This window comes from Salegentibacter profundi (assembly GCF_054121475.1).
In genome coordinates this window covers 1-57,671 of the sequence record NZ_JBSYGG010000011.1, presented here as the reverse complement: position 1 = coordinate 57,671, position 57,671 = coordinate 1, and the positions used below count along the sequence as shown (strand labels likewise).

Here is a 57,671-nt window from a genome sequence, read left to right as displayed (position 1 = left end):
CTTCGTAATAATACGGCAGAGGCAGAGGCAGCCCTTAGAAAACCGGATTCCGCATTTGAGAAAAACTGGAAAATGATTAGTGATGGAAAAATCCTTATGGATATGCCAAAATTCAATGTACTTCGAATGATGGTATTAAATCAAATTCCGCATCACCGCGCGCAATTAGGAGTATATTTTAGACTTTTGGACCTTCCTGTTCCATCTACTTATGGGCCTTCGGCTGACGAGCAGTAATTGGTTTTAAAAAACAGGTTTCATCCCGGGATAATCTTTCCAGATACAAGCTTAATTTTTATCACCCATAAGACACTCTAGGCCATGTTCCGTTATTTATTCAGGTGCATCTCACTGAACAAGAGCTCGGAACGCACACAGTGTTACTTTTTACATTATTTTCCCATTTTCAGGATTTTAGCAGGGAATTCTTTAAAAATAGGCGTACCTTTGCAGACTTTTAAAAATGAGGCGCTTATATGACAGCTATTAAAAACATTGCAATTATTGCTCACGTTGACCACGGCAAAACTACCCTGGTTGATAAAATAATGTATCATTGCCGCTTGTTTCGCGACAATCAAAATACCGGGGATCTTATCCTTGATAGTAACGATCAGGAACGGGAACGCGGAATTACCATTACTTCTAAGAACGTTTCTGTTGTTTATAAAGACACTAAGATAAACATCATTGATACCCCTGGTCACGCCGATTTTGGTGGAGAGGTAGAAAGGGTATTAAATATGGCCGATGGGGTACTGCTTTTAGTAGATGCCTTTGAAGGACCGATGCCTCAAACCCGTTTTGTGCTTCAAAAAGCGATCAACCTGGGGCTTAAGCCTTGCGTGGTTGTAAATAAAGTGGATAAACCCAACTGTACTCCGGATGAGGTTCACGAGAAGGTTTTTGATCTTATGTTTGAACTTGGCGCCGAGGAATGGCAACTTGATTTTCCAACTGTCTATGGTTCTGCCCTGAATAACTGGATGAGTGAAGATCCGGATGTTAAAACCGATAATATAGAGCCGCTTTTGGATATGGTTCTTGAACATATACCTTCCCCGAAAATTGAGGAAGGAACCACTCAAATGCTAATTACTTCTTTAGATTTTTCTTCCTTTACCGGAAGGATCGCCATTGGCCGACTTCAGCGTGGAACCCTCAAAGAAGGGATGCAGGTTTCTCTTGTAAAACGAGATGGGTCCATCAAGAAAACCAAGATAAAGGAACTTTTTACTTTTGAAGGGCTTGGCCGTTTAAAGGTTCAGGAAGTGCAGGCGGGCGATATTTGCGCCCTGGTTGGATTGGAAGGTTTTGAGATTGGTGATACCATCGCTGACCTCGAAAACCCGGAAGGGCTTAAAACCATTGCTATTGATGAGCCAACCATGAGCATGTTGTTTACTATCAATGATTCGCCCTTTTTTGGTAAAGATGGTAAATTCGTGACCTCACGACACATAAAGGAACGTTTAACCAAGGAGCTGGAAAAGAACCTTGCTTTAAGGGTTGAAGAAACCGATAGTGCCGATAAATTTCTAGTTTATGGTCGTGGAGTTATGCACCTTTCTGTGTTGATAGAAACCATGAGAAGAGAAGGTTATGAACTTCAGATTGGTCAGCCACAGGTAATTATCAAAGAAATTGATGGGGTGAAAAGCGAGCCAGTAGAGGAACTTACCATTGACCTTCCTGAAGCGGTTTCAGGAAAAGCTGTGGAAATGGTAACAATGCGAAAAGGAGAGATGCTAAGTATGGAAACTCGTGGTGAACGTATGATCATCCAGTTTTTGATCCCTTCCAGGGGGATCATAGGTTTGAGAAACCAGTTACTTACTGCCACTGCAGGAGAGGCAATTATGGCGCATCGCTTTAAGGAATACCAGCCATTAAAAGGTGGAATTCCTCAAAGGCAAAATGGTTCTCTGATTTCAATGGAAAAAGGAAAAGCTATTCCTTATTCCATCGATAAGCTTCAGGACCGTGGTAAATTTTTCGTAGATCCGGGTGAGGATATTTATGAAGGACAGGTTATCGGTGAGAATTCCAGGCAGGATGATATGACGGTAAATATCACTAAAACCAAAAAGCTATCTAATGTTCGTTCTTCAGGAGCGGATGAAAAAGCTAAGATTGTACCTGCTATCAAGTTCTCCCTGGAAGAAGCACTTGAATATATTCAAAAAGATGAGTATGTCGAGGTCACTCCAAAGCATATCAGACTCAGGAAGATCTATCTTACCGAGAACGAGCGTAAGAGGAATAAAATAGTTTAAGATATTATAATAAAAGGCGCCATTGCAAAAGCAAAGGCGTCTTTTTTATTTCACTGACACATGGAAATTTTAGGAATAAGTCTTACGGAATGGATAGGTTATATCGCTTCGTTTTTTGTGGCCATTTCTTTCTTTATGAAGAATATCATTACCCTACGGATCGTCAATTCCATTGGCTGTATTGCCTTTATTGTCTATGGAGTAATGATAGATTCCTGGCCGGTAATCGCTACCAATGCTATAATTGTAGGCGTGAATTTCTACTACCTATTTATCAATAAGACTACTCGGGTACTGGCAGATGAGGTTAAGCCCTAAACAACAAATTCAGCATTGACCGGACAAGGTTATCAAACGGACTTTTGCACCACCTCGAATACTCTTTGTCCATCACATTTCAAGGTCTTTGAAGGGTATTTCAGTAAAAGTGCATAATCGTGCGTGGCCATAAGAATAGTGTTTCCATTCTTACTTATATCCTGAAGAACTTCCATCACTTCTACCGAGGTTTGGGGATCGAGGTTCCCGGTAGGCTCATCAGCAAGGATAAGTTCAGGATCATTGAGCAATGCTCTTGCGATAGCCACTCTTTGCTGTTCACCTCCTGAAAGCTGATAGGGATATTTAAAGCCTTTGCTTTTCATTCCAACCTTATCCAGCACTTCATCGATCTTATGCTCCATTGCTTTTTGATCTTTCCAGCCGGTGGCTTTCAGTACAAAAAGCAAGTTATTTTTAATATTGCGATCAGTAAGCAATTTGAAATCCTGGAAGACAACCCCGAGTTTTCGGCGTAAATAGGGGATATCTTTTTCCTTCAGAGTCCTAAGGTTATAATCAACTATGGTGCCTTCACCTTCAGTAAGTGGCAGGTCCCCATAAAGGGTTTTCATAAAACTACTTTTTCCCGTTCCGGTTTTTCCAATAAGGTAAACAAACTCCCCTTTGTTAACGGTTACATCAACTTCGGATAAAATAAGGCTTTCCCTTTGATAAATAGCGGCATTTTTAAGGTCCAGGATGGTCTCTGACATAGTTTTAGGATTTAAGGGTAAAAGTAAGAACTAATTTCACATAGTCAAATAGGTTCTAGTCTAAGATTATTTAAGAATAACGAGAATAATTAAATTGAGATTGTGGTAAACAATTGCTTATTTTTATAGCCTTTAAATACCAAATTCTATGAGATCAGTACTATTAGTAATCCTAAGCCTTGTTTTCTCCATTAATTTCATTAATGCCCAAAAAGGCGATGCGCAACATCCTATTGTTAAAGGTTATGGAGGCGTGTATAAAATCGAGGCTGCGGTTGAAATTCCCGAAAACAAACCAACCAAGCTCCTGGTCGATCTGATGAAGGCGGAAACCAGCAGAGGTAATCCTAATGCTGCTCCTGATTTTTCGAAACCCATCTGGGGACTGATAAATACGGCACGTTTGATGAATCTACACGGGGTAGGGGGCGTCTCAAGAGAAAATCTTGAGGTAATCCTGGTGGTTCACGGCCAGGCCGTGATATCGCTTCTCAATGATGAAACCTATAAAAGCTTTTTTGAAACCAATTACGATAACCCAAACCTGCCTTTACTTGAAGCCTTGCACAAGGCCGGTGTGGAAGTAGTGGTTTGCGGGCAATCTCTTATCGCCAGAGATCTGAAGAAAGCTCAGTTATTTGAACATACAAAAATAGCGCTGTCTGCATTAACCACAATTTCCAAAAGAGTGCAGGAAGGTTATGTAGTATACAACTTCTAATGCTAAGCTTTTTTTAAGTAGTCTGGGGACCTCTTTAGAGAACTGTATGTCAGTTTTTTGTGGGCCTATAGTATAAGTCCCCGAACATTTAAATAATTCGTCTGTCTAAATAACTTCTTTTCCAGGACAGGTAATGGGATTCTATTTTTTTACCCTTAACATAATTATCACTTTAAACCTGCGTTAATAAAGCAGGGTTTAAATATCTTTGAACATCAACTTAAATAAATTTTCATGAGACTTCACAAGGCATTCCTGCTTATTGCTTTTCTTTTTCTCTCTGTTTCGGGATTCCCGCAGCAGTCAGCGGCTTATACTCATGAGTTGGCCGATTTTAATCGGGCACTCGAACTCTATAACAATCAACAATATCTTGCTGCCCAGAACTTGTTTGATGAGGTGAAGGAAGAAACCGAAGACGAAAAAATTAAAGGAGATTGCGCGTATTATATCGCTAATGCCGCGGTACGGCTGAACCAGCCCGGGGCGGACAGGTTGATGGAGCGTTTTGTCACCCGCTATCCCACCAGCACAAAAACCAATACCGCCTATATCGATGTTGCCGATTATTACTTTGGGACTGGAAAATATGCCCTTGCCCGAAAATGGTATGACAAGGTCGATGAAAAAAGCATGAGCCGTAAAGATCGTGAACGTTATTATTTCAATAATGGTTATGCCTATTTCAGGGCAAACCAATATGAACAGGCCAAGACTTATCTCGAGCGTGTCCGGGATTCCAAGGAATATGGGTCTCAGGCCAAATACTATATTGGCTATATGGCCTATGAAGGCGATGATTACCAGGAAGCCAATGAAAATTTTGAGCAGGTAAAAGATAATGAACGCTACAGTGAAAACCTTTCTTATTTCCAGGCGGATATGAATTTCAAACTTGGAAACTTTGAGGAAGCCATAAAATTAGGGAAGGAACAACTTCCTAATTCCACACGGATCGAGCAATCTGAACTTAATAAAATTATTGGAGAAAGTTATTTCAACCTTCAGCAGTACCAGGAGGCTATTCCATACCTGAAGGAGTATCGCGGTATGCGCGGAAGATGGAACAACACCGATTATTACCAGCTGGGCTATGCCTATTACAAACAGGGTGATTATCAAAGCGCGGTATCTGAATTCAATAAAATAATCAATGGTAAAAATGCCGTTGCTCAGAACGCATATTATCACCTGGCTCAAAGTTACCTCAATCTGGATAAGAAACAGCAAGCTTTAAATGCCTTCAAAAATGCCAGTGAAATGGATTTTAATGCTAAAATAAAAGAGGATGCGAGTCTTAATTACGCCAAACTTAGTTACGAAATCGGTAATTCATACGAGAGTCCTTCCCAGGTGCTTATCAATTTCCTGGAAAATTACCCCGATTCTGAAGCTAAACCGGAGGTAGAAACTTTGCTCATCGACTCTTTTATTACTTCCAAGAATTATGAGGAAGCGATGAGGTTGCTGGAAAATAATCGAAATTTCAGTGATAAGCAGGCTTACCAGAAAGTAGCTTATTACTATGGGCTGGAGTTGTATGAAGAAGGAGATTACCATGAGGCTATCAAGAATTTTGAAAAGGCCCTGTCAGAACCGCGTAATCCAACCATAACCGCACAGTCTACTTATTGGAAAGCAGAAAGTGAATTCAATATTAATCGAATTGATCAGGCTATTATAGGATACAAAGAATTTAGTGGGATGAGCGCTGCCCAGGGTACACCAGAGATGGAAAATCTAGATTATAACCTAGGTTACGCTTACTTTAAGAAGAATGAATACGCTAGAGCCGCTGAGTACTTCAAGGAATATTCTTCCGATAATTCAAATGATAATGCGAGAAGAAACGACGCACTATTAAGGTTGGGAGATAGTTATTTTGTCACCAGCCAGTACTGGCCTGCGATGGAGGCTTACAATAAAGCTATTGATAATAAGGTCTCCAATAGTGATTATGCAGCATTTCAGAAAGCAATTAGTTACGGATTCGTTGGACGGAACCAGACCAAGCTCGAGGAATTGAACAGTTTTGTAAATCGCTATTCACGGTCCTCATATCGCGACGACGCCTTATATGAGCTAGGAAACACCTATGTTGCTATGAACAATAACTCGAAGGCCCTACAGGCGTATGATCGTTTGATCAGGGAGGTATCCGGCAGTTCTTTTGTTCCCAAAGCGATGCTTAGAAAAGCATTGATTTATTATAACTCCGACCAGGGTGAAAAAGCCCTTGCTGATCTCAAACGGATTGTAAATGATTATCCAAATACCCCAGAGGCCATGCAGGCAGTGTCTACAGCAAGGATGGTCTATGTAGATCTGGGGCGTACCGATGAATATGCCAATTGGGTAAGAAATGTGGATTTCGTTGAGGTAACCGATGCCGATTTAGACAATACCACTTATGAAGCGGCCGAAAATCAGTATTTTAATAATAATAATGAACGCGCTATAAGCGGCTTTGAGAAATACCTTCAGAACTTCCCCAATGGTATACACTCGATAAACGCTAATTTCTATCTTGCTCAGCTTTATTATCGTCAGGGAGATAAGGACAAGTCTGAGAAACATTATGAAGCTGTAGTAAACAAACCCAAAAATGAATTCACCGAGCAGGCCTTGGCGAGATTATCGGAAATCAAGCTTGAAAAAGGTCAGTATAATGAGGCTGTCCCTTTATTGGAACGACTAGAGAAAGAGACCACTTCGGAAGAGAACAGGATCTATGCGCAATCCAACTTGATGAAATCTTTCGATGAACTGGATAATCCGACAAGAGCTGCTTCCTACGCCGAAAAAGTACTTGGTAATTCTCAAGCTGATAGCCGAGCAAAAACCGATGCCCAACTTATCATCGCACGTTCAGCCATTAAAAATGGCGATGAATCCCGCGCTAAAACCGCTTATGCTGAGGTGCAAAAGAATGCCAAAGGAGAGCTCGCCGCAGAAGCCCTTTATTATGACGCTTATTTTAAACACAAATCCGGTAATTATGAAGCCTCTAATGCAGCGGTTCAAATTCTTGCCAAAGACTTTTCAGGATATAAGCGATGGGGCGCCAAAGGCCTTGTACTTATGGGTAAAAACTTTTATCAGTTGGATGATGCCTACCAGGCCACCTACATTCTAGAGAATGTGATCCAGAACTTTGAGAATTATCCTGAGATAGTACAGGAAGCAAAAACCGAACTATCACGTATTAAAGCTGAAGAGGCCAAGACCAACTCCTCAGTAGAAACAAATAATTAAAAGTCACTCAATCTACCCGATTATGAATAAAGTTTCGATAAAAGGAAGTCTGTTTTTAAGTTTATTCTTACTATGCGGAGTTCTTTTTGCCCAGGACCCCATTGGAAGTGAAACCGTTACTGTTGTAAAACCATATTCTCCCGAGGTGGGAGATGCCAATAAAATAAAAGAGCAACCAGTCCGTGCAGATTCCTTGGACCTGGAGAAAAAACCAGTTAAATACAGTATATTTTCTGTGCCGGTAGCCTCTACCTTTACTCCGTCTAAGGGGCGTGCCACGACAGTGGAGCGTTCCAGGCCTCCAAAGGTTTTCGATAATTATGCAACCCTGGCCTTTGGAAATTATACCAATGCTCTAGCTGAATTTTACAGTAATCTGGAGGTTAACCGCAGTGATAACTTTGGTATTTACCTACGGCATAAATCTTCCCAGGGGGGGATAGATGGGGTTGTTCTTGATGATAAGTTCTACGATACTGAAATGAATCTTAGTTACACTTCACGAAATCGTGATCTTGGCTGGAAGACCGAACTTGGCGGTGAACATCAGTTATTTAACTGGTATGGGATCGAGCCCTCGGCTGATCTAAGCGATACGGGAATCGCTGAAATTGACCCCAGACAAAACTATTATTCCGTATATGCAGGAGGACAAATTGAACTCTTTGATTCCTTTTTTGATAATGCTGAAGCGACTTTTAGACATACCGGTGATTCTTATAATACAGCGGAGAACCATTTTGATGCCACCGGAACTTTTGAATTTAATATTGCCGATGAGCTGGTCACCACTAATATCTATGCTGATATTTTGAATACTTCTTTCAAGGAAGATTATTTTAACGAGAGTGAAGGTCTGGATTTCACTTTTATGAATTTCGGTATTAATCCTAGCTTGCTGGTATTGAGGGATGATCTCACCCTGGATTTAGGGCTGGCTTTTTTCTATAGTTTGGATGCTGAAAACTCTGACAGTAATTTTTATATCTATCCAAGAGTATCTGCAAGCTATCGCCTTGCAGGAGAATACTTTACCGCTTATGCCGGAATAGAAGGAGATCTTGAGCAAAACACTTACTATGATTTTGTTCAGCAAAACCCTCATGTGTCACCAAACACCGCCCTTCGACCTACCAATAAAGAATACAATGCCTATGTGGGAGCTAAAGGTAAGTTAAGCAATAGTTTGGGGTATAATCTAAGAGGTAGCTATATTTCTGAACTCGATAAGCGTTTATTTCGCAGAAACCCTTACGGAAGTATCAATAATGATAGTGGGTATACCTATGGGAATTCCTTTAATGTGCGATATGACGATGTTAGAACACTTTCTTTTTTCGGGGAAATAAGTGTAGATGTTAACCGGGATTTCAGGCTTGCAGTAAATGCTGAAGCTTTTGATTATACTACCGACACGGAAGTAGAGGCGTGGAACTTACCCAATTTTAAGGCCTCATTGAACGCTGACTATCAAATTACTGAAAAATGGTATTCTGGGGCGAACTTTTTTTACGTAGGGGAAAGAAAGGATTTGAGTAGCTATGGTGATCCACAGCTAATGGACACCGAGCCTCAAACTATTAGCCTTGATTCTTACCTGGATCTTAACGCGCATTTAGGGTACCGCTTTAACGACCAGCTCTCAGCTTTTCTGAAAGGGAATAACCTTTTGAATAATGATTATATGCGTTGGACCAATTTCCAGGTTCAGGGCATCCAGGTGATGGCAGGAGTAACCTATAAATTCGATTTCTAAATAAGAAGGATTTTTTCAGAGAAATAAGAAAGAGCATTCCCTTGGTGGAATGCTTTTTTATTTTATTTCCACACTTATTTTTAAAGATTAGTTATTTTTCTGCACTTCAACGAATATTTTTCTAGAATTCAATAAGTTATTGTTTTTTTGAAAATGTATTACTTAACGTTTAGGCAACATTGGTAACTAAAAAATAATATAATATTGCAGCGCATAATTTTTAACCTATTTCTATCCCCAAATTTAAATGGCAAAGGCAAAAAAATTTAAAAGAGTAGACCGGAGTAAACCGTATTTGAATATACTGGATGTTCTGGTAAAGGAAAAAACCTTCCTGGCAATCGTAATTATAGGTATTATCATGGCCGGGATCGCTTCCGGGTATGCTCAGGCCGGGATGTGGCTGGGATTCTTTTTCGCGGCTTACGCAACAGTTGCCAACGACAGTATACAGTCTTTAGGTACTTTTATCGAAAGTAATAAAGCAAAGCGATGGTGGGTTTTATGGCTTTTCGTGGGAAGTATTTTTCTTCTAACCGTTGGTTTTAGTTGGGTGGTTTTTGATGGGGATGTGACCTATCAAAGATTACTTAGCCCTGATGGTACTTCAAAATACCCACATCCTGAGCGCTTTAGTTTCTGGCAGATCATCGCGCCTTTGGTTCTTCTGATCCTTACCAGGATGAGAATGCCAGTATCTACCACATTTCTTATTTTAAGTGTATTTAGTGCTGATACTTCTGGAATTACTTCCGTGGTATGGAAGAGTTGGAGTGGGTATATTATGGCCTTTATTCTGTCTTTCCTAGTTTGGTATTTTTCATATAACGTGATCAAAAAATACTTTAAAAGCAGAAAGGCCCATGGTGCCTGGACCGCGATCCAATGGACCGTAAGTGGTACGCTCTGGGCTGTATGGGTAATGCAGGATGGAGCTAACATAGCAGTTTTTCTTCCCCGGCAACAAAGCCTATTTGAGTTCATTGTTTTTGCATTAACCATATTCTTTGGCCTCGGGCTCCTGTTTTACCTTCGTGGAGACCGGATCCAAAAAGTCGTTAGTGAAAAAGTGAGAATATCGGACATTAGGGCAGCAACCCTTGTTGACCTGACCTATGTCATTCTGTTAATCTATAAGCTATTTATCAGTACCGTGCCTATGAGTACCACCTGGGTGTTTTTGGGAGTCATTGGAGGTAGGGAAATCGCCATTAGCCTAGCTCGAACCAAGAAAGGTAAAAAACACCGTAAGAAAGCCGGTAAGATGATTTTCAGGGATTTCGCCTATGCCATGACAGGCTTGTTTATATCGGTGGCTCTGGCAGCTGCTGCAAACCCCGGGATCAGAGAAGAAATTGCCAAAGCAATTACCAATCTGTTCTAACCTGAGATAATAAATAATTGAAAAATGCGCCTCAGGTAAGGCGCATTTTTTATTTTTAGACAAAATTAGGTTAAAATGAAGAAATTATTACTTTTTTTCGGGCTGCTGGCTATTCTGAATTCTTGTGATTCTCAAGAAAAAGAAACAGCAGATCTATTGGTTTATAATGCTAAAGTCTATACGGTTAATCCCGACTTTGAGATCGTTGAAGCCTTCGTGGTGAAGGACGGAAAGATTCTGGAAACGGGCCCGGTAGATGCTCTGAAAGATAAATACAATGCCAAAGAAAACCTTGATGTGGGTGGTAAACCGGTATTTCCCGGGTTTATAGATGCCCATGCCCACTTTTTCGGATTGGGCTTGCAGCAACAAAAAGTGGACTTAACAGGGACTAAAAGTTTTGAGGAAGTCGTTGGTCGCATTGTGGCTTTTCAGGAAGAAAGAAATGCAGATTTTATTACTGGTAGAGGATGGGATCAAAACGATTGGGAGGTTAAGAAATTTCCGGTGAAAGACACCCTGGATTTGCTATTTCCCGATACTCCGATTGCCATTACCAGAATCGATGGTCATGCCCTATTGGCTAATCAGGCTGCTCTGGATATGGCCGGTATTACTACAGAAACTCCTTTTGAGGGTGGAGATATAGAACAAAAAAACGGTAAACTAACGGGTATCCTGGTCGATAACCCAATGGGATTAATAAGCATGGCAGAGCCCGCTCCTTCAAGGGATGAACAGGTTAATGCCCTTTTGGAAGCACAAGAAATTTGTTTTAGTTACGGACTCACTACCGTTGACGACGCAGGCATTGCTAAAAGCACTGTCGAGCTCATTGACAGTTTACACCAGGCCGGCAAGCTTAAAATAAGAATTTATGCCATGCTTGGTAGTACGGATGAAAATCTTGATTATTACCTGGATAAAGACCCTTTTAAAACTGAAAGATTAAATGTTCGGTCGGTGAAATTTTATGGTGATGGAGCCCTTGGATCACGAGGTGCCGCTTTAAAAGAACCATACAGCGACCGTCCGGGCCATTTCGGAGCCTTGCTTTCTTCTCCAGAAGATTTTAAGAAAACGGCACAGCGGGTAGCCAATTCGAAATTTCAACTTAATACACACGCCATTGGAGATTCAGCCAATTTTCTGGTTTTGGAAACCTATGATAAGTTGCTTGATCAAAATGAAGACCGTCGCTGGAGAATTGAACATTCGCAGGTTATTGACCAGGAAGATTTTAAATATTTCAGTAAGAATATCATTCCTTCAGTACAGCCTACCCACGCTACTAGTGACATGTACTGGGCAGAAGACCGATTGGGCGAGGAGCGACTTCAAGGTGCCTACGCTTATAAAAGATTATTGGATCAGGCAGGAGTATTGGCTTTAGGCACCGATTTTCCTGTGGAAAAAGTGAGTCCGTTTCTAACCTTTTACGCCGCCACCGCCAGGCAGGATACCAATGAGTTTCCCAAGGATGGTTTTATGAAAGAGCAGGCCCTTTCCCGGGAGGAAACACTAAAAGGAATGACGATTTGGGCAGCCTATGCTAATTTCGAAGACCACGAAAAGGGAAGTATAGAGGCCGGAAAATTTGCCGATTTCATTATTCTGGATAAGGATATTATGGAAATCGAGGAGGGGGAAATTCCAGAAGTTAAGGTACTGGAAACTTATGTAAACGGAGAAATGGTAAACTAGATCAATTGGTCAAATTCGATTATCTTTGACTTTTAAAAAACAGAAAAATGAACGACGGATTATACGCAAAATTTCATACTAGTAAAGGAGAAATACTGGTAGCCCTGGAATATAAAAAAGTCCCGGGAACAGTAGGGAACTTTGTTGGCCTGGCTGAAGGAAACCTGGAAAACCAGGCTTTTCCACAGGGAAAACCTTATTATGACGGTTTAAAATTTCACCGCGTAATCCCTGATTTTATGGTTCAGGGGGGAGACCCACAGGGAACAGGAGTTGGTGGTCCGGGTTACAAGTTTGAAGATGAGATTCATCCCGATCTTAAACACGATGCTCCTGGAAAATTATCTATGGCCAATGCAGGTCCCGGGACCAATGGGAGTCAATTCTTTATCACACATGTAGAAACGCCCTGGTTAGATGGAAAACACAGCGTTTTTGGAAGTGTGATTTCCGGACAGGATGTGGTCGATAAGATAGCGCAGGGGGATCAGATCAAAGAACTCGAAATCATAAGAATCGGAGAGGATGCGCAAAAATTCAACGCAGTGGAATCTTTCCGGGTATTTAACGGCGCCAAGGCCGAACGTGAAGCCGCTGCCAAAAAACGGGAAGAGGAGCTCATGGGTGAAATTGCCCAGGGATTTAAGGCAACTGAAAGCGGCCTGAGATATAAGATCGAGAAAGAAGGTGAGGGCCAAAAGGCTGAAAAAGGGAAAACAGTGTCGGTGCATTATAAAGGCATGCTGGCTGACGGAACTGTTTTTGATTCCTCTTATAAAAGAAATCAACCTATAGATTTTCCTCTTGGAATGGGTCATGTAATCGCTGGCTGGGATGAAGGAATTCAATTATTGCGCGTTGGCGACCATGCCCGTTTTGTGATTCCATCTCATCTGGCCTACGGTGATCGTGGTGCCGGAGGGGTTATTCCACCAAATGCCAGCCTGGTATTCGATGTAGAACTTGTGGCGGTAAAATAGTACCCCATAATATAGAAAGATAAAACCTCACAGGTTAAGCCTGTGAGGTTTTTTAATATCACCATATGCCTATTTTGAATCCGGCTGTGGAGTCATTCTTAAATAAGATCTTATCTCTTTAAATCCTTTAGGAAACATTTTCTCTGCTTCTTCATTAGAAACCGATGGACTGATAACCACATCTTCTCCTTTTTTCCAGTCTGCAGGTGTTGCGACCTTTTGATAGGCAGTCAGTTGCAGGGAATCGATTACTCGGAGCAGTTCTTCAAAGTTACGACCTGTACTGGCCGGATAAGTGATCATGAGTTTAATGGTTTTATCGGGTCCGATCACGTAAACAGAACGTACCGTAAAGGTTTCATCTACTTTTGGGTGCATCATACCATATAGTTCAGAGACCTTCCGATCCTGGTCGGCAATAATGGGGAAATCGACCGTGGTTTGCTGTGTTTCATTAATATCTTTGATCCATTTTTTATGCGACTCTGAATCGTCCACACTTAAAGCAAGTACTTTAGTATTTCGCTTGGCAAATTCCTCTTTGTATTTGGCTACAGCGCCTAGCTCAGTGGTGCATACCGGGGTGAAATCTGCAGGATGGGAAAATAAAACCCCCCAGCTATCCCCTAAATAGTCATAAAAATTTATTTTTCCTTCTGAAGTATCTGCATCGAAATTCGGTGCTTTATCTCCTAATTTTAAACAACTCATATCTCTATATTTTATAAAATTAAACTTCCCATAAATTTAAGAATTCACTATACATATAAACTGCGAAATATCAGGCTTTAGCAGAGTTTAAGAAAAGATTAACTCTTGATCAAATTCCGATTTAGGATTATTAGTTAAACCCGGAATATTAAAGGTGTTATAGGGATTAGGTCAACCTAGTCTTTGGCTAGTGTTCCGAATTTTCCTTCCATTTTATATTGCATCCTACACTGGGCTTTTGCTTATCAGAGACCTTTTTATTGGAGAGCACAGCATCCATAGCTTCCCTTAAGTCCCTGCCGTTAACCGGGATTCCGTTCCCAGGCCGCGAATCATCGAGTTGCCCCCGGTAAATGAGTTTCAATTCAGCATCAAAAAGAAAAAAATCGGGGGTGCAGGATGCCTTATAAGCCCTAGCTACGCTTTGAGTCTCATCATAGAGATAAGGAAAAGAGAACTGATGCTTTCGGGCTACCTCTTGCATATTATCAGGATGGTCTGCAGGGTAGTTTTCTACATCATTGCTCATTATAGCAGCAAATCCAATACCCTGCACCCGGTAATCTCCTTCCAGGCGTACAATTTCTTCGTTCACATGTTTTACAAAGGGACAGTGATTACAGATAAACATAATTAAGGTGCCTTTGTTACCTCTTACATGATCCAGGGTATAAATATTTCCGCTTATCACATCTCTAAGGCTGAAATGTGGGGCTGGCGTGCCTAAAGCCAACATGCTTGATTGGGTACGGGACATTTTTTTCTTATAAATTTACAAATTATACCCGGTTTTTGTCGATTTGTGTAATTTTCCTGAAAATTTAAACCAATGGAAATCTCCTGGAAAGATTTTGAAAAAGTAGAAATGCGAATTGGAACTATTATCGAAGTTCTTGATTTTCCTGAAGCCAGAATACCAGCTTATAAGATGAAGATTGATTTCGGTGATAAGGAAGGAGTAAAGAAAACTTCGGCACAGATCACCAAACGCTATAATAAGGAAGAACTATTAAACCGGCAGGTAATCGCCGTAGTTAATTTCCCGAAAAAACAGATTGCCAATTTCATGAGTGAATGCCTTGTATTGGGTGCGGTTGGCGAAAACCACGATATTGTTTTGATTCAACCTGGACTTCAGGTGGAAAATGGGCTGCTGATTCGTTAAGCTTAGTCCTAAAAAAAGGCCGGAAATAAAATTTTCCGGCCTTGTTCCTTTCCTTGGTATCTTACATTTGGTCTCCAAAGAATATCGCATTCATCAGGAGTTTGTTGGTTCCAAACCAAAAGGCCCTGAAATTGGTGTTATCTGTAAATAGTATAACATTTCCCCGTTTCATTTTGGCGTGTTTAAAGGGCACAGTTCCTGCCAGGGAGTCCAAATTAGGTTTACTTATATAACCGCTTAATAAAGGATTTTCTGAGTATTTTATCGGATTTTTATAGCTCTGCTTATCGGCTTCTACAAAAATAGTGGTATTTCTGAAGAGTGCAATTTTATCATCTTTATATCCGAAATTAACCGGGTGCGAACGATCGGTATTGGCTTCGAAAATAGCACCACCTATGCCTTGGGCTCCGGTAAAATCTCTGCGATCTTCAAAGGAAATATTCTCTGCCACTAAAGTGTCTTTCTTGATTTCTAAATCCATGAAATCGTGACGTTTCAGCCAGCGTGCCATATTTCGGTAACCTATAAGCGTCCCTCCTTTTTCTACCCAGGTTTTCAGTTTGTCAGCCTCATTTTTTCCAAGGCCTTTACCCCAGCTATTAGGAACGATAATATCGGTATAACGGCTGAGATCGGCACGGGAAAAACTGCGGGTATCCAACTTAGTGATTTTCATGTCATAGCGCTGGTCGAACAAATGCCATATCTCACCGGCATCATAGGGAGTTATCCCATCGCCAACAATTAAGGCGACCTTTGCAGGTTCCAGGGCTCTGAACTGGTTACTTCCCAGGTTAATCCCTTGGGTAAGACCGGTATTGATCGCACTGATTTCCACATTGGATTGGGTTGAAACTTTCTGCAGAAAGGCGTGAAGTTCCGAGGCATCCATCTCCTGGTTTTGAACGGGAATTAAAATGGTACCATAATCATATTGCTTATCTGCGCTGCTGAATGGTTTCATGCCCACCTTTGCCCTGAGTTCTTCTTCGAGAATCATATTCAAAGCTTTTGGGGCGTAGTAATCATGCCATTCCATCAGATAGGCGTATTCCGATTTTTCGATGGTAGGAATTTCGGGTTTTTGAAGGTCCTGGATTTGAGCTCCGGCGTTAGTTATCCGTACATCCTGAGCATAATCAAGATTGAAAGCCATTGGGAAATTCCAGGCAGAAATATCATAAAAAAGACTATCCTGGAATTTGGTTCGTTTTTCGAACATGGCTTCCACCAAACGATGTTGACGCTGATCTTTAGGAACTATATAAGTACTACCTTTTTTAAATTGCTTACCGCCAAATTCAGTATCCTGTTTTAACTGGTGAATTTTCACTTTATGTTTCTTGAGTATTTTAGCAAGTTCGTAAGCCGAAGAGGCATCTTCCGTACTTCCAAAAGCCCAGGCACCATTGCTCGCTGATTCCCGAGCATTCTCATAAAACGAGCGTTGATAGTTAAGCAGTTTGACACGCATCTTTTTTGCAGCTTCCAGAGTGGAGAGGGCCGCAGTGAATTGATTCCTTATAGTAAAAGGAAAGGTGAGAATACCGTTATCGGTTTCCTGCGCGTGTCCCCTGGAGCTTCCTTGTTCAAAAAGGATCCCTATGCTACCGTTAATATCGGGGAAGGTAGAACCTTTTCCATAATAAAAGTCGTCGTAATCCTCCTGGGTATAATAAAATGAACCCAACTCGTCAAAAGCTGCAGCATGGTATGTACCTATTTCCCTGGTAAGATCCTGATTTATATCTGGTGTTAATGGGTGGGTTCTTGATGGAATCCCAGGCTGAAAGAAAAAGGTGGAATTTGATCCCATTTCATGGTGATCGGTCAGGATATTGGGATACCACTTATGGAAGGTTGTTAATCTGGCCTGGGACTCTGCCAGTTGAACCGGAAGCCAGTCGCGGTTCATATCAAACCAATAATGGTTAGTCCGGCCTCCAGGCCAAACTTCCCGGTATTCCCGGTCCTGGGGATCGGGATTAATGTTTTTACTTTTATTGGTGTTGGCCCAGTAAGCAAAACGTTGAAGTCCATCAGGGTTAAAGGCAGGGTCAAAAAGAATAATGGTATTTTCAAGTAGGTCTTGAATTTCAGGTCCCTCGGCTGCTGCAAGATAATAGGCAACAAGTAATGCAGCATTGGAGCCACTGGCTTCATTTCCGTGAATAGAGAAACCCTGGTTCACCACTACAGGCATCTCTTGAGTATCAAGGTCGGAAGCCCCCTCCTGGGTTAAGGCCAAATGGTTCTTTCTTAAAGTTTCTAAATTCTCATGATTCTTTTCGGAAGTTACAGTGAGCAACACCAAAGGGCGGCCCTCGTAGGTATGGCCCCGGGTTTCCATAGTGATCCGAGGACTAATTCTATCGAGTTCTCTCATGTAGTTAAGAAGCAGGTCATGACTGACGTGCCACTGACCGGGAACATAACCAATAATGTCCTGGGGTTTTGGGATGTCCTGGTCGTAGGTCACATGATCGGGTAAGTAGTAATCCAGGCTTAGGTCTTCTTCCTGGGCCTGAATTTGCAGGCAAAAAATGAGGCTTAGGGTGGTAATTATTATTCGCATTCGTAATTTTTTTTAAAATCCTGAATATAAAAAAACCGTCCGGAAAGATGGGGACGGTTTGTAGATAAAATTTTCTAAGTAACTTTTTAAATATCGTCAAAACTCACATTGGTGAACTTTTCAGCCGGGCTATCTTCTCCGTTGGCAGAAGCCTCGGTGTCAAATTCCTTTTTGTAATCCTTTTGATGACGCTCGCTAATTACCTCTTCTCCTTTTTCAGAAACAATGTAATCGGTCATTTCCTGCAGGATTTCCTGGAAACCGGCAAAATCCTCTTTGTAAAGGTAAATTTTGTGTTTTTTGTAGAAAAAAGAACCATCGTCGTTGGTGAACTTTTTGCTCTCGGTAATAGTGAGGTAATAATCATCGGCACGGGTGGCTCTTACATCAAAAAAATAAGTTCTTCTTCCGGCCCTTAACACTTTAGAGAATATTTCTTCTTTTTCCATCATTCCATTATCACTCATAAATTGATTCTTTAATAGTTAGTTTTTGTGTTGCTCAAAAATCTAAAAATTTTTAACATTCCCCAAAATTATTTCACATTTCTTTTTCATTTAACTGTTTTGCATAAAGTTCCTTATAATAGCCATCCTGATTTAATAATTGGGAATGAGTGCCTTGTTGAACTATCTGGCCGTCTTCCAGAATGATAATTTTATCGGCATTCTTTGCTGATGAAATTCTATGGCTTACTATAATGGTTGTTTTATTGGCCGAAATACGGAAAAGATTGCTCAAGATTTCTTCTTCGGTTTCGGTGTCAACTGCGGATAGACAGTCATCAAACAACAGAATCTTAGGGTCATGAATAATGGCACGCGCGATAGAGACTCTTTGTTTCTGGCCTCCGGATAGGGTTATTCCCCGTTCTCCTAATACCGTGTCATAACCTTTACTGAAACCTACAATATTTTGATGCACCGAGGCATTTTTAGCGGCCTCCATAATCTCTTTGTCACTCGCATCTGTTTTTCCGAATTTGATATTGTTTTTTATAGAATCGCTGAAAAGAAAAGCGTCTTGCGGTACGTACCCAATACTCTTTCTAAGGCTATGCAGATTAAGCTCCTGGATGTTACGGCCATCTACAGTGATCTCACCATTTTCCACATCATAGAGTCTTCCTATCAGTTCCAGGATAGTGGATTTGCCAGCCCCTGTTTTTCCGATTATTGCCAGGGTTTCTCCGCTGTTAATTTCAAATGAAACATTTTTCAAGGCGGTGATGTTGGTATCATCATAGGTAAAATTCACATTTTTAAAAGCGATGTCTCCTCGGATATCATCCGGAGATTGCTTTGGACTGGTGATCTCTGGTTCCTCATCCAGGAATTCGTTGATACGTTCCTGGGAAGCTTCCGCCTGCTGGACTAAGGAGGTAACCCATCCAATAGAAGCTATGGGCCAGGTGAGCATATTGACATAGAGGAGGAATTCTACAATGACACCCAGGTCTATAAGACCATTGATGTATTGCCGACCACCGATATAAATAACAAGCACATTACTGATTCCAATAAGCAAAACCATAAGAGGAAAGAAAAATGCCTGTACTTTTACCAGGGCGATATTTTTATCGCGGCTGCCATTAGAAAGCTCGGTGAAATTCTCATTGGTTTGGGGCTCTATTCCATAGGATTTTATCACTGCAATTCCACTAAAACTTTCCTGGGTGAAGGTGTTTAGTTTCGACAGGTATTGCTGCACAACAGTACTTCGTTTATGGATAGCCACACTGATTTTATATATAGCAAAGCTTAGCACGGGTAGGGGCAGCACCGTGTAGAGTGTCAGTAAAGGAGCCGCCTCAATCATAAAGATTAATACCACAACACTGGAAGTAAGGGTAGTCACACTATACATTAAGGCCGGACCAAGATACATTCGTACTTTGCTGACATCTTCGCTAATTCGGTTCATTAGATCCCCGGTTCGGTTCTTCTTGTAGAAATTAAGCGATAATTCCTGATAATGCTTATAGACTACGTTCTTTAGATCAAATTCGATATGCCGTGAAACTACAATAAAGGTCTGGCGCATTAAAAAAGTAAAAAAGGCGGCGATAAGTGTGGCTCCTATAATCAGTAGGATATTCCAGGCCAGTTCATCCTTTACGATTTCAATATCGGTAACCTCTCCATTGATATACTCCTCGATGATATTGGTGGATCTTCCGGCAAGCGGAATATAGAACAAAGCGAAGATTCGTGCTGCCACTGTGATGATAAAGCCAATGATCAATCTCCACTTATATTTGAGAAAAAATTTATTGAGGGATCTAAGGTGTTTCATTCAGGATAAGCCAAATTTTTGAGAATATGCCATTTTAACAGGTCTTAAAATACTCTTTATTAAATTATTGATTATTTTTGCTAAACGATTTTCAGAAATATTGAAAATCATAAATTTAAAACCTTACAAGTTATGCAAGTTGACGTTTTAAACGCTAAAGAGCTAAAAAAAGCCGCGCCGGTCTTCGGACAGCTTTCTTTTGACAACCATGAACAGGTGGTTTTTTGTAACGACAAAGATACAGGATTAAAAGCAATAATAGGAATTCATAATACGGTTTTAGGTCCTGCCCTTGGCGGCACACGTATGTGGAACTACAGCAGCGAATGGGAAGCCCTTAATGATGTGCTTCGTCTATCGCGAGGAATGACCTTTAAAAGTGCGATCACCGGTCTTAATCTTGGTGGTGGTAAAGCGGTTATCATCGGTGATGCTAAAAAGGATAAGTCTCCTGAACTCATGCGGAAATTCGGGGAATACGTGCACTCTTTAGGCGGGAAATATATCACTGCTGAGGATGTAGGAATGGAAACTTCAGATATGGATACCGTAAGAGAGGTGACACCATATGTCAGTGGAATTTCAGAATCAAAAGGAGGTTCTGGAAATCCTTCTCCTATAACCGCATACGGAGTCTACATGGGGATGAAAGCTGCTGCAAAATATAAATTCGGAAGCGATAGTCTGGAAGGAAAAACCGTGATGGTTGAAGGAATTGGTCACGTTGGCGAAACCCTGGTGGACTATCTTACTAAAGAAGGGGCAAAGGTGATGATCAGTGATATCAATGAGGAGCGATTGGAAGAAGTAAAGAAAAAATACGGAGCTGTTATTTTTAAGGATACAGATATCTATAGTGCCCAGGTGGATATTTACGCTCCCTGTGCCCTTGGCGCTACCGTTAATGACCAGACTATAAATCGTCTTAAAGCGAAGATCATTGCAGGTGCTGCAAACAACCAGCTTGCCGACGAGCTTGTCCACGGAAAGCTTCTGCAGGAGAAGGGAATAGTGTATGCGCCGGATTTTCTGATAAATGCCGGGGGAATTATCAATGTTTACGCCGAGCTTGAAAAATATGGGAAGGAAGAAATTATGCGTAAGACGGAAAATATCTATAATACTACTCTTGAGATCCTTCACACCGCAGAAAAGAACAATATGACTACGCACTTTGCTGCGCTTAAAATTGCTCAGGAAAGAATTGACGAGAGAAAAAAACAAAATTTGAAGTAATCTATTTCAAAAGTTTGATATTTTTGCAGGGCGAAGGATAACATCTTTCGCCCTTTCTAATTCTAAAAAAGTTCTTTTACACTTATGTTGACAAGAAGACATATTCGAGTTAAGGTGATGCAATCGCTTTACGCCTTTCATCAAAGCCAGAACGATAACCTGGCCACAGAAGAGAAATTCCTGATTAAAAGCATGGAGGAGATGTATGACCTGTTTCTTCTTCAGCTAAGTCTTATTACCGAAATAAGGCAAAAAGCCGAAACTTTTTTAGAAAAATCCCAACAAAAACATCTGGCCACCACAGAGGATAAGGATCCGAACCGTAAATTTTTAAATAACCGCGTCTTTGCCCTGCTTCAGGATCACGAAAGTTTACAAAAAGCCCTGGAGGATCGTAAAATCACGCATTGGAGCCGGGATGACGAATATGCGGCAATCATCTGGAATGAATTGAGGCAGAGTGATATGTATCAGGCCTATATGGCCACCCGGGAATCCAGTTTTAAGGAGGATAAAAACTTTATCATACGGATTTTTAAAGATATCATTGCGCCTAACCAAAAGTTATATGAGTACCTGGAGGATAAGAAATTAACCTGGTTGGATGACCTGCCCCTGGTAAATACAGCCATTGTGAAATTGCTTCAGAAATTAAAAGACCAACCTGGCAACTCTTTTAACCTTCCAAAATTATTTAAGAGCGATGATGATAAAGAATTCGCCAAGGAACTGTTCAGAAAAACCTATCTCAACGATGAAACTTTAGCTGATGAAATGCTGGGGAAAACTCCAAACTGGGACAAAGATCGCATCGCCGAAATCGATATGTTACTTATAAAAATGGCTATTTGTGAATTCTTGAAATTTCCCTCCATTCCGGTTAAAGTAACCATTAACGAGTATCTGGAACTGGCCAAGGAATACAGTACCCCCAAAAGCAGTATTTTTATCAATGGGGTTTTGGATAAACTTTCCAAGGAATATTCAGAAAACGGCAAACTAAATAAAATAGGTCGCGGCCTTATGTAGCACCGAATTTTTTAGTAATTTTAGCCTTTAAACCTAAAAAACAAGTAAAATGAAAAAAGGATTTTTAATGATAGCAGCAGTTGGGGCGATGCTATTTTCTTCTTGTAAAGATAACACTTCAAGTGCCTCAGATAAAGTGAAAGCAGAAAATGTGGAGACCGCGGCCGAACGCGATGCTCAGGCTACGGTTTACCCTGAAATCAGTTTCGAGGAAGAAGAGCACGATTTCGGTAATATCCCAAAAGGAGAAGCGGTGGAACATACCTTTAAATTTACCAATACTGGAAAAGCTCCTTTGGTAATTACAAATGCAAGTAGTTCCTGCGGATGTACCGTGCCCACTTATCCTAAAAACGAATCCATCCAGCCTGGAGAAACCAGAGAGATGGTCGTGAAATTTGATGGATCTGGAAGAGGCCAGGTAACCAAAACAGTTACCTTAAATGCCAATACCGAAGCCGGAAAAGAACGTATAAGAATTAAGGCTTTTGTAGAATCTGATGAAAACGCGAGCTAATAAATGGATCAATTAACCCAGTTTGCCCCAATAATCTTAATGTTTGTAGTGGTGTATTTCTTTATGATACGCCCACAAATGAAACGTGCTAAACAGGAAAAGAACTTTGCCGCCGAACTTAAAAGAGGTGACCGGATCGTTACCAAAAGTGGTATGCACGGTAAGATTGTTGATTTTAGCGAAAAAAATAATGCTGTAGTTATTGAAACCGGTGCAGGAAAGATCACTTTCGACCGCTCTTCCCTTTCAATGGAAATGAGCAGAAAGCTCAATGAACCGGCCAAACCAGAGAAATAAAAAAATAACTATACCGTTTCAATAAAAAAACCTCACTAATTCCTGTGAGGTTTTTTTATGCAGCTGTTTACCAGGTATTTACTGGTGTCTTTCAGCAGTAAGTTCGGCAATTTTTACGATAACCTCTGAAGCTTTCTGCATGCTCTCCACTGGGATATATTCATATTTTCCGTGGAAATTATGTCCTCCGGCAAAAATATTAGGACAGGGCAATCCCATATAACTTAGTTGAGCACCATCGGTACCCCCTCGGATTGGTTTAATGATCGGCTTAATATTAACTGCCTGCATGGCATTCTCAGCAATTTCAACAATATGCATTACCGGTTCGATCTTTTCACGCATATTAGCATACTGGTCCTGGATTTCAATTTCGATACATTCATGCCCGTACTGTGAACAGATCTCATTTTTAAGATCACTCATCATTATTTTTCTGGCCTTAAAGTGTTCCTTATCGTGATCCCGAATGATATATTCCAACTGGGTTTGCTCCACATTGCCTTTTATGCTGCTCAGGTGGAAAAAACCCTGACGATCCTCCGTGTGTTCCGGGGTTTCCAGTCGTGGAAGGGAACTGATGAAATCCTGGGCGATGTACATGCTATTGATCATTTTATCTTTGGCATACCCAGGGTGGACACTTTTTCCCTGCACTTTCACAATGGCCTGTGCAGCATTAAAATTCTCAAACTCCAGCTCTCCGATCTGGCTTCCATCCATAGTATAAGCCCATTGGGCCCCAAATTTTTCAATGTCGAACTTATGCGCTCCTCTTCCGATCTCTTCATCAGGGGTGAAGCAAACTCTTATTTTTCCGTGAGGAATTTCGGGGTTATCCAGGAGGTATTGCATAGCGGTCATGATCTCCGTAATTCCCGCTTTATCATCGGCACCCAAAAGACTGTTGCCATCAGTAGTGATTATAGTCTGGCCTTTATACTGGGCCAGCTCTTCAAAATATTCAGGGGAGAGAATAATGTTTTTTTCCTGATTTAATACGATCTCGTCACCATCATAATCCTCTATGATCTGAGGATTGACATTGCTTCCGTTGAAATCGGGAGAAGTATCAAAATGTGAGATAAAGCCAATGACCGGAACCTGGTAGGCTACATTAGCTGGGATGGTAGCCATGACATATCCGTTTTCATCTATATCGACCTCACTCATGCCCATCTGGACAAGTTCCTCGGCTAACTTTCGGGCGAGAACCCATTGTTTTTCCGTACTGGGAGTGGTGGTACTTTTGGGATCGCTTTGGGTATCGATTTTCACATAACTTATAAATCGATCTATAATCTGCTTTTTATTGGTCATTGGTTAGTAGTTTAGCCAAAAATAGACATTCGTTAATTTGCCTCAAAACCTTTTAAGAATAGGCTAAGTTATTTTATGATTTCATTTATTTTTGCACAAACCAACTACCATGTATAAATCATTAATAAGGTCGCTTTTATTCCACTTTGATCCGGAATGGGTTCATCATTTTACTTTTACATCTTTAAGAAATTTTGGGAAAATTCCCGGAATAAGAACCTTGCTACGAAAAAAATTTCAGATAAATGATCCACGTCTGGAAAGAGAGCTTTTTGGAATTAAATTCAAGAACCCTGTAGGTCTTGCCGCTGGCTTTGATAAAGATGCAAAACTATATCAGGAACTTGACGATCTTGGATTTGGCTTTATTGAAATAGGAACCTTGACCCCAAGGCCACAACCTGGGAACGAAAAAAAACGACTCTTCAGATTAAAGGAGGATAAGGCTATCATAAACAGGATGGGGTTCAATAATGATGGTGTTGAGGCAGCCGTTAGACGACTTAAAGCCAATAAAAATGTCATTATCGGCGGGAACATAGGGAAGAACAAGATAACGCCCAATGAAAAAGCTAGTGAGGATTATAAGATTTGTTTTGAGGCCCTCTTTGATTATGTAGATTACTTTGTAGTAAACGTGAGTTCTCCAAACACCCCGAATTTAAGGGAGCTCCAGGATAAAGAACCCCTTACAGCTCTTTTGAATAGCCTTCAAACATTAAATGCTAAAAAACCAGTACAAAAGCCAATTTTACTGAAGATTGCTCCAGATCTTAGCGATTCACAATTGCTGGATATCATTGATATTGTTAAGAATACAGGGATCGCCGGGGTGATCGCCACCAATACCACTATTTCACGAGAGGGGATACATTCGAAGCACAAAGAGGAAATCGGAGGGCTAAGTGGAATGCCATTAAAGGACCGTGCTACAGAGGTTATTCGTTTTCTCTCTGAAAAAAGTAACAAGGCTTTCCCGATCATTGGGGTGGGAGGAATTCATTCTCCTGAAGATGCCCTTGAAAAACTTGATGCCGGAGCGAGCCTGGTGCAGTTATATACCGGTTTTATCTATGAAGGACCGGGCCTCATAAAAAGAATTAATAAGGCGCTTTTAGCCAGAGTATAAGGTATTGTACGAACAGATCCTCCCTTTTTTAACCGCTTCTATGATCCTGACCATTTCTCCGGGACCCGATATCATTTATGTGATGGTACAAGGTATGGCCAACGGCAGAAAATCAGGATTTGTTACTGCCTTGGGCCTTGCCGCGGGAATCATCATACATACCAGTCTTGTGGCTTTCGGAGTTTCTGCCATTATAAAAAGTTCTCCAACGCTGTTTTTTATCATTAAGCTTTTCGGGGCCCTGTACTTGTTATACCTGGCTTACCAGGTAAGTCAAAGCGATCCTGAAGTAGCTTATTCTACCGGCGGCATAAAGAAAAAGTCCCTGGTGGGCTTGTTTAAACAAGGATTTATAATGAATGTATTAAATCCCAAGGTCACCATCTTTTTTCTTGCGTTTTTTCCCGGTTTCCTATGGGAGCCCGAAGGGAATACCGTGCTACAATTTTTTATTTTAGGAGGTATTTTTATGCTTCAAACTGTGTTGATTTTTGGTTCGGTTGCTTTACTGGCAGGAAAAATCTCGACTTACCTAAAGCAGCATAAGCAGTCCGGTGTGATCTTAAAGTGGTTGCAGATCTTGGTCTTTTTAGGTATCGCTATTTTAATTATGATCTAAAAAACAAGGGCGCCAGTTTTTTGTCAAATGAATATCGGGAATCTGGTTTTCCGCCTTTGATTTATATGAATTTTATTGAAGGGGATATTTTTTTAAATATTCTCTAAAATAGTATCTTTGGAGGCTATGGGGAAAATCAAGCTCATCGAATGTCCTAGGGATGCCATGCAGGGTATTAAAACATTCATTCCTACGGACAAAAAAGCGCAGTATATCCAGGCTTTGTTGCGTTGCGGCTTTGACACCATAGACTTTGGCAGTTTTGTATCCCCTAAAGCCATTCCCCAAATGGCCGATACCGCTGAGGTTTTGTCCAAGCTGGACCTTTCAGCCACAAAAAGTAAATTACTGGCTATAGTAGCTAATACCCGGGGAGCCACAGATGCCTCTAAATTTGGGGAGATAGATTACCTAGGTTATCCCTTTTCGATATCAGAAAACTTTCAGATGCGAAACACCCACAAAACTATTGCCGAATCCGTAGAGATTCTCAAAGAGATCCTGGAAATTGCCAACCACAGCAATAAGGAGGTGGTAGCTTACCTTTCCATGGGCTTTGGCAATCCTTATGGTGATCCCTGGAACCTGGATATAGTAGGTCGGTGGACTGAAAAACTTTCGGCAATGGGCGTAAAAATTCTTTCACTCTCCGATACTATCGGAACATCTTCCCCGGAAAATATCGAATATCTTTTTTCAAACCTTATTCCCAAATACCCCAATATAGAATTCGGAGCACACCTTCATACCACTCCTTCTAAATGGTATGAAAAAGTTGATGCAGCATACAGAGCCGGGTGTACCCGGTTTGATGGCGCCATTCAGGGGTTTGGGGGGTGTCCGATGGCAAAAGATGAATTAACGGGTAACATGCCTTCAGAAAAAATGCTTTCATATTTTAATTCCAGGAAAGCGGATACCAATATCAAGATGACCAGTTTCGAGTCTGCCCATAATGAAGCGACTAAAATCTTTTCAAAGTATCACTAGAAAATCCGTCCAGACGAAGAAAGTTGAATTTTATTTAAAATAAGTCTAAATAAAGGTTGTTGTAAAATATTTTCATTTATATATTTGTGGCCTAATATTTAATCAGTCTAAATAAAATAGAAAATGAAAAAGTTTTTGACTACGCTAGTCTTAGGAGGTTTTGCACTTACATCTTGTACCTCAGATGATCCTGTAGTTCCGGAAGAAAATCAGCTTGAGGTTCCGGCAAATTACTCGTTTGAGAGAGAAGCTGCATCTACCGTGAGTTTCCCTGGCCAAACCCTGCGTTTAAGTATGTTTAAGGAATTGTTTACCTCTTTCCAGGACTTTGACAATGCCACCCAGGCTAGTATGTCCAATATGTTTTCTAATGAAAATGAGCCGTTCTTAGCCGATGAACTCAATGAAAGCTCTAAAAGTATCAAAAGTAAAGTAGCTGCTTCAAAATTATATTTTTCTGCCAATACATTGGAGAGCAATGAGATTAAAGCAGATTTTGAATCGTTTATAGATATTCAGGCCAGCGAGGTCTTTCCAAATGAAAATGAATTGGCCGCTCCTGGTAAAGCAGGTCAAATTGCAGCGGGTTCTAAGGTGCGTTATATAGATGGAAAAGCTTTGGAGGCTGATCAGGCTTTTGCTAAGGGTCTAATCGGTGCCTTGGTAGCAGACCAGATCCTCAATAACTACCTTTCCGTTGAAGTTCTTGATGAAGGTGATAACAGGGCCAAAAATCAGCAAGGAATTGTAGAGGAGGGGAAATCCTATACCACCATGGAGCACAAGTGGGATGAAGCCTATGGATACCTTTATGGAGATCCTTCTATTCCCGGTGAAGATCCAAACAGTGTTTTAAATGAAAGTAATGACATCCTTCTTTTTAAATATATGGGGAGTGTCAATAATGACAGCGATTTTGAAGGAATTGCTGAAGAAACTTTTGAGGCTTTTAAAACCGGGAGAGCGGCCATTGTGGCTGGCGATTATGAGCTTCGCGACAAGCAGGTCGAAATTATCCGGAAAAATATCTCAAAAGTTATTGCTGTGCGTGCCATCTATTATTTGCAGTCCGGTAAAAAACAACTGGCCAATGGCGAGCAAGGCGCCGCTTTCCATTCCCTATCGGAAGGCTATGGGTTTATCTATAGTCTTAGGTTCACCCATAATCCAGCAACAGGTGCCCCTTATATTTCAGCAGAAACAGTAGCGGATTATCTCGAGCAGTTAATGGCCGGAGACGGGTTTTGGGATGTAACCCCAGAAACCCTGGATAGTATTTCAGAAGATATTGCAGCTGCTTTTGATTTTAGTGTTGCACAGGCAGCTGAATAATTTAGTGAAAAGAAACCAAAACGAACCGGGATTGAAGCATTGGCTTTAATCCTGATCTAATTTAAAGATTATGAATAAGATACTTAGATTCTCAATTTTGCCTTTGTTTGCTGCTCTGCTTTCCTGCAGTAGCGGAGACGACAAAGGGGATGATACCAAAATCGATGATTTTGACAGGGGAGAAATGCTTCAAAACTGGGCTGATAATATTATCATCCCTTCCTTTGAAAATTTTGAAGGCTACACCCAGGATCTTCAGGATAAAACCCTGGCTTTTACTCAGGAGCCTTCAGAGGCAAAACTACAAGATTTACGTAGTGCTTATCAGGAAGCTTATCTTGAGTTCCAAACTGTTTCTTTATTTGAAATAGGAGAGGCTGAAGCGGTAAATTATCGAAATTTTTTGAATACATATCCGTTGGATGCTCCTGGAGTTGAAGCGAAAATATCCGCTAATGATTTCAATCTTGAATTACCTTCGTCTTACGATAAACAGGGATTCCCGGCATTGGATTACCTGCTCAATGGACTCGGGGAAACCGATGCTCAAATCGTTGAATTTTATAGTGCCAATGAAAATGCTGAAGGATATAAAAACTATCTCGAGGATGTGTCAGAAAAGATAAACGCCTTGACCAAAACAGTTCTTTCAGGATGGGAGAATTCTTTTAGGGATGAATTTGTTGCCAATACAGGCTCTACCAGTACTGGATCCGTAGATCGGTTTACAAATGATTACGTGATGTATTTCGAAAAATTTCTCCGTTCAGGGAAAATAGGAATTCCTGCGGGAGCTTTTACTGGGAATCCTGTGCCGGGCGCCGTGGAAGCGTACTATTCTCCCTCCCTGTCTAAATCACTGTATTTAAAAGCACTGCAAAGCACCCAGGATTTCTTTAACGGACGTCATTTTAACGGAAACCAGAATGGTCCTGGTTATGATGATTATCTTGACTACCTCAATACAATAAAAGGTGGTGAGGATCTAAGCGGGCTTATCAACGGCCAATTTGAAGTGATAAAACAACAGGCCACTTCACTGGATCAGAATTTTGTGAGCCAGATAGAAAACAACAATAGTGAAATGCTGGCCGCTTTTGATGAGCTACAGCAAAACGTGGTTCTGTTGAAGGTAGATATGATGCAGGCACTTTCCATAAGTGTCGATTACGTGGATTCTGACGGTGATTAATATATCCGCATGAACCAGTGGTTTCCATCATATTTTAGTCAAAAAACCGAGGCTGCTCCCTTAGCGGTTTTTCGGATCTTCTTCGGTTTTATGATGCTTGCTAGTATCATTAGATTCTGGTTAAATGGATGGATCGAGAAATTATATATACTTCCGGAATTTTCATTTTCCTATTATGGATTTGACTGGGTGAAGCCCCTTGGAGGCTTTACCTATGTCATTTTCATTATTTGTGGGCTCTCCGCCCTAATGGTGGGGCTAGGCTATAAATACAGATTGGCCATTATCACCTTTTTTCTCAGCTTTACCTATATAGAGCTGATGGATAAAACCACTTATTTAAACCATTATTATTTTATTAGTATTCTGAGTTTTTTGCTCATATTTCTTCCTGCCAATACTTATTTTTCCGTAGATGCAAGGAAGAACTCCAATTTGGCTTATCAAAAGGTTCCACGCTGGAGTATAGATAGCATTAAACTATTGCTGGGCCTTGTTTATTTTTACGCTGGTCTTGCAAAAATAAACTCCGACTGGCTCTTAAAGGCTATGCCGCTTAAGATCTGGCTTCCGGCAAAATATGATCTTCCCTTTTTAGGAAACCTGCTGCAACAGGAATGGGTGCATTATGCTTTTAGTTGGAGTGGAATGTTATACGACCTTCTTATTCCGTTTTTATTGTTGTATCGTCGCACCCGAATTATCGCTTTCGCGCTTGTGGTGGTATTTCATGTTTTAACAAGAGTCTTATTCCCTATAGGTATGTTTCCCTATATCATGATCGTCAGCGCTCTTATTTTCTTTGATCCAAAAGTGCATCACAGGATCCTCCAAATCATCTCTCGCCTTTTCGGAATTGCTAAATCCTGTTTTGATAATGGCAGGGAACTGACAATTCTTCCAAAGAGAAGAAAATTGCTTCTCAGCTTTTTAGGCCTGTTCTTTATTGTTCAATTGCTTTTCCCCTGGAGGTATTTGCTATACCCTGGAGAACTTTTCTGGACAGAGGAAGGATTCAGGTTTTCCTGGCGGGTGATGTTAATGGAAAAAGCAGGTTATGCACAATTTAAGGTCGTGGATGGAAAAACAGGAAAACGTTTTTATGTAGATAATGCTGATTTCCTGACTCCCTTTCAGGAAAAGCAAATGGCTACCCAACCTGATTTTATCCTGCAATATGCCCATTACCTTGCCGACCACTTTAAAAAAGATGGCCACCAAAATATCGAGATTTATGTAGAAAGTTATGTAGCGCTTAATGGAAGAAAAAGCGCTCCTTATATAGATCCGGACGTTAATTTGCTGAAGGAGAACGACTCCTTTAAACACAAAACCTTTATCCTACCATTTCATGACCAGATTAGAGGCCTTTAGTTTACTTTGTTTGTTTTTTCTGACTTTTGCCGGAATCCACGCCCAGTCCCTGCGGGGAAAAGTAGTTTCTTCTGAAGATAATTCCCGGATTCCATATGCTGAAATCTATAATAAGACTACCGGGGAGCTGACTCTGGCCGATGAGAATGGCGACTTTGTTATTGAAGCTTTGCCTTCCGGAGTTTATGAGCTGGTTGTGTATAGTTTTCAGTATCAACTTGAGGAAAGAAATATTGAAATAACTGAAAATACTGAAATTACCTTTTCGCTTTTACCCCTGGCTGAAAATCTATCAGAAGTGGTCATTACCCAACGCCGTGAAAAATTATTTGCCCTGCGCAGGCTAAAAGAAGTTGAGGGTACCGCTATTTATGCGGGTAAGAAGAGTGAAGTGGTGTTGCTGGATAAAGTAACCGGGAATCTTGCAGCCAATAATGCCAGGCAGATTTATAACCAGGTTGTGGGTTTAAATATTTATGATAATGGCGATGCAGGTTTACAACTAAATATTGGTGGAAGAGGCTTGGATCCTAATCGGACGCAAAATTTCAATACCCGCCAAAACGGTTATGATATTTCGGCAGATGTTCTTGGTTATCCTGAAAGCTATTATACACCTCCCCCTGAAGCTTTGAGCGAGATACAGGTAGTTCGGGGAGCTGCTTCCCTGCAATATGGGACACAATTTGGTGGGCTCATTAATTTCAAATTTAAAAAACCAAATCCTTTTAAGAAGTTCGAACTTATCAGTCGGCAATCTTTAGGATCTTATGGTCTTTTTACCAGTTTTAATAGTGCAAGTGGTACCCTGGGTAAGTTTAGTTACTACACCTATTATAACTATAAGTCGGGAAATGGTTTTAGGCCAAATTCTCAATATGAATCCCATAATGTATTTGCTCATATGGGTTGGAAATTTAATGAGAAAACCCAACTGAGTTTTGAATATACCTGGCTGGATTACCTGGCCCAACAACCCGGTGGATTAACCGACCTTCAGTTTTACGAAAATCCCGAGTTCAGCAATCGCTCGCGCAATTGGTTTGATGTTAACTGGAATTTGTTTGCCTTAAAGCTACAACATCAATTTTCTGAAAAGACCGAATTCAGTTTAAACCTATTTGGTCTTGATGCTTCCAGGGAAGCACTCGGATATCGACAAAACAGGGTTTCTCAACCAGACGATCCCCAGCAGCCAAGGGAACTGCTTTTTGATGATTTTAGCAATTGGGGTGCCGAAGCGCGCCTGCTTACCCGATATAATTTTCTTGGAGAGGAATCGGTTTTTCTTATAGGGAGCAAATACTATGATGCCGATAACTTTCAAAGACAGGGTCCGGGAACCGCTGCTTCTAATCCTGATTTTAGTTTTGCCACTTCAGCCTATCCTAATTATCCGCGACAGTCCGCTTTCCGTTTTCCCAATAAGAACCTTGCAGTTTTTGGGGAAAACATTTTCCATTTCAGCAAAAGGTTTTCTATAACCCCCGGTTTCCGGTTTGAATATATCCATACCCAAAGCCAGGGAAGTTTTAAAAACATCTTTACCGATCTTGCAGGAAATGTGCTCCAAAATGAAACTATTTCAGATAACAGGGAGTTTGAGCGGGGTTTTGTACTATTAGGAGTAGGTGCTGCCTATAAAATAGACCCTGATAATGAGGTCTACGGTAATTTCTCCCAAAACTACCGGTCTGTGACCTTTAATGATATAAGGGTTGTAAACCCTGTTTTCCAGGTGGATCCCAATATTACCGATGAAGAAGGTTTTACTGCCGATTTGGGACTGCGCGGGAGATGGCAAAATTTATCTTATGATGCCAGTATTTTTGGACTCAGGTACAACAACAGGATCGGGGAAGTGCTTAGAGCAGAAGTACGCGAAAATGCCTCCGGAGAGCTGGTTGAGACCGGCCGCCTGGTGCGCTTTAGAGGGAATATAGGGGATGCTTTTATTTACGGAATTGAGACTTTTGCGGATTGGAACCTAAAGAATGCGCTTTTTGGAGAGGACGGTGATTTTCTTGCCAGTATATTCCTTAATACCGCTTTTACCCAATCGGAATATACCGATTCTGCCCAAACCAACGTAGAAGGGAACAAGGTTGAATTTATTCCAGCAGTAAACCTTAAATCCGGATTGACCTTTGGATATAAAAATCTCTTGGGTAGTCTGCAGTATACCTACCTTTCCAGTCAATTTACCGATGCTACCAATGCCGCACAGGACAGGCGTGATTCCCAAAGGGGTATAGAAGGTGAAATCCCATCCTATGGGGTAATGGACCTTTCTTTCTCTTATTCTTATAAACGATTTAAGTTGGAGACAGGGATTAATAATTTACTAAACAATACTTATTTTACCAGAAGGGCAACAGGTTATCCCGGTCCAGGAATTATCCCTGCCCAGCCAATCACCTGGTATAGCAGCCTTCAATTTAAGTTGTAATTGGAAAAAGTTTTGAACTGAACCGATGTCGGGTCCTGATAAAGGATAGGCTTGGCATCAAAAGCCGCTAAATCTTATTTAAAACAATTCTAAATAACTATATTTGGCATATAATAAAATCTCTAAAAATGAAAAAATTGATTCTCGGACTATTCAGTCTGGTGTTAGTGTTCTCCTGTAAGAACGCTGAGGAAGAACAAAAGAAAGAAGATACTTCCCAGGAAGTAAATGTTTATACTCACAGGCATTATGAATCTGATCAGAAACTCTTTGAGCAATTTGAGTCAGAGACAGGAATAAAGGTAAATGTGATCAACGCCAGCGCCGATGAACTCATTCAGAAAATGAGCATGGAAGGGGAACAGTCTCCTGCCGATGTTTTAATTACCGTGGATGCCGGAAGATTGGAGCGTGCAAAAACCAAGGATCTGTTACAACCTGCCGAATCTGAGGTTCTGGAAAATACCATTGCTTCTCATTTGAAGGATACCGACAATCATTGGTTTGCCCTTACCAAACGAGCCCGTGTTATAGCCTATGCTAAGGACCGGGTAAAACCTGAAGAACTTTCTACCTACGAAGATCTGGCTTCAGAAAAATGGAATGGAAAACTGCTTATCCGTAGTTCAGGGAATATTTATAACCAAAGCCTGATGGCTTCTATGATAGTGAATAATGGGGAAGAAGAGGCCAAGAAATGGGCAGAAGCCATAGTGAATAATATGGCTCGTTCTCCAAAAGGCAATGATCGGGACCAGGTGAAAGCTGTAGTCGCCGGAGAAGGTGACCTGGCTATTGTAAATACTTATTATATTGGGAAACTGCTTAATTCAGAGGACCCGGAAGAAGTCAAAGCTGGGGAACAGGTGGGGTTATTTTTTCCTAATCAGGATGGGCGTGGTACCCATATTAATGTAAGTGGTGCAGGGGTAGCAAAACATGCTCCCAATAAGGAGAATGCCATAAAATTTATTGAATTTCTTGTCTCAAAGCAGGCTCAGGAAGTCTTTGCGCATTCCAACTATGAATATCCGGTCAATGAAGCCGTGGAACCCGCTGCACTTTTAAAAGAATGGGGTAATTTCAAGGAGGATACCATAAATCTTTCAAAGCTTGGACAAAATAATAAAAAGGCAGTAATGCTATTCGATGAAGCAGGCTGGAAATAGTCACATATTTTCTTTTAGAGCAAGGCTTAACCGTCTTAAAAGAGATACCAACAGATGGTCGGTTTTTACACTGGCCATCGTTGCTTTTATAGCCCTGCCAATTATTTCTATTGGGGTCAAACTTTTTGCAGGGCCTGGGGAAACCTGGAGTCATCTCGTAGATCACCTTTTGGCAGATTATATCGGAAATACTTTTTTCCTGATTTTTTTCTGTAGCCTTTTGGTGCTTTTATTGGGGGTCAGCAGTGCATGGCTGGTGTCCCGATTTCAATTTCCTTTTAGAAAGCAGATGGAATGGTTGCTAATACTTCCCCTGGCAATTCCTTCCTATATCGTAGCCTATGCCTATGCAGGTATCTTCGATTATGGAGGTAGTTTTGAGCTATTGCTAAGGTTCGCTAATATGGAATTCATCCGTATTGATATGATGAATAAATACGGCCTTGCTTTTGTACTTAGTATTTCACTGTTTCCTTATGTGTATGTGAGCTCCAGGGCATTTTTTCTAAACCAGGCTGGAAACCTGCTGGAGGCCTCTACCATGCTGGGTATAGGAGAATTCAAATCATTTTTTAAGCTGATATTACCCTTAGCTCGTCCTGCCATCATCGCTGGACTTATCCTGGTGCTAATGGAAGTGCTTAACGATTATGGGGCAGCCCAGTACTTTGGGGTAAATACTTTTACAACCGGAATCTTTAGGGCGTGGTTTGCTTTAGAAGAACCCGAGACCGCGATCTATCTTTCAGCTTTGCTGATCACTTTCGTCTTTGGCCTTATTTCCTTTGAAAAGTGGCAAAGAAAAAACATGAAAGTGGCTTCTGAAAAGGCTTCAAAATATTCCCATCGCAAAGCATTCAAAAAACCGACACAATGGATGATTTTCTTAATTGTTCTAATTCCGGTGAGCTTTGGTTTTTTTATTCCATTATCCCAACTTATCTATTGGGCGATACTGACCGCCGGAAATGTTTTTGATCTTGATTTTTTGATGTTGTCTCTGCAAAGCCTTTGGATTGCCTTAGTGACATCTGTGGTTACGGTATTTATTGCTACATTACTGATTTATCTTGCCAAATGGAGTAGTAACCATGCTGTTAAGAACCTGTCTAAAATCGGTATCCTGGGTTACGCGATCCCAGGGGCAGTAATTGCCATTGGAATAATGATACCTACCCTGGCTTTAGATAAATGGATTATTGGATTAATGGATAAATTTTTTGGAATAAGTGTAGGCTTACTTTTTAACGGAAGTCTTGTTGCACTGGTCTATGCCTATGCCGTCCGTTTTATGGCAGTGGCCTACAACCCAATTGAATCCACGGGTCTAAAAGTCAGTAGTAACATTCCTGATTCTTCCAGGATGTTAGGGGTTGGAAATTTTGAAACTTTCCTCCGTGTGGAATTCCCTCTTATAAAAACCGGTATACTCAGCGCCATGATCCTTGTGTTTATCGATGTGATGAAGGAATTGCCTCTTACTCTTATTCTTAAACCATTTCACATAAACACTCTTGCTGTGAAAGCCTTTGAATATGCTAGCGACGAATTGATCATGGAGGCTGCTATTCCCTCCTTATTTATTATATTCACGGCAGCTTTTCCAGTTATATTCCTTAATAGATTACTTATAAAAGAATGAAGATGCTGATTGTAGATACGCTTTCTAAAAGCTTTGACAAGGGCAAGAGTTTTGCCTTGAAAGATGTCTCCTTTACCCTGGAAAAGGGGAATGTTTGCGCAATAGTAGGAGAGAGTGGGAGTGGGAAAACAACCCTGGTTAGAATAATTGCTGGTTTGGAAAGACCTGATGGAGGAGTGGTGAGTCTTTTAGGCAAAGAGGTTTCTTCGATACGGAAGATAGTAGCCCCTGAAAAGAGAAATATCGGCCTGGTTTTTCAGGAGTATGCACTTTTTCCGCATTTTGATTTACTGAAAAATGTGATGTATGGAATTTCAAAGCTGAAAAATAAAAAGGAACGTGCCCAGGAAATGCTCGAACTTGTGGGCTTAAAAGGAATGGAACATCGTTATCCCGATCAGCTCTCTGGAGGTCAGCAACAGCGGGTTGCTTTGGCTAGGGCTTTAGCGCCTAATCCCTCATTGCTTATTTTAGATGAACCATTTAGTAACCTGGATTCCATGTTAAGAATGCAGTTGAGAAGCCAGGTCTTTGAGATCATAAAACAAACTGGGGTCACCGCAATATTTGTGACACATGATACACAAGACGCCCTCTCTGTGGCAGATGAGATCCTTATCTTACAAGATGGAAAAATCATTCAGAAGGACCAACCTGCCAATCTCTATATCAAACCATCCTCCATTTATGTCGCTTCTTTGTTTGGAAATACCATTGAGCTTAATAAAGAGATGCAGACTGCTTTTGCCTGTCCACTTAACCCGAAATGCGAACACGCCATTCGCAATGAGAATTTGTGTATAAATGAAGAGTGCGAGTATGTGACACATGCCAGGGTATTAAAAAAGACTTTCCTGGGTACAGGTACACAGTTGCTTCTCAAACTTGATAACGGTCATAAAATTTCGGTATTTACTAAGGAAAGTGATATTGCTGATCGTATTAAAATAGGTTTTAACGCTACAGATCTCCTTGAATTTACCGGTTAGCAGTTGCTTAGAGCTTGCTTTTGTAACTTATTCTGTTTTAAAGGATTTTTGTTATAAAAACTGTATATTTGCACGCAATTAAATCCTTAATTGCTATGACCGCACACGAATCCAAAATTTTAGGGGAAGGCCTTACTTATGACGACGTTCTATTGGTTCCCGCCTTTTCTGATGTCCTTCCCAGAGAAGTTGATATAAGCTCAAAATTCACCAAAAATATACGCATAAACGTTCCTATTGTCTCTGCAGCAATGGATACGGTTACCGAATCTAGAATGGCTATCGCTATTGCCCGTGAAGGTGGTATTGGTGTTTTGCACAAGAATATGGGGATTGAAGCCCAGGCACTAAAAGTGCGTAAGGTAAAACGTGCCGAAAGCGGTATGATAATAGATCCTGTGACTCTTTCAATTTCAGCCAGTGTAAGCGATGCCAAATCAAGTATGAAGGAGCATAGCATTGGAGGAATACCCATTGTAGATGAGCAGGGCAAATTACTTGGTATTGTCACCAACAGGGACTTAAGATTTGAAAAGAATAATAACCGTCCAATTTCAGAGGTAATGACCTCGGAAAACCTCGTGACGGTAGCCGAGGGTACTTCTCTGGATGAAGCCGAGGATATTCTTCAGGAATTTAAAATAGAGAAACTACCTGTGGTCAATGCGGAAAAGAAACTGGTGGGATTAATTACCTTTAGGGATATCACTAAACTTTCCCAGAAACCTACCGCTAATAAGGATTCTTACGGAAGACTTCGTGTTGCGGCAGCGATCGGCGTTACCGGAGATGCCGTGGAGAGGGCCGGAGCACTGGTCAAAGCCGGGGTTGATGCGGTAGTCATTGATACGGCCCATGGTCACACCAGGGGGGTTGTTCACGTTTTACAGGAAGTAAAGAAAAACTTTCCTGAACTTGAGGTAGTGGTAGGAAATATTGCTACTGCGGAGGCCGCTAAATATTTGGCTGATGCCGGGGCCGATGCCGTGAAGGTTGGTATTGGACCAGGCTCTATATGTACTACCAGGGTAGTAGCCGGGGTTGGTTTTCCTCAGTTCTCTGCGGTTCTGGAAGTAGCGGAAGCGCTCAAGGGTTCTGGTGTTCCGGTAATTGCGGATGGAGGAATACGTTATACCGGGGATATCCCAAAAGCACTTGCTGCCGGAGCTGACTGCGTGATGCTTGGGTCCTTACTTGCCGGTACCAAGGAATCGCCAGGAGAGACCATAATCTTTGAAGGTAGAAAATTTAAGTCTTATCGTGGAATGGGCTCCGTGGAGGCCATGAACAAAGGTTCTAAGGACAGGTACTTCCAGGATGTTGAAGATGATATTAAAAAACTGGTACCAGAGGGGATCGTGGGACGCGTTCCTTATAAAGGAGATCTTGAAGAGAGTATTCACCAATTTGTTGGAGGCTTGCGTGCTGGAATGGGCTACTGCGGTGCCAAAGATATTGAGAGTTTGAAAGAAAGAGGAAAATTTGTGAAGATCACATCTTCAGGTATTCACGAAAGCCATCCTCATAATGTTACAATAACCAAAGAATCGCCAAACTACAGCAGGTAGATCTTAAATTAATAAATAAAAAACCCGGCATCGACCGGGTTTTTATTTGCTGATTATCGAGTACAGAACTTTAATCTTCTTCTGTTTCTTTTTCCTGAACTTCATCAGGATCGATACCTAATTTTTCCAGTACTTTTTCCGTAATATCAAAACGCTCATCGGCAAAGGCCATACTGTTACCATTAGCATGAAAAATTTGGGTGTAGCCTTCCTCCTGGATTACCTGTTGCATCGCCTGGTTGATCTCCTCATAAAGAGGCTTGGTAAGTTCATTTCTGCGCATTTGCATCATCACAGAAGCGCGCTGCCTGAAACCTTTAATATCATTCTCAAGACCAATAATTTCGTTTTCTTTTTCGGCTCTTTCTTCTTCTGTTAAGGACTCCCTGTCTTTCTGGTACACCTCGATCAGTCCTTCATATTCCTGAATGGTTTCCTGTAGGTCATCCTGCATCTCCTTGTTATAGTCTTGCAGTCCAAGGTTTACCTCTTCCATAGCAGGCATTTGGGTCAGTATATAGTCGGCATCAATAGTGCCCGTTTTGGTTTGGGCATGGCCAGTATAGGCTACAAGTACAAATGCAATTAATAAGAATATTTTTTTCATAATTGAATAGATTTTTGGCAAATATAACCGCCCAAAAGAATAATTCACAGTTTTTATTTAATAAAAACAATAAAAAAATATCAGTTCAAATTCCTTATATCCTAATTATTGGAAAAAGAATAATAACCTTAAACCGGATATTACAGAAAATGAGGACAGGGATTATAATTTTAAAATGGAATAATCGTTTTTGGTTAAGCTTGTAGAACCTAAAGGAATTCTTATTTTTGCTCACATTGTAAAAGGCACTGGAATAGCAATTTGTAAATGGTATACAAATTGCTTGCCTTAACTAAAAAAGTATTGAAACCTAAACTTCGATTTTTCCTAATTTTAATGCTGGCCTTTGGGGTGACAGCCTGTAATTTATTGGAAGAAAAGGATGAGCGAAAAGTCGTGGCACGGGTCAATGATTCCTATCTTTATGAAGATGATATTAAGGCGCTTCTTAATGAAGACACCAGTGCGGAAGATAGTAGTCTGATTGTATCGACTTATATTACCCGTTGGGCTACCCAGCAACTGATCGTCGACCGGGCTCAGCTGAATCTTTCGGAAGAACAACAGAAAGAGTTCAATGAATTGGTTGAGAATTACAGAAACGAACTTTACACCAATGCTTATACGGAAGCCCTGGCTAGAAAAAATATGGACACTAGTTTTACCCCATCCGAGCTTCAAAGCTATTATGAGGAGAATAAAGAAAACTTTAAATTAAGGGAAGACCTGGTGAAATTAAGGTATATCAACCTGGATAAGAACCTTAACAATATTAACCAGATCAAAGATTGGTTTGAACGATTTAATGAAGAAGACAGGCAGGAACTGGATAAAATTTCCCTACAATTTAAAAACTACTCCTTTAACGATTCGGTTTGGGTAAAAACCAAATCGGTTTATGATAAAATAAAACCTTTAAGTATAGAAGATCGGTCAGATCTTCTTAAAACTTCTAATTTTCTTCAACTTGAAGATTCTTTAGATGTATATTTGATTTATGTTAATGATGTCCTCGAGAAGAATGAACAGGCTCCATTGGAATATGCCCGGCATTCGATAAAACAGATTTTGCTTAATAAAAGAAAGCTTGATCTAACAAAAGAACTTGAAAAAGAAATTACAAAAGATGCAATTAAAAACAATCAATTTGAGATTTACCACTAAACTTTGCGCACTGATCTTCGGATTATTTTTTAGTCTGAATGCTTCGGCCCAGGATGTTATTGTAACAGACAGTACTGCGATCCAACCTGAGGAGGAGTTAGCACAAAATACAGAAAATGACGGTGAATTTAAGCGTAGAAAGGTCGATGGGATCGCTGCGGTAATCGGAGATTATATTGTCCTGGAAAGCGATGTTCAGCTGATGTATAAGGATATGCAAAGCCAGGGAATGTCTACAGCAGGGATCACCGATTGCCAACTAGCGGGATCTCTAATGGAAAACAAGCTTTATGCCCACCACGCCATACAGGATAGTATCATCATTATGGATTCAGAGATCAATAATTATATCGACCAGCAAATCAGCCAAATGGTAAACCAGGTTGGTTCGATGGAAAAAGTACTTGAATTCTATAAGAAAGATACCGAGGAGGAGTTCCGAAGTGAGTTGTTTGAACTTAATAAAGAAAGACAGCTTGCCAGCCGGATGCAGCAGCGTATTATCGAGGATGTGGAAATTACACCAGAGGAGGTAAGAGAATATTTTGATAACATTCCTGAAGACCAGCTTCCCATGTTTGGAGAAGAGGTGGAGCTTGCCCAGATCGTGATAAGACCTGAGATCCCTGAATCCGAAAAAAATAAAGTGATTTCACGGCTTAACGAATTTAAAGCCGATGTGGAAGACAATGATGCTAATTTTGGAACCAAGGCCATACTTTACAGCCAGGACCCGGGAAGTGCTAGCAATGGCGGTCAAATAAGTCTTTCCCGAAAAGACAATTTTGTTCAGGAATTCAAGGATGTTGCTTTCAGTCTTCAGCAGGGAGAGGTTAGTGAACCATTTGAAACTGAGTTCGGATTCCATATTATTCAGGTTGATCGTATTCGAGGCCAGACAGTAGACCTTCGTCATATATTGCTTATTCCTGATGTGAACAGGGCGTCAGTCGAAGAGGCTAAAAGTAAGATTGACAGTATTCGTAAGCGGGTTAATGAAGGTGTCCTTGATTTTGCGGAAGCCGCAAGAGAATTTTCAGATGAAGAAGAAACTAGAAACGATGGAGGGCGTCTAATGAATCCGCAAACCGGTGATAGTCGTTTTGAGCTCTCGAAGGTGGATCCAAAACTTTATGACCAGATCGGGGAATTGCAGGAGGGAGAACTATCCCTAAGATTAACCGAACAGGACCGAACCGGGCGGCCAACCTTTAAATTAATTAAAGTAACTAAAAGAATACCCGAACATAAGGCTAATTACTCTACTGATTATATGAAGATCAAGGAGCTTGCTCTTCGTGATAAACAAATGGAAGCCATTGAGGAATGGCAGAAGTCGAAGATCGATGAAACCTATGTGAAGGTTAGTGGAAAATATCGGGATTGCGAGTATAGCAGTAACTGGCTTAAAAACTAATAAAGATGTCTGACGTTGCCCTGGTAGAGAATCTGGTTGAGAAAAATCGGCAATTGAAAAAAGAAATTGCCAGGATTATCGTTGGACAGGATAAAGTAATTGACCAAATTTTGCTCTCCGTTTTCTCCGGAGGGCATTCTTTGTTAATAGGGGTGCCTGGACTGGCCAAAACCTTAATGGTTAACACTATTGCCAGGACCCTTGGCCTTGATTTCAAGCGAATTCAGTTCACCCCGGACCTTATGCCAAGTGATATTCTTGGGGCCGAGATCCTGGATGAGAACCGGCATTTTAAATTTATTAAAGGACCGGTTTTTGCCAATATCATCCTGGCTGATGAGATCAACAGAACACCTCCAAAAACTCAGGCGGCCTTACTAGAGGCCATGCAGGAACGAGCCGTAACCGTAGCCGGACATCATTATAAACTGGCAAAGCCTTATTTTGTTCTTGCCACGCAAAACCCCATTGAGCAGGAAGGAACCTATCCTTTGCCGGAGGCGCAACTCGACCGTTTTATGTTCGCCATCAACCTGGAATACCCCAGTTTTGAAGAAGAAGTAAATGTGGTGAAAAATACCACCTCTGATGAAGAGGTAGAAGTTGATGCCTTATTTAACGCCGAAGAGATCATTCAAATACAACATTTGATAAGAAGAATTCCGGTAGCCAATAATGTGGTCGAATATGCCGTTAGGCTAGTAGGAAAGACCAGACCATCCGCTAATGGAGTTCCTGACCTTGTCAAAACCTACCTGGATTGGGGAGCAGGGCCGAGGGCCTCGCAAAACCTGATTCTTGCAGCTAAAGCGAATGCTGCAGTAAATGGGAAATTTTCTCCTGATATCGAAGATGTACAAAAAGTGGCTATTGGTATCCTTCGTCATCGTATCATTAAGAACTACAAGGCGGAAGCCGAAGGCATTACTGAAGAGAAAATAATTACCGAATTATTTTAGAAAGTACTTTTCAATAATAAAAGCTATTATTGCTAATATCGTAATTACTTATAATAAATTTTAATATTCGATAATTTTAGTCTATAAAATTTACAGATAATTGAATTATTTTCAAGTAATTTTGATATTAGGTTCTAATTTTTAAAATTCGCTTGAATTCCGTAAATTTGCGAGACTTTTTAGAACTAAAAACTAACAGATATGGCATACGATATTGATATGATCAAGAAGGTGTACAGCCAAATGCCCGAGCGTGTAAATAAAGCACGCGAGGTTGTTGGAAAACCTTTGACACTTTCAGAAAAAATCCTTTATTCTCACCTATGGGATGGCCAGGTAAAAGAGGCTTACCAAAGGGGGAAAGATTATGTAGATTTTGCGCCGGACAGAATTGCCTGTCAGGATGCAACTGCTCAAATGGCCTTGTTGCAATTTATGCAAGCCGGAAAAAAGGAGGTGGCCGTTCCGACAACTGTACATTGTGATCACCTTATCCAAGCCAAAATGGGCGCGGCAATAGATTTGCAGGCGGCTAATAAATCCAGTTCTGAGGTTTTTGAATTTCTTGAATCTGTTTCTAATAAATATGGAATTGGATTTTGGAGACCCGGAGCAGGGATTATCCACCAGGTAGTCCTTGAAAATTATGCCTTCCCTGGAGGAATGATGATAGGTACTGATTCTCACACCGTGAACGCCGGTGGTTTAGGTATGGTTGCCATAGGAGTTGGGGGTGCTGATGCCGTCGATGTGATGGCAGGAATGGCCTGGGAACTTAAATTCCCTAAACTTATCGGGGTGAAGCTAACTGGTGAACTTTCGGGATGGACTGCTCCTAAAGATGTGATCTTAAAAGTAGCAGGAATCCTTACGGTAAAAGGAGGAACTGGAGCTATTATCGAATATTTTGGTGAAGGCGCCCGTTCAATGTCGGCTACAGGAAAGGGTACTATATGTAATATGGGAGCCGAGGTAGGAGCTACTACTTCAACCTTTGGTTATGATGATTCCATGGAAAGGTACCTCAGAGCTACCAACCGAGCTGATGTGGCGGATGCCGCGAATCAGGTAAGGGAGCACTTAACTGGTGACGAGGAAGTTTACGCTAATCCGGAACAATATTTCGATGAATTAATTGAGATAAACCTTTCAGAGTTAAAACCGCATTTAAATGGACCTTTCACGCCTGACCTGGCTACTCCAATCTCAGAAATGGGAGTTAAAGCAAAGGAAAACGATTGGCCTATTAATGTAGACTGGGGATTAATTGGTTCCTGTACTAACTCTTCTTACGAGGACCTTACCCGTGCAGCTTCCATAGCCAAGCAGGCAGTTGATAAGAAAATTAAAGCAAAGTCGGATTTTGGAATTAATCCTGGTTCAGAACAAATAAGGTTTACCGCAGAGCGTGATGGGTTGTTGAGGATTTTTGAAGATCTGGATGCAACAGTCTTTACCAATGCCTGTGGTCCATGTATAGGTCAGTGGGACCGAAGTGACAGAAAAGGCGAAGAAAAGAATACCATCGTGCATTCTTTTAACCGTAACTTCTCTAAACGTGCCGATGGAAACCCTAATACACATGCTTTTGTTGGTTCACCTGAAATGGTTGCGGCGATTGCAATTTCCGGTCGTCTTGATTTTGACCCAACCCGTGATAAGTTGATCAACGAAGATGGGGAAGAGGTAATGCTTGACGAGCCACAAGGTATAGAATTGCCTTCAAAAGGTTTTGCTGTGGAGGATGCCGGTTATATCCCGCCAAAAGAGGATGGAAGTTCAGTTGAAGTGAAGGTTGCCGAAGATAGTGAACGTTTACAGCTACTTACTCCTTTTGAACCCTGGAATGGTAAAAATCTAACGGGTGCCAAATTACTTATCAAAGCATTCGGGAAATGTACCACCGACCATATTTCAATGGCTGGTCCCTGGTTGCGTTACCGTGGGCACCTTGACAATATCTCCAACAATATGTTGATAGGAGCCATCAATGCTTTCAATAAGAAAACCAATTTTGTGAAAAACCAATTGACCGGTGAGTATGATGGTGTGCCTAGTGTACAACGAGAATACAAAAAAGCCGGGGTACCAACTGTCGTGGTAGGGGACCATAATTATGGAGAAGGTTCATCCAGGGAACACGCGGCTATGGAGCCTCGTCACCTGGGAGTGAAAGTAGTGCTGGTAAAATCCTTTGCACGTATACACGAAACAAACCTTAAAAAACAAGGTATGTTAGGATTGACCTTTGACAATGAGAGCGATTATGATCTTATCCAGGAGGACGATACCTTTAACTTTATTGACTTGGAAGACTTTGCTCCAAACAAGCCGATTACCATTGAAGTGGTTCATGCCGATGGAAGCAAGGATACTATAAAAGCCAATCATACTTATAACAATTCACAGATTGAATGGTATAAGCACGGTTCGGCCCTAAACCTGATCAAAAAGCAAAATGTTGCTTAAATAACATCCAGGTTTACGATCAAAGATGAAATCCCGCTGCAGCGGGATTTTTTTTGCCCCAAATTGGTTTGTTAAGTTTACCTTTGTTTCTCGTCTAAATCTGAAATTTGTTTTATGAAGTTTTTCAAAAATCAATGGTCCAATATTATTTTTATAGTATTGATTCTAATTTTGATAATTCCCCAGACCCGTAAGCCCATTCAAATATTCGTAAATAAAGTGTTTTCCTTTAGCCCGTCGGTAACCGATGAAGAAGATCGCGAAAAACTGGCAGATTATAACTGGATTCTTGAAAACAGCCAAAAGGAGAGGGTTAATTTCTCGGAATCTCAAGGTGAAGTGGTCATTGTTAACTACTGGGCTACCTGGTGTCCCCCCTGTATTGCCGAAATGCCAAGTTTCCAGGCTTTATACGAGGATTATAAGGATAGGGTGGATTTTTATTTTATCTCTGGAGAGGAGCACAGCACAACGCAAAAGTTCTTTGATTCAAAGGATTATGATCTTCCTAGTTACCGGATGCTTTCCCAGGATCCCAAACCTATGGATGGCTATTCCCTTCCCACCACTTATCTAATCGATAAAAATGGAGCGATCATAATTAGAAAAATTGGCGCTGCCGATTGGAATAGTCAAAAATTAAGGAACAAACTCGACGAACTCATCGCGGAATAAATTTTTTAGAAATTTTTTCTGAAAAAGGACTTGATGAAATCGAAACTGTAAAGCGACATCATGATCCTTAGGTCTTCGGAAAAAGTAGTTTCCTCGTCCAGATAGCTAAAGATCTCTTCTGGTGTATTTTTGGTGTAGAATTTCGTGAAGATCTCTTCCCCCTTATGGTTATTATTGGCTAGAACGTCGAGAAAAATCCCGTCATATTTTTTGAATTTTTTATTAATCAGGCCTTCCCCCGGCAGTCTTCCGCTCTTGAGGTTTTCTACAATTTTACTCACCCTTTTTTGAGTGTTTATAAAAGAATAACCAGTGGAAGCCTTCACCCAACCCCCACCGGTTCCTATCCGGGTGATATTCGGAGTGTTTCCTTCTTCGAAAGGAAAATCAGTCATTGGAATAATCCCTGTTTCCGTGGTTTTAATACGGTAATCTTTAAGTTTTAGGATTTCTTCTATATAGCTCTTAAGCATTTGATCATAGATTCCTTCTTGAGTTAAATAAGGGGTAAAGAAAGTGAATTCTATAAGCGCACTGTTTTTAGTAAAGGGCAGGACATAAGTGAAAGCTGTTGCATCTTTATATTTTAGCCGGTAGTCCATCATGGTAAATTCCTCAGGAGAGAAAATAGGCTCTGAAGTTTCAATTTCCCAACCTTTAAAATGCTGATAGATTAAGCTATGTTTGCCCGCTTCGAGATACTGTGGATCCACACGACTGTCGAAGAAATGAGTTGCCGAGTAATTTGTGTATTGTCCTGAGGCTTCCCGGGTAACAGGATCTATTTCTGAAATCTCATCCTTGATCAGGCTAATGTCTTTTGAAGCTTCTAATTCCTCAAGGATTTTCCTGTAAAAATCTTCGGCCCTGATCATTTTATACTGATAGGGCTCCAATTCCAGTTTTTTATCTAATTCCTTAGTGATAAAACGGCCATTATTCCAGGTTTTTGAAACCAGACTGTCCCATTGACCTTTGCCTTTCTCCCAGAAACACCAGGTTTTGGGAGGGGTCTTAAAGTCTGGATCTATGATCGCAATCTGTTTGCCTTTAAAAAAAATATCCCGGCTAAGCTGCCGGGCAAGCTGCAATCCTGCCAGTCCTCCTCCTACAATAACATAAAAATATTTAGGTACCTGCATAGCAATGTAACGACGGAATTAGGAAGTTATTTTTTGAAATATTTAAAGGGCACCCATAACATCCCAAAACATTCACCATCCTCTTTTCCCAAATGCTTGTGGTGCATTTTGTGCGCTCTCCTTATGCCTTTAGCAAAACGATTATTAGCACTCCTAAACAATTTAAAACGCTGGTGTATAAAGATATCGTGTACAGTAAAATATGTGATTCCATAAGCTAAAATTCCAAGGCCTACGGGTAGTCCATACCATACCCCTTCGTATCGCCATAAAAGGAAGAAACCAATACTTACCAAAGCATAAAAAATGAAAAAGAGGTCATTTCTCTCCCACCAATGGCTGTGATCTTTGCGGTGATGATCCTTATGTAAGGACCATAAGAAGCCATGCATAATATACTTATGGGTGAACCATGCCATCCCTTCCATGATCACAAAAGTGCCAAAAAAAACTGCAATCCAGAGTAAAGCGCTCATTTTAAATTAAGTTTAATCTATACGAAATATACGATTTTGCGAGCAAACCTACCTTCTGATAATCAGAAACTCTTATTCGGGTGTTTTTTATTTCCATAGGTGGAGTAGCTTTGAGTTTGTGAAGCAGTTTCTTATAATAAATAAAAGCGGTATAAACACCGAACTTTGCTTCTACAGGTAAATGAGCAATACCTTCAAAACCTTTTTTGAAATCGCTTTCTATTTCCTCTATTATTTGTTTTTTTCCTTCTTCATCCAATTGAGCCAGGTTGGTATGCGGAAAATAGCTGCGATTAAGGTCTTCATAATCCGCTTTTAGATCACGAAGAAAATTCACCTTTTGAAAAGCCGAGCCCAAACGCATTGCGGAATGCTTTAAAGCTGCAAACTTATCAGGATCGCCTTTTACAAAAACCTTCAGACACATAAGTCCAACCACATCTGCACTCCCATAGATATATTCCTTATAATCCTCAAAGTTTTTATATTCCGTTTTATAAAGGTCCTGCCGCATACTATTCATGAAGGCATTATAAAGAGATGCTTCAATATTGTATTTGTGTACCGTTTCCTGAAAAGCGTTGAGGATCGGGTTCAGACTTATTTTTCTCTCAATAGCTTGATGGAGATCACCTTCAAAATCTTTAAAAAGCTGCTCTTTATCAAAATCGTGAAAACTATCTACTATCTCATCGGCCAATCGCACGAAACCATAGATATTGTAAATGTCCTGCCTTATGGATGGTGCCAACATTCGTGTGGCCGTTGAGAACGAAGTACTGTAAGCATGAGTAACGCTTTTACTACAAGTGTGGGAGAGGATGTCGAAGATTGCTTTCATAGCTATTTTTTTGAATTTTGTATAAGACCGGCAGCAAGTTTTCCTGAAATAAGGGAAGGGGGGACTCCAGGGCCTGGAACCGTTAATTGACCAGTGAAATACAGGTTTTGAACTTTCCTGCTTTTTAATTTAGGTCGTAAGAAGGCCGTTTGAAAAAGTGTATTGGCCAGGCCGTAGGCATTTCCTTTATAGGAATTGTATTCTTTTTTAAAATCCATTACACAAAAAGATTCCCAAAATAAGATATGATCGGTCACCTTTTGTTGTGTAATCTCTTCGAACCTGGAAATTATTTTTTTAAAATACCGTGCTCTTATTTGCGGGGAATCCTCCAAATCCGGCGCAAGAGGGATTAGAAATATCCCGGCCTCCTGGCCATTTGGTGAGGCTGATGCATCTGTTATCGAGGGAAAACTTGCATAAAATAAAGGATCCTCCGGCCACTGGGCCTCATCGTATATAGCACGAGCATGTTGCTCAAAATCACTGTCAAAAAAGAGACTGTGGTGGGTGATGTTATCCAATTTTTTATCAAAACCAACATAAAACAGCAGGGAAGAAGGGGCAAAGGTCTTTTTCTCCCAATAAGATTCAGGATATTGTCTGTGCTGTTGTGGTAAAAGAGATTCTGTATGGTGGTAGTCCGCACCGCTTAATATATAATCGCTCTCAATCCGTTTTCCGTTAACCAGGATTCCTGTAGCCGTATTGTTTTTTACAAAGATCTTTTCAGCCGGCGCACTGGTATTTATTTTAACTCCTAAAGACTGGGCAAGTTGCTCCATCCCTTCGATTACTTTATACATCCCTCCTTTAGGATGCCAGGTACCCAAACCAAAATCGGCGTAGTTCATAAAGCTGTAAAAGGCCGGGGTTTTGCTGGCCTTGGCTCCTAGAAAAAGAACCGGGAATTCCAGAATCTGAATTAATTTGGGATTTTTAAACTCTTTTCGGACTTCTTTTGAAATTGTACTGAAGAAACTTCCAAGTTTTTTGGCAGTTGCCGGAGTGACCAATTCAAATGGAGAAACCCCAGGGCGGTATACCAGCTCCTTGATCGCTATATTGTAATTGTCCAGGGCTTCATCGATGAATTTTTTAAGCTGTGCTGCACTTCCTGGTTCTTCGGCTTCAAAAGTCTTGTAAATTTTTTCCAGGGTATCACCTATGGTAATACTCTGTGATTTTCCAAAGAAAACCTTATAGGCCGGATCGAGTTTTTCAAGCTGGTAGTAGTCAGCAGGAATTTTACCAAAATCTGCGAAAAAACGCTCAAAAACATCGGGCATCCAGTACCAGGTTGGACCGATATCAAAGGTAAAACCTTCCCTTTTTAACTGGCGGGCTCGTCCACCTATGGTTTTATTTTTTTCAAACATCTCCACCTGATAACCGTCCCGTGCTAAATAGCAGGCGGCGGCAAGGGAGGCAAAGCCCGAGCCAATGATAGATACTGATTTTTTCATAGACTCAAAAGAAACTGGTTGAGATTATCGAATATTTTGATAAATGGGGGGAGGTCGCGGGTTTCCAAATCCTTTAATTTCTGACCAAATAGGAGCAGCTCATAATTCTTCTTCTGGCAAATCTGTTTTTCAAAGTCTTTAACAAAGGTGCTAAATTCGATGGGGGAGGTAGTGAAATAGCTCAAAAAACATATATCCTCATGACGTTCCATCAGATAACTAAGGTCGGAGAGTGGAAGGCTTGGTCCCAGATAAATGGCATTTTTATGATGGTAGATCAGTTCATAATAAAGGTAAATGATCCCAATATCATGAATTTCGTTTTCCGGAAGGAAGAGGACATAAAGTCGATCACTATTTGGTTTATTGGTTTTTTTAATTTCGGCAAGATGGAGATAGATCTTTTGCTTTATAAGGTCAACAATAAAGTGCTCATGTATGGGTTTAATGGTATCGGTTTGCCATAACATTCCTATGTTTCCCAAAAATGGAAGAAAGACCTGATGAAAAACTTCTCTGAAGCTTTTGTTTTTTCTTAAACTATCATAGGTGGTGTTGAAGAGTTCTTCATCAAAATTTATCATGGATAGTTTAAGCGCATTTAAAGCCCTGTTTTCGGTACTGGCCTTAGCGTTTATATTTCTAACCATCTTATTGATTTCTTCTTCACTTAATTTTGAGATGCGGGAAATTTTATAACCATGTTCATTTAGAAATGAAATATTCAGGAGTTTCTGAAGGTTGGAACTATCATAAGTCCTTATATTCGTAGCCGTGCGATCGGGATTGAGAATATTGTATCTTTTTTCCCAAATTCTTATGGTATGAGCCTTGATCCCAGTTAAATTCTCAAGGTCTTTTATGCTAAAGTTCTGTTTTATTAATTCCATAGTATTTTAAAGATAGGCAAATCTACAGAATAAAGGAATTGAAATGAATTATCAAAATGTTAAATTGTTTAATTTAGTAGTTAAATAATTAAACAAAAATTTAAAAATAAATATGACCAAAATTAGTTCAAGTCTGGTCCTTATTACCGGTGGCGCTTCCGGTATTGGCAAGATAATGGGCCGGAAGATACTGGAAAAGGGTGGAAAATTAATCATTTGGGATATTAATGGTAAGAAGCTCAGAGAAACCCAGAAGGAGCTCCAGGCTTACGGCCAGGTTCATGCCTTTGAAATTGATATTACCGATGAGCAGGAAATCAAAGAACTTGTGGCTAGGCTTGATCGCGAAATTGGGCCTGTGGATATCCTTATCAATAATGCGGGAATTGTGTATGGAGGTAATTTTCATGAATCATCCTCTGAGGCCATTAATAATACTATGGCTGTGAATACCCTGGCGCCAATGCATCTTGCCCATGAAATTTTGCCTGGTATGATTCATAGAAAGTATGGCCATATTTGTAATATCGCTTCTTCGGCAGGTTTGGTTTCAAATCCAAAAATGGCAATTTATGCTGGGAGTAAATGGGCCATAACGGGCTGGTCCGATAGTTTGAGACTAGAAATGAAGGCACTCAAAACTGGGATAAACGTCACCACGGTAACGCCTTATTATATCAATACAGGTATGTTTGATGGGGTTCGGTCCTTGATACCCATACTGAAGGAAGAAAAAGTAGCCTCTAAAGTTATTAGGGCCATTGAGCATAATCGAATATTTTTAAGCATGCCCTGGAGTATGAGATTTGTGAGATTTTCCCAGGGAATTTTTCCCATTTGGTTTTATGATTGGTTTGTAGGAAAGGTTCTTGGAGTATATAAAACCATGGATGAATTTAAAGGAAGAAAGACTACTTAATATGGAAGAAACATCTAAAACAACGATCGAAGGAATTTTTAAAAGCCAGGAAGAATTCTTTGGTGCCCAGAGCACAAAAGCGGTTGCTTTCAGGCTTGAGCAGCTAAGAATCCTGAAAAAGGCTATCCTCAATTATGAAGATCGGTTATACCAGGCGCTTTACGAGGATTTAAACAAAAGCAGGGAGGAGGCTTTTTTAACCGAGATTAGTATCGTTTTACAGGAAATAGATTTTCACCTCAAAAAACTTAAAAACTGGGCTAAGCCGAAAAAATTATCCTCTCCCTTGGTACTATTTCCCTCCAAGTCAAAAATCAGGTATGAACCTTTAGGGGTGGCCCTTATCATCTCTCCCTGGAACTACCCCATACAGTTGACGCTTAACCCTCTTATTGGTGCGATTTCTGCCGGATGTTGTGCTATTTTAAAGCCCTCTCCCGATTCCAGGCATACTTCCAGAGTATTGGAGGAAATGATAAAAGAATTTTTTCCTTCATCATATATTTCGCTGGTGCAGGGCGGGAAGCAAACCAATCAGGCCTTGTTTGAATTCCCTTTTGATATTATTTTCTTTACTGGGAGTTCCAGAGTTGGTAAAATAGTGATGAAGGCCGCTGCAGACCACCTTAGTAAGGTGGTATTGGAGCTCGGTGGTAAAAGTCCATGTATAGTCGATAAAGATGCTGATCTTGATCTTGCCGCAAAGCGCATAGCCTGGGGAAAGGCAATTAACGCCGGGCAGACCTGTATCGCTCCCGATTACCTTTTAGTGCATGGGTCTGTAAAAAAGGTGTTGTTAGAAAAGATTGTTGGAGCCTATAAGGAGATGTTTGGGGAAGAATTAAGGAACAGCAGTCACTACGCAAGAATTATTAATGACCAGGCCTTCGAGAGGCTTATAGGCTATTTGGAAGGAAAAGAGGTTTATTTTGGGGGCCAGTCGAAGCGATCCACCCGGTTTATTGCGCCAACTATTCTTGACCAGGTGCAGCCGGAAGACCGCATTATGCAGGAAGAGATATTTGGACCCATCCTACCAGTAATGACATTTGAAGATACCTCCGGGGCTATTTCTTATATAAATGCCAATGAAAGGCCCCTGGCATTATATTATTTTGGTGATAAAAGAAAAGCCAAGGAAGTTCTTGATAAAACGATTTCTGGAGGCTCCTGTGTCAATGATACCTTACTGCATATCGCCAATCATAAAATGCCTTTTGGTGGTGTGGGGTATAGTGGTATGGGAAATTATCATGGTTATCAAAGTTTCTTAGCCTTTAGTCATGAAAGAAGTGTGCTTAGTTCGTCTACAAAGATCGATATAAGCCTAAAATATCCGCCTTACCGATTTTTTGGAGTAATAAAGAAAATAATGGGATAAAAAGTAAAAGAAAATAGTGCCCGGAGCGGGAGTCGAACCCGCACGCCCTAATGGACACATGGCCCTCAACCATGCCTGTCTACCAGTTCCAGCACCCGGGCAAAAGCAGGATTCGAAAATCTAACTTTCAATGGGGTATCAGTACATTGAATTCAAAAGAATTCAGAACTTCATAAGTGGTTTGAGTTTCCACTTCAAAAAGTGATCTGGCTGGGGCTCGAACCCAGGACCCTCTCCTTAAAAGGGAGATGCTCTACCAACTGAGCTACCAGATCTGATTTTTATTAAAAGAACTAATTTCCGTGATCTGGTCAGGGCTCCCTGTTTTCCATCCCACTGATTTTCATTTCGTGTGATACTCCCGAAGCTTATCGGAGTTTTACCTAAAATGATCATTAATTCAAAAAGTGATCTGGCTGGGGCTCGAACCCAGGACCCTCTCCTTAAAAGGGAGATGCTCTACCAACTGAGCTACCAGATCAATAAGGGCAAACGTCGTTTCGCGAATGCGGGTGCAAATATACATTCATAAATTTATTTTTCAAGACAAAATTCATATAAATTTGCAATTGTTTTCAATACATCTAAAAACGAGTAATTTATACTATGAAAATATTTCTTGCCGGATACATGGGCTCTGGAAAATCCCTTTTGGGGAAGCAACTTGCAAAACGAATGAATCACGATTTTCTAGACCTTGATGATCAGATTGAAATCATGGAAGGAAATAGTATCCATGATATATTTAATAAAAAAGGTGAACTTTATTTCCGAAAGCTAGAGACCAATGCCCTTAAAGATGTGCTGGAGGATCCATCAGATCTTGTGGTCTCCCTGGGGGGAGGTACGCCATGTTATGGAAAAAACCTTGAACTCATCAAGGAAACTCCGAATACGAAAATTATTTACCTGAAGGCCTCGGTAGAAGAATTAACCCGTCGCCTGTTTCCGGAAAAGATTCATCGGCCTGTAATTAGCCACCTGGAAACTCGGGAAGCCCTGGAGGAATTCATCAGAAAACATATGTTTGAAAGAGGATACTATTACCATCAATCAGATATTATCGTAAACGTGGATCAGGCCAGGCCCGAAGTTATTTTGAATGAGATCACGGAGAAATTAAAATAACTCTGCTTTGTCATTTCCTTTTTCGAAGGTCAAGGTGACGGTTTCATGAATTGATGTCGAAAGTGATATTCCCTTAAAGTCAGCCTTGACCGGATATTTCTTATGGTTTCGGTCCACAAGTACGGCTGTCTTGAAGCGTTTTAATGGGACTTCAAGAAAGTGCTTAACTCCATATATCAGTGTAGTTCCTGAATTAAGCACATCATCAGTCAAAATAACCGATTTGTCCTGGTAATCGGCTTTTTCCAGGGAGGTTGTAATTGTTCCCAGGGGGTTTTTCTTGTCGATTTTTACCTCACAGAGACTTATCTTTAGAGGTGAAATTTTTTCTAACCAGGTTTTTAATCGCTGGGCGAACTCAAAACCGTTTTTCGATATCCCGGCCAACACGATCTCTTTTTCTTCCAGATTGGTTTCATAGATCTGGTAGGCGATACGTTTTATTTTATGCTGAATTTGTTCCTGATTTAAGATCAATACACCTTTTTTCATAGTTTTTTGAATTTGAAAAAGAGTTCATTAGCCTGGCGTGGCTTAATAGAGTTATAACACGGTTCCAGAATTTCGATATTAAAGTACTCGCTAAAATACGTTAAATATTCATTTCTGCTACCCCCGAAGGGCGGTCCGTTTTCGGTGAATTCAAAGTTAAATAACACCCCGACAATTTTACCTTCTGGTTTGAGTAGGTCAAAAGCCTTTTTAGCATAGGCTGGTCTTTTTGCTCTTGGCAGTGCGCAGAAAAATGTCTGTTCCAGGATGAGGTCAAATTGGCCTTTAATTTCAAAAAAATCCTTATGCAGGATCTGCTTTTTTGGAAAGTCAGGACAACGTCGAGCAAAATTCTCCAGGGGGGCCTTAACCAGGTCTGCCACGAAAACATTTTTAAAACCTTTATAGAACAGGTATTGGGCCTCCCAGGCATTCCCAGCCCCTGGAATAAGAATTTTCTGGTCCTTGTTGATGAGCTGATCGATGTAGGTCTTAAGCGGGGTAGATATTTGTCCGATATCCCATCCCGTTTTCCCTTCCCTATAGCGATCTTCCCAGAATCCGGAATTGAGTTTTTTATTCATCGGAAGTTGATGGATCATTATTGTCAAACCATTCATCAATATCGCGCCGGTCTTTTTTTGTGGGCCTGCCGGTGCCTTTTTTGCGGTAATAATCTTTGGAATACTTCAGTAGTTCCAGTTTTTCGAAGGCTTCTTTAGGCGTTACATCAAGAACATATAAATTCACCAGTTTAGCACCAACCCGGCTTGGCGGGATATCCAGAACTTCAAGTTGATAATCGATTTGATTTTTGCGCACACTTATCTTATCGGTGGGAAAAACTTCCCTGGAAGCCTTTACATTGTTACCTTCCATTTTTACTTTTCCCTGTTTACAGGCGTGTGTGGCAAGGCTTCGAGTTTTAAAATATCTTACACACCATAAAAACTTGTCAATCCTCATAAAACTGCGGTTTAATCCTTAAACAAAAATACAAGAATATTGTATCTTGCGCCCCAAAATAAAATAATGATGAAATTGAAATCTTTAATTTTAACAAGTATTGTTTTAAGCTTGGTCCTTGTTTCCTGTAGTGATGATGATGACGCAATAGAAGAGGTGCCAGAAAGGGATAAAGCAGCGCAGGCCATAGAAGATGATCAGGCTTTAAGAGCTTACCTTGAAACGCATTTTTACAATTATGAGGATTTTGAAAATCCATCGGAAGATTTTGATTATATAGTGCGATTTGACACAATTGACGGAGATAATGCCGATAAGACCCCCATAATAGAATCTGATAAACTTATCCAGAAAACCTATAGTCAGGATGATGTTGATTATAATTTATATGTCCTTAAAGTAAGAGAAGGTGCCGGAGACCAACCAAGTTTTGCCGATTCGACCCTGGTGACCTATCGCGGTGAGCTGTTAGATCGTTCTACATTCGATAATGCAAAAACGCCGGTTTGGTTTGATCAGATTTCCCTAATTGATGGATTCACTCAGGGGGTGGTTGAATTTAGGGAAGCTTCAGGATATTCGATAAACCCTGATAATACAGTAAGTTTTAATAATGATTATGGGATTGGGGCCGTATTTATGCCTTCTGGATTAGGTTATTTTTCTAATTCTCAAGCCAGAATTCCCGCCTATAGTCCGCTTATCTTTAGTATAAATCTGCTGCAGGTGAATGAGGCTGATCACGATGGAGATGGTATTCCCAGCTGGATGGAAGATATTGATGAAGATGGAGACCTGCGAAATGATGATACTGACCAGGATGAGACACCCAATTTCGCCGATAAAGATGATGACGGCGATGGAACTCCGACCCGGGATGAAATTGTAATTAATGAGGATGGAAGTATTGAATTTCCTGATGCCAATAGCAATGGGACACCAGATTACCTGGATCCTGATACTTTCTAAAAGAATAGCTACCTACCAAAAAAAAGGCCCGGAGAATCTCCAGGCCTTTTTTTGTGATGCAATATTATAATTTATAGGACAAACTCAAGGCCCACTGTGATGGCCGGGAATCGATACTGAAATTCTCTGATGCTGTCTCACTAAAAGCTGTATTCTCTTTAAAGGCACCTTCATATCGAATATCGAAGCCCAAGCGGCCGAAATTAAGACCGGCACCAAGCTGGTATCCCACAGTGATCTCATTTTCTGGATCTCCAATGCTAAGGCTGGTATCTTCAAGTTCGTTACTTATGATATACTGGAAAGAAGGACCTGCTTTTATATTTAGAGGCCCAAAAACATTCAGTCCTACCAATACCGGTGCATCGATCTTGTCTATTTTATAGTCAAAGGTTTCATACTCGGTATTGAGATTGGTATAAAGCAGTTCGGGTTGAAGAAATATTCCTGCAACTTCAAAATTACCGAATAAACCTAAATGATAACCGGATTTGCTTTTTCCTTCTATAGTGGTTGCATCTTCAAAGCCTGCTTCGGCATTTTCGTAGTCCCCGGCGGCTCCATAGTTGATTCCCCCTTTGATACCAAAATTGGCTTCCTGGGCCATCAGGCCTGTACTGGTTAGAAACACAGCAATAATTATTAGCTTTTTCATATTAATTCAATTTTAAGTTAGGGATTCCATAACGCATAAACAGTGCCGTTTATTCTGGAAAAATAAAAAAAGCCCTTCAGGGATATCCATGAAAGGCTTCTAAAAATTTGAAAAACAGAATTTTATTTTCTGCTTAAAACTTTTTCAGTAGCTTTAATTATAGCCTCGGCATTAAGTCCGTATTTGTCCATTAATTGCTCAGGTGTACCACTTTCACCAAAAGTATCCTGGGTAGCTACAAATTCCTGCGGAACTGGATGGTTTTCCGCTAAGGTGCGGGCTACGCTTTCTCCAAGCCCTCCAAGGAAGTTGTGCTCTTCGGCGCTCACCACACATCCGGTTTT

Annotated in this window: 52 protein-coding genes and 3 tRNA genes (1 of these 55 running past the window's edge); 34 read left to right on the top strand and 21 right to left on the bottom strand. The window is 40.7% G+C overall.

Annotated features, from left to right (window positions below; translation table 11 throughout):
* From ACW6NC_RS13085 to ACW6NC_RS13075, 3 genes are all read left to right on the top strand, one after another.
* A protein-coding gene (locus tag ACW6NC_RS13085; RefSeq protein ID WP_457866648.1) for a DinB family protein crosses the window boundary here: on the top strand, positions 1 to 237 show its final stretch. Its footprint begins 249 nt before the window's first position; the window shows 237 of its 486 coding nt (coding positions 250-486); the start codon falls outside the window, past its left edge; its stop codon occupies positions 235 to 237.
* Positions 238 to 476: 239 nt separating this feature from the next.
* Positions 477 to 2,276 (top strand): translational GTPase TypA, encoded by a 1,800-nt coding sequence (gene typA, locus ACW6NC_RS13080; RefSeq protein ID WP_457866647.1) that lies wholly within the window; start codon positions 477 to 479, stop codon positions 2,274 to 2,276.
* Positions 2,277 to 2,336: 60 nt separating this feature from the next.
* Positions 2,337 to 2,594: a uroporphyrinogen decarboxylase gene (locus tag ACW6NC_RS13075; RefSeq protein ID WP_457866646.1), complete on the top strand. Its 258-nt coding sequence runs from the start codon at positions 2,337 to 2,339 to the stop codon at positions 2,592 to 2,594.
* A 32-nt stretch (positions 2,595 to 2,626) separates the two neighbouring features.
* Here ACW6NC_RS13075 and ACW6NC_RS13070 read toward each other — a convergent pair whose 3' ends face one another.
* On the bottom strand, positions 2,627 to 3,310 hold the full coding sequence (locus ACW6NC_RS13070; RefSeq protein WP_457866645.1) for a cell division ATP-binding protein FtsE: 684 nt from the start codon (positions 3,308 to 3,310) through the stop codon (positions 2,627 to 2,629).
* 148 nt (positions 3,311 to 3,458) lie between these two features.
* Between ACW6NC_RS13070 and ACW6NC_RS13065 the strand changes: the two genes are divergently transcribed.
* The 6 genes from ACW6NC_RS13065 (at position 3,459) to ACW6NC_RS13040 (ending at position 13,110) form a co-directional block, all read left to right on the top strand.
* Complete coding sequence (locus ACW6NC_RS13065; RefSeq protein ID WP_457866643.1) at positions 3,459 to 4,031, top strand: DsrE family protein; 573 nt, start codon at positions 3,459 to 3,461, stop codon at positions 4,029 to 4,031.
* Positions 4,032 to 4,265: 234 nt separating this feature from the next.
* Positions 4,266 to 7,286, top strand: coding sequence for a tetratricopeptide repeat protein (locus ACW6NC_RS13060; protein ID WP_457866642.1), 3,021 nt, complete (start codon positions 4,266 to 4,268; stop codon positions 7,284 to 7,286).
* A gap of 22 nt (positions 7,287 to 7,308) precedes the next feature.
* The gene (locus tag ACW6NC_RS13055; protein WP_457866641.1) at positions 7,309 to 9,042 is read left to right on the top strand and encodes a TonB-dependent receptor; all 1,734 of its coding nucleotides are present in this window, start codon (positions 7,309 to 7,311) and stop codon (positions 9,040 to 9,042) included.
* Between the two features lie 247 nt (positions 9,043 to 9,289).
* Positions 9,290 to 10,426 (top strand): hypothetical protein, encoded by a 1,137-nt coding sequence (locus tag ACW6NC_RS13050; protein WP_457866640.1) that lies wholly within the window; start codon positions 9,290 to 9,292, stop codon positions 10,424 to 10,426.
* Between the two features lie 75 nt (positions 10,427 to 10,501).
* Positions 10,502 to 12,130, top strand: coding sequence for an amidohydrolase (locus ACW6NC_RS13045; protein ID WP_457866639.1), 1,629 nt, complete (start codon positions 10,502 to 10,504; stop codon positions 12,128 to 12,130).
* A gap of 47 nt (positions 12,131 to 12,177) precedes the next feature.
* Positions 12,178 to 13,110, top strand: a complete 933-nt coding sequence (locus ACW6NC_RS13040; protein WP_457866637.1) for a peptidylprolyl isomerase — start codon at positions 12,178 to 12,180, stop codon at positions 13,108 to 13,110.
* 69 nt (positions 13,111 to 13,179) lie between these two features.
* On the opposite strand, the gene ACW6NC_RS13035 is transcribed toward ACW6NC_RS13040, so the two are convergent.
* Positions 13,180 to 13,821: a peroxiredoxin gene (locus ACW6NC_RS13035; RefSeq protein WP_457866636.1), complete on the bottom strand. Its 642-nt coding sequence runs from the start codon at positions 13,819 to 13,821 to the stop codon at positions 13,180 to 13,182.
* Between the two features lie 187 nt (positions 13,822 to 14,008).
* On the bottom strand, positions 14,009 to 14,578 hold the full coding sequence (locus ACW6NC_RS13030; protein ID WP_457866634.1) for a thioredoxin family protein: 570 nt from the start codon (positions 14,576 to 14,578) through the stop codon (positions 14,009 to 14,011).
* 72 nt (positions 14,579 to 14,650) lie between these two features.
* Here ACW6NC_RS13030 and ACW6NC_RS13025 point away from each other — a divergent pair, with 72 nt between their 5' ends.
* Positions 14,651 to 14,986, top strand: coding sequence for a tRNA-binding protein (locus tag ACW6NC_RS13025; protein ID WP_457866633.1), 336 nt, complete (start codon positions 14,651 to 14,653; stop codon positions 14,984 to 14,986).
* 61 nt (positions 14,987 to 15,047) lie between these two features.
* Here ACW6NC_RS13025 and ACW6NC_RS13020 read toward each other — a convergent pair whose 3' ends face one another.
* From ACW6NC_RS13020 to ACW6NC_RS13010, 3 genes are all read right to left on the bottom strand, one after another.
* A complete protein-coding gene (locus ACW6NC_RS13020) occupies positions 15,048 to 17,564 on the bottom strand; it encodes a M14 family metallopeptidase (RefSeq protein ID WP_457866631.1) in 2,517 nt (838 codons plus the stop codon).
* A gap of 86 nt (positions 17,565 to 17,650) precedes the next feature.
* A complete protein-coding gene (locus ACW6NC_RS13015) occupies positions 17,651 to 18,031 on the bottom strand; it encodes a PUR family DNA/RNA-binding protein (RefSeq protein WP_457866630.1) in 381 nt (126 codons plus the stop codon).
* A gap of 73 nt (positions 18,032 to 18,104) precedes the next feature.
* Positions 18,105 to 19,859 carry an ABC transporter ATP-binding protein gene (locus ACW6NC_RS13010; protein ID WP_457866628.1) on the bottom strand — a complete coding sequence of 585 codons (1,755 nt, stop codon included), beginning with the start codon at positions 19,857 to 19,859 and terminating at the stop codon, positions 18,105 to 18,107.
* A gap of 132 nt (positions 19,860 to 19,991) precedes the next feature.
* Between ACW6NC_RS13010 and ACW6NC_RS13005 the strand changes: the two genes are divergently transcribed.
* The 4 genes from ACW6NC_RS13005 (at position 19,992) to yajC (ending at position 22,938) form a co-directional block, all read left to right on the top strand.
* Positions 19,992 to 21,095: a Glu/Leu/Phe/Val family dehydrogenase gene (locus ACW6NC_RS13005; protein WP_457866627.1), complete on the top strand. Its 1,104-nt coding sequence runs from the start codon at positions 19,992 to 19,994 to the stop codon at positions 21,093 to 21,095.
* 84 nt (positions 21,096 to 21,179) lie between these two features.
* The gene (gene nusB, locus ACW6NC_RS13000; RefSeq protein WP_457866625.1) at positions 21,180 to 22,124 is read left to right on the top strand and encodes a transcription antitermination factor NusB; all 945 of its coding nucleotides are present in this window, start codon (positions 21,180 to 21,182) and stop codon (positions 22,122 to 22,124) included.
* Positions 22,125 to 22,173: 49 nt separating this feature from the next.
* The gene (locus tag ACW6NC_RS12995; RefSeq protein ID WP_457866623.1) at positions 22,174 to 22,641 is read left to right on the top strand and encodes a DUF1573 domain-containing protein; all 468 of its coding nucleotides are present in this window, start codon (positions 22,174 to 22,176) and stop codon (positions 22,639 to 22,641) included.
* Between the two features lie 3 nt (positions 22,642 to 22,644).
* The gene (gene yajC / locus ACW6NC_RS12990) at positions 22,645 to 22,938 is read left to right on the top strand and encodes a preprotein translocase subunit YajC (RefSeq protein WP_457866622.1); all 294 of its coding nucleotides are present in this window, start codon (positions 22,645 to 22,647) and stop codon (positions 22,936 to 22,938) included.
* Between the two features lie 78 nt (positions 22,939 to 23,016).
* Here the strand turns inward: yajC and pepT are convergent, their stop codons facing one another.
* On the bottom strand, positions 23,017 to 24,258 hold the full coding sequence (gene pepT / locus ACW6NC_RS12985) for a peptidase T (protein WP_457866620.1): 1,242 nt from the start codon (positions 24,256 to 24,258) through the stop codon (positions 23,017 to 23,019).
* A gap of 109 nt (positions 24,259 to 24,367) precedes the next feature.
* On the opposite strand from pepT, the gene ACW6NC_RS12980 reads away from it, so the two are divergent.
* The 11 genes from ACW6NC_RS12980 (at position 24,368) to guaB (ending at position 38,711) form a co-directional block, all read left to right on the top strand.
* Entirely contained in the window at positions 24,368 to 25,387 is a 1,020-nt protein-coding gene (locus tag ACW6NC_RS12980; RefSeq protein ID WP_457866618.1) for a quinone-dependent dihydroorotate dehydrogenase, read from the top strand.
* Between the two features lie 4 nt (positions 25,388 to 25,391).
* Complete coding sequence (locus ACW6NC_RS12975) at positions 25,392 to 26,006, top strand: LysE family translocator (RefSeq protein WP_457866617.1); 615 nt, start codon at positions 25,392 to 25,394, stop codon at positions 26,004 to 26,006.
* Between the two features lie 126 nt (positions 26,007 to 26,132).
* Positions 26,133 to 26,996 (top strand): hydroxymethylglutaryl-CoA lyase, encoded by an 864-nt coding sequence (locus ACW6NC_RS12970; protein ID WP_457866616.1) that lies wholly within the window; start codon positions 26,133 to 26,135, stop codon positions 26,994 to 26,996.
* A gap of 123 nt (positions 26,997 to 27,119) precedes the next feature.
* The gene (locus ACW6NC_RS12965) at positions 27,120 to 28,328 is read left to right on the top strand and encodes a DUF4856 domain-containing protein (protein WP_457866615.1); all 1,209 of its coding nucleotides are present in this window, start codon (positions 27,120 to 27,122) and stop codon (positions 28,326 to 28,328) included.
* 70 nt (positions 28,329 to 28,398) lie between these two features.
* Positions 28,399 to 29,520: an imelysin family protein gene (locus ACW6NC_RS12960; protein ID WP_457866613.1), complete on the top strand. Its 1,122-nt coding sequence runs from the start codon at positions 28,399 to 28,401 to the stop codon at positions 29,518 to 29,520.
* Between the two features lie 9 nt (positions 29,521 to 29,529).
* Positions 29,530 to 30,894: an HTTM domain-containing protein gene (locus tag ACW6NC_RS12955; protein WP_457866611.1), complete on the top strand. Its 1,365-nt coding sequence runs from the start codon at positions 29,530 to 29,532 to the stop codon at positions 30,892 to 30,894.
* Positions 30,872 to 33,343, top strand: coding sequence for a TonB-dependent receptor domain-containing protein (locus tag ACW6NC_RS12950; protein WP_457866610.1), 2,472 nt, complete (start codon positions 30,872 to 30,874; stop codon positions 33,341 to 33,343). Before ACW6NC_RS12955 ends, ACW6NC_RS12950 begins: the two co-directional genes overlap by 23 nt.
* Positions 33,344 to 33,471: 128 nt before the next feature.
* Positions 33,472 to 34,512, top strand: a complete 1,041-nt coding sequence (locus tag ACW6NC_RS12945; RefSeq protein WP_457866609.1) for a Fe(3+) ABC transporter substrate-binding protein — start codon at positions 33,472 to 33,474, stop codon at positions 34,510 to 34,512.
* Positions 34,493 to 36,154 carry an ABC transporter permease gene (locus ACW6NC_RS12940; protein ID WP_457866608.1) on the top strand — a complete coding sequence of 554 codons (1,662 nt, stop codon included), beginning with the start codon at positions 34,493 to 34,495 and terminating at the stop codon, positions 36,152 to 36,154. Before ACW6NC_RS12945 ends, ACW6NC_RS12940 begins: the two co-directional genes overlap by 20 nt.
* The gene (locus ACW6NC_RS12935) at positions 36,151 to 37,143 is read left to right on the top strand and encodes an ABC transporter ATP-binding protein (RefSeq protein ID WP_457866607.1); all 993 of its coding nucleotides are present in this window, start codon (positions 36,151 to 36,153) and stop codon (positions 37,141 to 37,143) included. The genes ACW6NC_RS12940 and ACW6NC_RS12935 overlap by 4 nt, the downstream gene beginning before the upstream one ends.
* A 95-nt stretch (positions 37,144 to 37,238) precedes the next feature.
* Positions 37,239 to 38,711, top strand: a complete 1,473-nt coding sequence (guaB, locus tag ACW6NC_RS12930; protein WP_457866606.1) for an IMP dehydrogenase — start codon at positions 37,239 to 37,241, stop codon at positions 38,709 to 38,711.
* A gap of 70 nt (positions 38,712 to 38,781) precedes the next feature.
* On the opposite strand, the gene ACW6NC_RS12925 is transcribed toward guaB, so the two are convergent.
* On the bottom strand, positions 38,782 to 39,318 hold the full coding sequence (locus tag ACW6NC_RS12925) for an OmpH family outer membrane protein (RefSeq protein ID WP_457866605.1): 537 nt from the start codon (positions 39,316 to 39,318) through the stop codon (positions 38,782 to 38,784).
* A gap of 303 nt (positions 39,319 to 39,621) precedes the next feature.
* Between ACW6NC_RS12925 and ACW6NC_RS12920 the strand changes: the two genes are divergently transcribed.
* The 5 genes from ACW6NC_RS12920 (at position 39,622) to ACW6NC_RS12900 (ending at position 46,002) form a co-directional block, all read left to right on the top strand.
* A complete protein-coding gene (locus ACW6NC_RS12920) occupies positions 39,622 to 40,482 on the top strand; it encodes a peptidyl-prolyl cis-trans isomerase (protein WP_457866604.1) in 861 nt (286 codons plus the stop codon).
* Positions 40,466 to 41,899: a foldase protein PrsA gene (locus tag ACW6NC_RS12915; protein ID WP_457866603.1), complete on the top strand. Its 1,434-nt coding sequence runs from the start codon at positions 40,466 to 40,468 to the stop codon at positions 41,897 to 41,899. The genes ACW6NC_RS12920 and ACW6NC_RS12915 overlap by 17 nt, the downstream gene beginning before the upstream one ends.
* Positions 41,900 to 41,904: 5 nt before the next feature.
* Positions 41,905 to 42,858 carry an AAA family ATPase gene (locus tag ACW6NC_RS12910; protein ID WP_457866602.1) on the top strand — a complete coding sequence of 318 codons (954 nt, stop codon included), beginning with the start codon at positions 41,905 to 41,907 and terminating at the stop codon, positions 42,856 to 42,858.
* 201 nt (positions 42,859 to 43,059) lie between these two features.
* Positions 43,060 to 45,327, top strand: coding sequence for an aconitate hydratase (locus ACW6NC_RS12905; RefSeq protein WP_457866601.1), 2,268 nt, complete (start codon positions 43,060 to 43,062; stop codon positions 45,325 to 45,327).
* A gap of 114 nt (positions 45,328 to 45,441) precedes the next feature.
* Entirely contained in the window at positions 45,442 to 46,002 is a 561-nt protein-coding gene (locus tag ACW6NC_RS12900) for a TlpA family protein disulfide reductase (RefSeq protein WP_457866600.1), read from the top strand.
* Positions 46,003 to 46,007: 5 nt separating this feature from the next.
* On the opposite strand, the gene ACW6NC_RS12895 is transcribed toward ACW6NC_RS12900, so the two are convergent.
* The 5 genes from ACW6NC_RS12895 to ACW6NC_RS12875 are packed head-to-tail and all read right to left on the bottom strand — an operon-like array spanning position 46,008 to position 50,817.
* Entirely contained in the window at positions 46,008 to 47,144 is a 1,137-nt protein-coding gene (locus ACW6NC_RS12895) for a lycopene cyclase family protein (RefSeq protein WP_457866599.1), read from the bottom strand.
* 26 nt (positions 47,145 to 47,170) lie between these two features.
* Entirely contained in the window at positions 47,171 to 47,620 is a 450-nt protein-coding gene (locus tag ACW6NC_RS12890; RefSeq protein ID WP_457866598.1) for a beta-carotene hydroxylase, read from the bottom strand.
* A 1-nt stretch (position 47,621) separates the two neighbouring features.
* Positions 47,622 to 48,461, bottom strand: coding sequence for a phytoene/squalene synthase family protein (locus ACW6NC_RS12885; RefSeq protein ID WP_457866597.1), 840 nt, complete (start codon positions 48,459 to 48,461; stop codon positions 47,622 to 47,624).
* Positions 48,462 to 48,463: 2 nt separating this feature from the next.
* A complete protein-coding gene (locus tag ACW6NC_RS12880; protein WP_457866596.1) occupies positions 48,464 to 49,927 on the bottom strand; it encodes a phytoene desaturase family protein in 1,464 nt (487 codons plus the stop codon).
* Positions 49,924 to 50,817, bottom strand: coding sequence for a MerR family transcriptional regulator (locus ACW6NC_RS12875; RefSeq protein ID WP_457866595.1), 894 nt, complete (start codon positions 50,815 to 50,817; stop codon positions 49,924 to 49,926). The genes ACW6NC_RS12880 and ACW6NC_RS12875 overlap by 4 nt, the downstream gene beginning before the upstream one ends.
* 112 nt (positions 50,818 to 50,929) lie before the next feature.
* Here ACW6NC_RS12875 and ACW6NC_RS12870 point away from each other — a divergent pair, with 112 nt between their 5' ends.
* A complete protein-coding gene (locus ACW6NC_RS12870) occupies positions 50,930 to 51,736 on the top strand; it encodes an SDR family oxidoreductase (RefSeq protein ID WP_457866593.1) in 807 nt (268 codons plus the stop codon).
* A complete protein-coding gene (locus ACW6NC_RS12865) occupies positions 51,708 to 53,117 on the top strand; it encodes an aldehyde dehydrogenase (protein ID WP_457866591.1) in 1,410 nt (469 codons plus the stop codon). The genes ACW6NC_RS12870 and ACW6NC_RS12865 overlap by 29 nt, the downstream gene beginning before the upstream one ends.
* 17 nt (positions 53,118 to 53,134) lie before the next feature.
* On the opposite strand, the gene ACW6NC_RS12860 is transcribed toward ACW6NC_RS12865, so the two are convergent.
* The 3 genes from ACW6NC_RS12860 to ACW6NC_RS12850 form a co-directional block, all read right to left on the bottom strand.
* A tRNA-Leu gene (locus ACW6NC_RS12860) sits at positions 53,135 to 53,218 on the bottom strand.
* 101 nt (positions 53,219 to 53,319) lie between these two features.
* Positions 53,320 to 53,392 (bottom strand) — tRNA-Lys (locus tag ACW6NC_RS12855).
* A gap of 133 nt (positions 53,393 to 53,525) precedes the next feature.
* Positions 53,526 to 53,598 (bottom strand) — tRNA-Lys (locus ACW6NC_RS12850).
* A gap of 125 nt (positions 53,599 to 53,723) precedes the next feature.
* Here ACW6NC_RS12850 and ACW6NC_RS12845 point away from each other — a divergent pair.
* Entirely contained in the window at positions 53,724 to 54,245 is a 522-nt protein-coding gene (locus ACW6NC_RS12845) for a shikimate kinase (protein ID WP_457866590.1), read from the top strand.
* Here the strand turns inward: ACW6NC_RS12845 and ACW6NC_RS12840 are convergent.
* Genes ACW6NC_RS12840 through ACW6NC_RS12830 form a run of 3 tightly spaced genes read right to left on the bottom strand, consistent with a single transcriptional unit; the run spans position 54,237 to position 55,703 of the window.
* Complete coding sequence (locus ACW6NC_RS12840; protein WP_457866589.1) at positions 54,237 to 54,737, bottom strand: phosphoribosyltransferase domain-containing protein; 501 nt, start codon at positions 54,735 to 54,737, stop codon at positions 54,237 to 54,239. The genes ACW6NC_RS12845 and ACW6NC_RS12840 overlap by 9 nt on opposite strands.
* The gene (locus tag ACW6NC_RS12835; protein WP_457866588.1) at positions 54,734 to 55,321 is read right to left on the bottom strand and encodes a methyltransferase domain-containing protein; all 588 of its coding nucleotides are present in this window, start codon (positions 55,319 to 55,321) and stop codon (positions 54,734 to 54,736) included. The genes ACW6NC_RS12840 and ACW6NC_RS12835 overlap by 4 nt, the downstream gene beginning before the upstream one ends.
* On the bottom strand, positions 55,314 to 55,703 hold the full coding sequence (locus ACW6NC_RS12830; RefSeq protein ID WP_457866587.1) for an RNA-binding S4 domain-containing protein: 390 nt from the start codon (positions 55,701 to 55,703) through the stop codon (positions 55,314 to 55,316). The genes ACW6NC_RS12835 and ACW6NC_RS12830 overlap by 8 nt, the downstream gene beginning before the upstream one ends.
* A 66-nt stretch (positions 55,704 to 55,769) precedes the next feature.
* On the opposite strand from ACW6NC_RS12830, the gene ACW6NC_RS12825 reads away from it, so the two are divergent.
* Entirely contained in the window at positions 55,770 to 56,672 is a 903-nt protein-coding gene (locus ACW6NC_RS12825; RefSeq protein WP_457866586.1) for an FKBP-type peptidyl-prolyl cis-trans isomerase, read from the top strand.
* Positions 56,673 to 56,736: 64 nt separating this feature from the next.
* Here ACW6NC_RS12825 and ACW6NC_RS12820 read toward each other — a convergent pair whose 3' ends face one another.
* Together ACW6NC_RS12820 and ACW6NC_RS12815 are read right to left on the bottom strand one after the other, a co-directional pair.
* On the bottom strand, positions 56,737 to 57,327 hold the full coding sequence (locus ACW6NC_RS12820; protein WP_457866584.1) for an outer membrane beta-barrel protein: 591 nt from the start codon (positions 57,325 to 57,327) through the stop codon (positions 56,737 to 56,739).
* 122 nt (positions 57,328 to 57,449) lie between these two features.
* Positions 57,450 to 57,671, bottom strand: a 222-nt coding sequence (locus ACW6NC_RS12815; protein ID WP_457866582.1) for a transketolase C-terminal domain-containing protein, incomplete at its 5' end; no start/stop codon positions are given.

Excerpts from the sequence above, each read along its gene's own strand:
- ACW6NC_RS12945 (WP_457866609.1), top strand. The coding sequence starts at position 33,472 with ATGAAAAAATTGATTCTCGGACTATTCAGTCTGGTGTTAGTGTTCTCC.
- ACW6NC_RS12955 (WP_457866611.1), top strand. The coding sequence starts at position 29,530 with ATGAACCAGTGGTTTCCATCATATTTTAGTCAAAAAACCGAGGCTGCT.
- ACW6NC_RS13010 (WP_457866628.1), bottom strand. The coding sequence starts at position 19,859 with ATGAAACACCTTAGATCCCTCAATAAATTTTTTCTCAAATATAAGTGG.
- ACW6NC_RS12950 (WP_457866610.1), top strand. The coding sequence starts at position 30,872 with ATGACCAGATTAGAGGCCTTTAGTTTACTTTGTTTGTTTTTTCTGACT.
- nusB (WP_457866625.1), top strand. The coding sequence starts at position 21,180 with ATGTTGACAAGAAGACATATTCGAGTTAAGGTGATGCAATCGCTTTAC.
- pepT (WP_457866620.1), bottom strand. The coding sequence starts at position 24,258 with ATGACCAATAAAAAGCAGATTATAGATCGATTTATAAGTTATGTGAAA.
- ACW6NC_RS12885 (WP_457866597.1), bottom strand. The coding sequence starts at position 48,461 with ATGAAAGCAATCTTCGACATCCTCTCCCACACTTGTAGTAAAAGCGTT.
- ACW6NC_RS12935 (WP_457866607.1), top strand. The coding sequence starts at position 36,151 with ATGAAGATGCTGATTGTAGATACGCTTTCTAAAAGCTTTGACAAGGGC.
- ACW6NC_RS13035 (WP_457866636.1), bottom strand. The coding sequence starts at position 13,821 with ATGAGTTGTTTAAAATTAGGAGATAAAGCACCGAATTTCGATGCAGAT.
- ACW6NC_RS12880 (WP_457866596.1), bottom strand. The coding sequence starts at position 49,927 with ATGAAAAAATCAGTATCTATCATTGGCTCGGGCTTTGCCTCCCTTGCC.
- ACW6NC_RS13030 (WP_457866634.1), bottom strand. The coding sequence starts at position 14,578 with ATGTCCCGTACCCAATCAAGCATGTTGGCTTTAGGCACGCCAGCCCCA.
- ACW6NC_RS12830 (WP_457866587.1), bottom strand. The coding sequence starts at position 55,703 with ATGAGGATTGACAAGTTTTTATGGTGTGTAAGATATTTTAAAACTCGA.
- ACW6NC_RS12845 (WP_457866590.1), top strand. The coding sequence starts at position 53,724 with ATGAAAATATTTCTTGCCGGATACATGGGCTCTGGAAAATCCCTTTTG.
- ACW6NC_RS12835 (WP_457866588.1), bottom strand. The coding sequence starts at position 55,321 with ATGAATAAAAAACTCAATTCCGGATTCTGGGAAGATCGCTATAGGGAA.
- ACW6NC_RS13070 (WP_457866645.1), bottom strand. The coding sequence starts at position 3,310 with ATGTCAGAGACCATCCTGGACCTTAAAAATGCCGCTATTTATCAAAGG.
- ACW6NC_RS13060 (WP_457866642.1), top strand. The coding sequence starts at position 4,266 with ATGAGACTTCACAAGGCATTCCTGCTTATTGCTTTTCTTTTTCTCTCT.
- typA (WP_457866647.1), top strand. The coding sequence starts at position 477 with ATGACAGCTATTAAAAACATTGCAATTATTGCTCACGTTGACCACGGC.
- ACW6NC_RS12970 (WP_457866616.1), top strand. The coding sequence starts at position 26,133 with ATGGGGAAAATCAAGCTCATCGAATGTCCTAGGGATGCCATGCAGGGT.
- ACW6NC_RS12840 (WP_457866589.1), bottom strand. The coding sequence starts at position 54,737 with ATGAAAAAAGGTGTATTGATCTTAAATCAGGAACAAATTCAGCATAAA.
- ACW6NC_RS12865 (WP_457866591.1), top strand. The coding sequence starts at position 51,708 with ATGAATTTAAAGGAAGAAAGACTACTTAATATGGAAGAAACATCTAAA.
- ACW6NC_RS13045 (WP_457866639.1), top strand. The coding sequence starts at position 10,502 with ATGAAGAAATTATTACTTTTTTTCGGGCTGCTGGCTATTCTGAATTCT.
- ACW6NC_RS12875 (WP_457866595.1), bottom strand. The coding sequence starts at position 50,817 with ATGGAATTAATAAAACAGAACTTTAGCATAAAAGACCTTGAGAATTTA.
- ACW6NC_RS13005 (WP_457866627.1), top strand. The coding sequence starts at position 19,992 with ATGCAAGTTGACGTTTTAAACGCTAAAGAGCTAAAAAAAGCCGCGCCG.
- ACW6NC_RS12825 (WP_457866586.1), top strand. The coding sequence starts at position 55,770 with ATGATGAAATTGAAATCTTTAATTTTAACAAGTATTGTTTTAAGCTTG.
- guaB (WP_457866606.1), top strand. The coding sequence starts at position 37,239 with ATGACCGCACACGAATCCAAAATTTTAGGGGAAGGCCTTACTTATGAC.
- ACW6NC_RS13025 (WP_457866633.1), top strand. The coding sequence starts at position 14,651 with ATGGAAATCTCCTGGAAAGATTTTGAAAAAGTAGAAATGCGAATTGGA.
- ACW6NC_RS12925 (WP_457866605.1), bottom strand. The coding sequence starts at position 39,318 with ATGAAAAAAATATTCTTATTAATTGCATTTGTACTTGTAGCCTATACT.
- ACW6NC_RS13055 (WP_457866641.1), top strand. The coding sequence starts at position 7,309 with ATGAATAAAGTTTCGATAAAAGGAAGTCTGTTTTTAAGTTTATTCTTA.
- ACW6NC_RS13065 (WP_457866643.1), top strand. The coding sequence starts at position 3,459 with ATGAGATCAGTACTATTAGTAATCCTAAGCCTTGTTTTCTCCATTAAT.
- ACW6NC_RS12995 (WP_457866623.1), top strand. The coding sequence starts at position 22,174 with ATGAAAAAAGGATTTTTAATGATAGCAGCAGTTGGGGCGATGCTATTT.
- ACW6NC_RS13015 (WP_457866630.1), bottom strand. The coding sequence starts at position 18,031 with ATGAGTGATAATGGAATGATGGAAAAAGAAGAAATATTCTCTAAAGTG.
- ACW6NC_RS13040 (WP_457866637.1), top strand. The coding sequence starts at position 12,178 with ATGAACGACGGATTATACGCAAAATTTCATACTAGTAAAGGAGAAATA.
- ACW6NC_RS12870 (WP_457866593.1), top strand. The coding sequence starts at position 50,930 with ATGACCAAAATTAGTTCAAGTCTGGTCCTTATTACCGGTGGCGCTTCC.
- ACW6NC_RS12960 (WP_457866613.1), top strand. The coding sequence starts at position 28,399 with ATGAATAAGATACTTAGATTCTCAATTTTGCCTTTGTTTGCTGCTCTG.
- ACW6NC_RS13020 (WP_457866631.1), bottom strand. The coding sequence starts at position 17,564 with ATGCGAATAATAATTACCACCCTAAGCCTCATTTTTTGCCTGCAAATT.
- ACW6NC_RS12980 (WP_457866618.1), top strand. The coding sequence starts at position 24,368 with ATGTATAAATCATTAATAAGGTCGCTTTTATTCCACTTTGATCCGGAA.
- ACW6NC_RS12940 (WP_457866608.1), top strand. The coding sequence starts at position 34,493 with ATGAAGCAGGCTGGAAATAGTCACATATTTTCTTTTAGAGCAAGGCTT.
- ACW6NC_RS12910 (WP_457866602.1), top strand. The coding sequence starts at position 41,905 with ATGTCTGACGTTGCCCTGGTAGAGAATCTGGTTGAGAAAAATCGGCAA.
- yajC (WP_457866622.1), top strand. The coding sequence starts at position 22,645 with ATGGATCAATTAACCCAGTTTGCCCCAATAATCTTAATGTTTGTAGTG.
- ACW6NC_RS12965 (WP_457866615.1), top strand. The coding sequence starts at position 27,120 with ATGAAAAAGTTTTTGACTACGCTAGTCTTAGGAGGTTTTGCACTTACA.
- ACW6NC_RS13050 (WP_457866640.1), top strand. The coding sequence starts at position 9,290 with ATGGCAAAGGCAAAAAAATTTAAAAGAGTAGACCGGAGTAAACCGTAT.
- ACW6NC_RS13075 (WP_457866646.1), top strand. The coding sequence starts at position 2,337 with ATGGAAATTTTAGGAATAAGTCTTACGGAATGGATAGGTTATATCGCT.
- ACW6NC_RS12820 (WP_457866584.1), bottom strand. The coding sequence starts at position 57,327 with ATGAAAAAGCTAATAATTATTGCTGTGTTTCTAACCAGTACAGGCCTG.
- ACW6NC_RS12905 (WP_457866601.1), top strand. The coding sequence starts at position 43,060 with ATGGCATACGATATTGATATGATCAAGAAGGTGTACAGCCAAATGCCC.
- ACW6NC_RS12895 (WP_457866599.1), bottom strand. The coding sequence starts at position 47,144 with ATGCAGGTACCTAAATATTTTTATGTTATTGTAGGAGGAGGACTGGCA.
- ACW6NC_RS12900 (WP_457866600.1), top strand. The coding sequence starts at position 45,442 with ATGAAGTTTTTCAAAAATCAATGGTCCAATATTATTTTTATAGTATTG.
- ACW6NC_RS12890 (WP_457866598.1), bottom strand. The coding sequence starts at position 47,620 with ATGAGCGCTTTACTCTGGATTGCAGTTTTTTTTGGCACTTTTGTGATC.